General features: G+C 63.3%; 56 protein-coding genes (1 of these 56 running past the window's edge). 27 read left to right on the forward strand and 29 right to left on the reverse strand.

The genetic code is table 11. The features are described 5' to 3' along the window. Positions 1-356 precede the first annotated feature (356 nt). Positions 357-575, reverse strand: a complete 219-nt coding sequence (locus tag NKJ20_RS24935) for a hypothetical protein (protein ID WP_352747703.1) — start codon at positions 573-575, stop codon at positions 357-359. Positions 576-1,598: 1,023 nt separating this feature from the next. Beyond that, positions 1,599-2,468, reverse strand: a complete 870-nt coding sequence (locus tag NKJ20_RS24940) for a LysR family transcriptional regulator (protein ID WP_352747706.1) — start codon at positions 2,466-2,468, stop codon at positions 1,599-1,601. A gap of 87 nt (positions 2,469-2,555) precedes the next feature. On the opposite strand from NKJ20_RS24940, the gene NKJ20_RS24945 reads away from it, so the two are divergent. From NKJ20_RS24945 to NKJ20_RS24965, 5 genes are all read left to right on the forward strand, one after another. Beyond that, on the forward strand, positions 2,556-3,629 hold the full coding sequence (locus tag NKJ20_RS24945) for an alkene reductase (RefSeq protein WP_352747708.1): 1,074 nt from the start codon (positions 2,556-2,558) through the stop codon (positions 3,627-3,629). Positions 3,630-3,756: 127 nt separating this feature from the next. Beyond that, positions 3,757-4,737, forward strand: coding sequence for an NADP-dependent oxidoreductase (locus NKJ20_RS24950; RefSeq protein ID WP_352747711.1), 981 nt, complete (start codon positions 3,757-3,759; stop codon positions 4,735-4,737). Positions 4,738-4,986: 249 nt separating this feature from the next. Further along, complete coding sequence (locus tag NKJ20_RS24955; RefSeq protein ID WP_352451924.1) at positions 4,987-5,472, forward strand: (2Fe-2S)-binding protein; 486 nt, start codon at positions 4,987-4,989, stop codon at positions 5,470-5,472. Then, complete coding sequence (locus NKJ20_RS24960) at positions 5,469-6,458, forward strand: FAD binding domain-containing protein (RefSeq protein ID WP_352451925.1); 990 nt, start codon at positions 5,469-5,471, stop codon at positions 6,456-6,458. The genes NKJ20_RS24955 and NKJ20_RS24960 overlap by 4 nt, the downstream gene beginning before the upstream one ends. After that, the gene (locus NKJ20_RS24965) at positions 6,455-8,716 is read left to right on the forward strand and encodes a xanthine dehydrogenase family protein molybdopterin-binding subunit (protein ID WP_352451927.1); all 2,262 of its coding nucleotides are present in this window, start codon (positions 6,455-6,457) and stop codon (positions 8,714-8,716) included. The genes NKJ20_RS24960 and NKJ20_RS24965 overlap by 4 nt, the downstream gene beginning before the upstream one ends. Here the strand turns inward: NKJ20_RS24965 and NKJ20_RS24970 are convergent. After that, entirely contained in the window at positions 8,655-9,560 is a 906-nt protein-coding gene (locus NKJ20_RS24970) for an amidohydrolase (protein WP_352747796.1), read from the reverse strand. The two genes, NKJ20_RS24965 and NKJ20_RS24970, sit on opposite strands and share 62 nt — an antisense overlap. Then, the gene (locus NKJ20_RS24975; RefSeq protein WP_352747715.1) at positions 9,541-9,855 is read right to left on the reverse strand and encodes a zinc-binding metallopeptidase family protein; all 315 of its coding nucleotides are present in this window, start codon (positions 9,853-9,855) and stop codon (positions 9,541-9,543) included. Before NKJ20_RS24975 ends, NKJ20_RS24970 begins: the two co-directional genes overlap by 20 nt. Before the next feature lie 84 nt (positions 9,856-9,939). Here NKJ20_RS24975 and NKJ20_RS24980 point away from each other — a divergent pair, with 84 nt between their 5' ends. Both NKJ20_RS24980 and NKJ20_RS24985 read left to right on the forward strand, forming a co-directional pair. Then, positions 9,940-10,770, forward strand: coding sequence for an AraC family transcriptional regulator (locus NKJ20_RS24980; protein ID WP_352635533.1), 831 nt, complete (start codon positions 9,940-9,942; stop codon positions 10,768-10,770). Positions 10,771-10,840: 70 nt separating this feature from the next. After that, positions 10,841-11,272, forward strand: a complete 432-nt coding sequence (locus NKJ20_RS24985; protein WP_352635535.1) for a cupin domain-containing protein — start codon at positions 10,841-10,843, stop codon at positions 11,270-11,272. Positions 11,273-11,327: 55 nt separating this feature from the next. Here the strand turns inward: NKJ20_RS24985 and NKJ20_RS24990 are convergent, their stop codons facing one another. The 4 genes from NKJ20_RS24990 to NKJ20_RS25005 form a co-directional block, all read right to left on the reverse strand. Continuing rightward, a complete protein-coding gene (locus tag NKJ20_RS24990) occupies positions 11,328-11,774 on the reverse strand; it encodes a nuclear transport factor 2 family protein (RefSeq protein WP_352454540.1) in 447 nt (148 codons plus the stop codon). A gap of 130 nt (positions 11,775-11,904) precedes the next feature. Beyond that, entirely contained in the window at positions 11,905-12,459 is a 555-nt protein-coding gene (locus NKJ20_RS24995; RefSeq protein ID WP_352747717.1) for a nuclear transport factor 2 family protein, read from the reverse strand. Further along, positions 12,456-13,439, reverse strand: coding sequence for an alpha/beta hydrolase (locus tag NKJ20_RS25000; protein ID WP_352747720.1), 984 nt, complete (start codon positions 13,437-13,439; stop codon positions 12,456-12,458). The genes NKJ20_RS24995 and NKJ20_RS25000 overlap by 4 nt, the downstream gene beginning before the upstream one ends. A gap of 53 nt (positions 13,440-13,492) precedes the next feature. Beyond that, complete coding sequence (locus NKJ20_RS25005; RefSeq protein ID WP_352747722.1) at positions 13,493-13,996, reverse strand: nuclear transport factor 2 family protein; 504 nt, start codon at positions 13,994-13,996, stop codon at positions 13,493-13,495. 128 nt (positions 13,997-14,124) lie between these two features. Between NKJ20_RS25005 and NKJ20_RS25010 the strand changes: the two genes are divergently transcribed. After that, positions 14,125-15,033: a LysR family transcriptional regulator gene (locus NKJ20_RS25010; RefSeq protein WP_352747725.1), complete on the forward strand. Its 909-nt coding sequence runs from the start codon at positions 14,125-14,127 to the stop codon at positions 15,031-15,033. Between the two features lie 27 nt (positions 15,034-15,060). Here the strand turns inward: NKJ20_RS25010 and NKJ20_RS25015 are convergent, their stop codons facing one another. Next, positions 15,061-15,516, reverse strand: coding sequence for a carboxymuconolactone decarboxylase family protein (locus NKJ20_RS25015; RefSeq protein WP_352747728.1), 456 nt, complete (start codon positions 15,514-15,516; stop codon positions 15,061-15,063). 119 nt (positions 15,517-15,635) lie between these two features. After that, on the reverse strand, positions 15,636-16,079 hold the full coding sequence (locus NKJ20_RS25020; RefSeq protein WP_352747730.1) for an SRPBCC family protein: 444 nt from the start codon (positions 16,077-16,079) through the stop codon (positions 15,636-15,638). Between the two features lie 225 nt (positions 16,080-16,304). On the opposite strand from NKJ20_RS25020, the gene NKJ20_RS25025 reads away from it, so the two are divergent. Continuing rightward, positions 16,305-17,069, forward strand: coding sequence for a copper homeostasis protein CutC (locus tag NKJ20_RS25025; RefSeq protein WP_352747732.1), 765 nt, complete (start codon positions 16,305-16,307; stop codon positions 17,067-17,069). A gap of 19 nt (positions 17,070-17,088) precedes the next feature. Next, a complete protein-coding gene (locus tag NKJ20_RS25030; protein WP_352747735.1) occupies positions 17,089-17,586 on the forward strand; it encodes a GNAT family N-acetyltransferase in 498 nt (165 codons plus the stop codon). Between the two features lie 19 nt (positions 17,587-17,605). On the opposite strand, the gene NKJ20_RS25035 is transcribed toward NKJ20_RS25030, so the two are convergent. Further along, positions 17,606-18,628: an acyltransferase family protein gene (locus NKJ20_RS25035; protein ID WP_352747738.1), complete on the reverse strand. Its 1,023-nt coding sequence runs from the start codon at positions 18,626-18,628 to the stop codon at positions 17,606-17,608. Positions 18,629-19,000: 372 nt separating this feature from the next. On the opposite strand from NKJ20_RS25035, the gene NKJ20_RS25040 reads away from it, so the two are divergent. From NKJ20_RS25040 to NKJ20_RS25050, 3 genes are read left to right on the forward strand one after another with little or no spacing between them, the layout of a single operon-like run. Further along, a complete protein-coding gene (locus tag NKJ20_RS25040; protein WP_352747741.1) occupies positions 19,001-19,711 on the forward strand; it encodes a fumarylacetoacetate hydrolase family protein in 711 nt (236 codons plus the stop codon). Then, on the forward strand, positions 19,708-20,358 hold the full coding sequence (gene maiA, locus NKJ20_RS25045; protein ID WP_352747744.1) for a maleylacetoacetate isomerase: 651 nt from the start codon (positions 19,708-19,710) through the stop codon (positions 20,356-20,358). Before NKJ20_RS25040 ends, maiA begins: the two co-directional genes overlap by 4 nt. Before the next feature lie 34 nt (positions 20,359-20,392). Then, positions 20,393-21,433, forward strand: coding sequence for a zinc-dependent alcohol dehydrogenase family protein (locus NKJ20_RS25050; RefSeq protein ID WP_352747747.1), 1,041 nt, complete (start codon positions 20,393-20,395; stop codon positions 21,431-21,433). A 19-nt stretch (positions 21,434-21,452) separates the two neighbouring features. Here NKJ20_RS25050 and NKJ20_RS25055 read toward each other — a convergent pair whose 3' ends face one another. After that, positions 21,453-22,346, reverse strand: a complete 894-nt coding sequence (locus tag NKJ20_RS25055; RefSeq protein ID WP_352747799.1) for a LysR family transcriptional regulator — start codon at positions 22,344-22,346, stop codon at positions 21,453-21,455. A gap of 139 nt (positions 22,347-22,485) precedes the next feature. Here NKJ20_RS25055 and NKJ20_RS25060 point away from each other — a divergent pair, with 139 nt between their 5' ends. Beyond that, the gene (locus NKJ20_RS25060; protein WP_502895011.1) at positions 22,486-23,934 is read left to right on the forward strand and encodes an MFS transporter; all 1,449 of its coding nucleotides are present in this window, start codon (positions 22,486-22,488) and stop codon (positions 23,932-23,934) included. Between the two features lie 42 nt (positions 23,935-23,976). Here NKJ20_RS25060 and NKJ20_RS25065 read toward each other — a convergent pair whose 3' ends face one another. Beyond that, on the reverse strand, positions 23,977-24,885 hold the full coding sequence (locus NKJ20_RS25065; protein ID WP_352747749.1) for a DMT family transporter: 909 nt from the start codon (positions 24,883-24,885) through the stop codon (positions 23,977-23,979). 104 nt (positions 24,886-24,989) lie between these two features. Here NKJ20_RS25065 and NKJ20_RS25070 point away from each other — a divergent pair, with 104 nt between their 5' ends. Beyond that, positions 24,990-26,393 carry an aminotransferase-like domain-containing protein gene (locus NKJ20_RS25070; RefSeq protein WP_352747751.1) on the forward strand — a complete coding sequence of 468 codons (1,404 nt, stop codon included), beginning with the start codon at positions 24,990-24,992 and terminating at the stop codon, positions 26,391-26,393. Between the two features lie 30 nt (positions 26,394-26,423). Here NKJ20_RS25070 and NKJ20_RS25075 read toward each other — a convergent pair whose 3' ends face one another. The 3 genes from NKJ20_RS25075 to NKJ20_RS25085 form a co-directional block, all read right to left on the reverse strand. After that, complete coding sequence (locus tag NKJ20_RS25075) at positions 26,424-26,921, reverse strand: MaoC family dehydratase (RefSeq protein ID WP_292664992.1); 498 nt, start codon at positions 26,919-26,921, stop codon at positions 26,424-26,426. 138 nt (positions 26,922-27,059) lie between these two features. Then, positions 27,060-27,488, reverse strand: coding sequence for a phasin family protein (locus tag NKJ20_RS25080; protein ID WP_352747753.1), 429 nt, complete (start codon positions 27,486-27,488; stop codon positions 27,060-27,062). Positions 27,489-27,571: 83 nt separating this feature from the next. Next, complete coding sequence (locus tag NKJ20_RS25085; protein ID WP_352747756.1) at positions 27,572-28,876, reverse strand: DUF445 domain-containing protein; 1,305 nt, start codon at positions 28,874-28,876, stop codon at positions 27,572-27,574. Positions 28,877-29,067: 191 nt separating this feature from the next. Between NKJ20_RS25085 and rirA the strand changes: the two genes are divergently transcribed. Then, the gene (gene rirA, locus NKJ20_RS25090) at positions 29,068-29,529 is read left to right on the forward strand and encodes an iron-responsive transcriptional regulator RirA (protein WP_023676431.1); all 462 of its coding nucleotides are present in this window, start codon (positions 29,068-29,070) and stop codon (positions 29,527-29,529) included. Positions 29,530-29,748: 219 nt separating this feature from the next. On the opposite strand, the gene NKJ20_RS25095 is transcribed toward rirA, so the two are convergent. The 5 genes from NKJ20_RS25095 to hemP are packed head-to-tail and all read right to left on the reverse strand — an operon-like array spanning position 29,749 to position 33,845. Next, the gene (locus tag NKJ20_RS25095) at positions 29,749-30,537 is read right to left on the reverse strand and encodes a heme ABC transporter ATP-binding protein (protein WP_352747758.1); all 789 of its coding nucleotides are present in this window, start codon (positions 30,535-30,537) and stop codon (positions 29,749-29,751) included. A gap of 10 nt (positions 30,538-30,547) precedes the next feature. Continuing rightward, positions 30,548-31,645, reverse strand: a complete 1,098-nt coding sequence (locus NKJ20_RS25100; protein WP_352747760.1) for a FecCD family ABC transporter permease — start codon at positions 31,643-31,645, stop codon at positions 30,548-30,550. 5 nt (positions 31,646-31,650) lie between these two features. Beyond that, positions 31,651-32,559: a heme/hemin ABC transporter substrate-binding protein gene (locus NKJ20_RS25105; RefSeq protein ID WP_352747762.1), complete on the reverse strand. Its 909-nt coding sequence runs from the start codon at positions 32,557-32,559 to the stop codon at positions 31,651-31,653. Between the two features lie 11 nt (positions 32,560-32,570). Next, positions 32,571-33,629, reverse strand: a complete 1,059-nt coding sequence (locus NKJ20_RS25110; RefSeq protein WP_352747765.1) for a hemin-degrading factor — start codon at positions 33,627-33,629, stop codon at positions 32,571-32,573. Between the two features lie 9 nt (positions 33,630-33,638). Further along, a complete protein-coding gene (hemP, locus tag NKJ20_RS25115) occupies positions 33,639-33,845 on the reverse strand; it encodes a hemin uptake protein HemP (protein WP_352587787.1) in 207 nt (68 codons plus the stop codon). Between the two features lie 202 nt (positions 33,846-34,047). Between hemP and NKJ20_RS25120 the strand changes: the two genes are divergently transcribed. The 3 genes from NKJ20_RS25120 to tolA are packed head-to-tail and all read left to right on the forward strand — an operon-like array spanning position 34,048 to position 38,024. Further along, positions 34,048-36,261: a TonB-dependent hemoglobin/transferrin/lactoferrin family receptor gene (locus tag NKJ20_RS25120; protein WP_502895009.1), complete on the forward strand. Its 2,214-nt coding sequence runs from the start codon at positions 34,048-34,050 to the stop codon at positions 36,259-36,261. A 5-nt stretch (positions 36,262-36,266) separates the two neighbouring features. Next, positions 36,267-36,698, forward strand: a complete 432-nt coding sequence (locus NKJ20_RS25125) for a hypothetical protein (RefSeq protein ID WP_352747770.1) — start codon at positions 36,267-36,269, stop codon at positions 36,696-36,698. 48 nt (positions 36,699-36,746) lie between these two features. Beyond that, positions 36,747-38,024, forward strand: a complete 1,278-nt coding sequence (tolA, locus tag NKJ20_RS25130) for a cell envelope integrity protein TolA (RefSeq protein ID WP_352747772.1) — start codon at positions 36,747-36,749, stop codon at positions 38,022-38,024. Positions 38,025-38,090: 66 nt separating this feature from the next. On the opposite strand, the gene putA is transcribed toward tolA, so the two are convergent. After that, positions 38,091-41,702 carry a bifunctional proline dehydrogenase/L-glutamate gamma-semialdehyde dehydrogenase PutA gene (gene putA, locus NKJ20_RS25135; RefSeq protein ID WP_352747774.1) on the reverse strand — a complete coding sequence of 1,204 codons (3,612 nt, stop codon included), beginning with the start codon at positions 41,700-41,702 and terminating at the stop codon, positions 38,091-38,093. 163 nt (positions 41,703-41,865) lie between these two features. On the opposite strand from putA, the gene NKJ20_RS25140 reads away from it, so the two are divergent. Next, complete coding sequence (locus tag NKJ20_RS25140; protein WP_023676441.1) at positions 41,866-42,318, forward strand: Lrp/AsnC family transcriptional regulator; 453 nt, start codon at positions 41,866-41,868, stop codon at positions 42,316-42,318. A gap of 200 nt (positions 42,319-42,518) precedes the next feature. Here the strand turns inward: NKJ20_RS25140 and NKJ20_RS25145 are convergent, their stop codons facing one another. Together NKJ20_RS25145 and NKJ20_RS25150 are read right to left on the reverse strand one after the other, a co-directional pair. Beyond that, the gene (locus NKJ20_RS25145; RefSeq protein ID WP_352747777.1) at positions 42,519-43,718 is read right to left on the reverse strand and encodes a cytochrome-c peroxidase; all 1,200 of its coding nucleotides are present in this window, start codon (positions 43,716-43,718) and stop codon (positions 42,519-42,521) included. A gap of 7 nt (positions 43,719-43,725) precedes the next feature. Beyond that, on the reverse strand, positions 43,726-44,172 hold the full coding sequence (locus tag NKJ20_RS25150) for a FixH family protein (RefSeq protein WP_352451991.1): 447 nt from the start codon (positions 44,170-44,172) through the stop codon (positions 43,726-43,728). A gap of 157 nt (positions 44,173-44,329) precedes the next feature. Between NKJ20_RS25150 and NKJ20_RS25155 the strand changes: the two genes are divergently transcribed. Continuing rightward, complete coding sequence (locus tag NKJ20_RS25155) at positions 44,330-45,259, forward strand: sugar kinase (RefSeq protein WP_352747779.1); 930 nt, start codon at positions 44,330-44,332, stop codon at positions 45,257-45,259. Here NKJ20_RS25155 and NKJ20_RS25160 read toward each other — a convergent pair. From NKJ20_RS25160 to NKJ20_RS25170, 3 genes are all read right to left on the reverse strand, one after another. Further along, on the reverse strand, positions 45,252-46,253 hold the full coding sequence (locus NKJ20_RS25160; protein WP_352724868.1) for an NADP-dependent oxidoreductase: 1,002 nt from the start codon (positions 46,251-46,253) through the stop codon (positions 45,252-45,254). The two genes, NKJ20_RS25155 and NKJ20_RS25160, sit on opposite strands and share 8 nt — an antisense overlap. A gap of 5 nt (positions 46,254-46,258) precedes the next feature. After that, positions 46,259-47,206 (reverse strand): alpha/beta fold hydrolase, encoded by a 948-nt coding sequence (locus NKJ20_RS25165; RefSeq protein WP_352747782.1) that lies wholly within the window; start codon positions 47,204-47,206, stop codon positions 46,259-46,261. Between the two features lie 86 nt (positions 47,207-47,292). Continuing rightward, the gene (locus tag NKJ20_RS25170) at positions 47,293-48,108 is read right to left on the reverse strand and encodes an oxidoreductase (RefSeq protein WP_352451958.1); all 816 of its coding nucleotides are present in this window, start codon (positions 48,106-48,108) and stop codon (positions 47,293-47,295) included. 107 nt (positions 48,109-48,215) lie between these two features. Between NKJ20_RS25170 and NKJ20_RS25175 the strand changes: the two genes are divergently transcribed. After that, positions 48,216-48,800, forward strand: a complete 585-nt coding sequence (locus tag NKJ20_RS25175; RefSeq protein ID WP_352451959.1) for a TetR/AcrR family transcriptional regulator — start codon at positions 48,216-48,218, stop codon at positions 48,798-48,800. 12 nt (positions 48,801-48,812) lie between these two features. Here NKJ20_RS25175 and NKJ20_RS25180 read toward each other — a convergent pair whose 3' ends face one another. Next, positions 48,813-49,862, reverse strand: a complete 1,050-nt coding sequence (locus NKJ20_RS25180) for a LacI family DNA-binding transcriptional regulator (protein ID WP_352747784.1) — start codon at positions 49,860-49,862, stop codon at positions 48,813-48,815. Between the two features lie 146 nt (positions 49,863-50,008). Here NKJ20_RS25180 and NKJ20_RS25185 point away from each other — a divergent pair, with 146 nt between their 5' ends. From NKJ20_RS25185 to NKJ20_RS25205, 5 genes are all read left to right on the forward strand, one after another. Then, positions 50,009-51,049 (forward strand): ABC transporter substrate-binding protein, encoded by a 1,041-nt coding sequence (locus tag NKJ20_RS25185; protein ID WP_352747786.1) that lies wholly within the window; start codon positions 50,009-50,011, stop codon positions 51,047-51,049. A gap of 125 nt (positions 51,050-51,174) precedes the next feature. Then, the gene (locus NKJ20_RS25190; RefSeq protein WP_352744840.1) at positions 51,175-52,212 is read left to right on the forward strand and encodes an ABC transporter ATP-binding protein; all 1,038 of its coding nucleotides are present in this window, start codon (positions 51,175-51,177) and stop codon (positions 52,210-52,212) included. Then, on the forward strand, positions 52,209-53,096 hold the full coding sequence (locus NKJ20_RS25195) for an ABC transporter permease (protein WP_352747788.1): 888 nt from the start codon (positions 52,209-52,211) through the stop codon (positions 53,094-53,096). The genes NKJ20_RS25190 and NKJ20_RS25195 overlap by 4 nt, the downstream gene beginning before the upstream one ends. Next, a complete protein-coding gene (locus tag NKJ20_RS25200) occupies positions 53,089-53,880 on the forward strand; it encodes an ABC transporter permease (RefSeq protein ID WP_352747790.1) in 792 nt (263 codons plus the stop codon). Before NKJ20_RS25195 ends, NKJ20_RS25200 begins: the two co-directional genes overlap by 8 nt. A 14-nt stretch (positions 53,881-53,894) precedes the next feature. Continuing rightward, entirely contained in the window at positions 53,895-54,815 is a 921-nt protein-coding gene (locus NKJ20_RS25205) for a phosphorylase family protein (RefSeq protein WP_352744755.1), read from the forward strand. A 499-nt stretch (positions 54,816-55,314) separates the two neighbouring features. Here the strand turns inward: NKJ20_RS25205 and NKJ20_RS25210 are convergent, their stop codons facing one another. Then, positions 55,315-55,481: the 3' portion of a GNAT family N-acetyltransferase gene (locus NKJ20_RS25210; protein ID WP_352726408.1), read on the reverse strand. The gene runs 316 nt beyond the window's last position; only the last 167 of its 483 coding nucleotides appear in the window; the start codon falls outside the window, past its right edge; its stop codon occupies positions 55,315-55,317.

A 55,481-nucleotide genomic window follows, 5' to 3' on the forward strand; every position in this document is an offset into this window, starting at 1 on the left:
CGTCGAAAATCACGGCCATGCAAACGCGCACCGCGAGGTCCCAGCAAGGGCCACGCTTGGTCCACTTCATCAGCTCCTCGCCGGCTGTCTCGGCGTTGTTGACGTTGTGGATGATCCCGGGACGCTCGGTCTTGACCGGGACCGGAGGGTTGAACCAGTGGGGAGCCATACGTCACTCTTTGTCGGCCCGATCAAGTTCCTCCAGCAAATACTTTTGCTCAGCCCAGTTCCCGTTCTACAGGCAGAGTGAGCAGGTTGCGAAGGTAATTGCGGATTACCTCCTCTAACTATTGAAAATGGCGCAGGACGGCGCGCTTTCGTTGCGATGTGCCACAGTGACTGAAGTTGGCTGACAGCTACTCGCGACAGTCGAAAGCCACGCAGAGGCCTATGGCAGTTGCTGCCTCGACGATCGCCTCGGTTAGTTCTTCGTCGGAGGCCACCAAATAAGGCGCAGCCTCCCGAGCTTCGCGTAGTGCCGCTTTCATCGAGACCGTGTCGCGACGGTCCGCCCTGTTGAGGAGTACAGTGATTGCTTGCTCTAGAAGCGGACCTACCCTTTGCGCGACGCTCATCCAGCCCTCCCCAGGGACACGCCGAAGGAGACTCTACTCACTTCCTGACCGACATCAACGCCATGTAACAACCGTACAAAATTGGTGCGGTGCTGGGCCGCAACAGCCAGGAATGTTTGGTGGAAAAATTCGTCCGGGTGATCGGATAATTGGCTCGCGCGAAGACCCCCCGTGCCCCCTTTCGTCCACCCTCAACGGACCGTGGCCGAGCTAGTTGGGCAACGAAGCTGTGTCTGACACAAGCGCCGAATTAACTGTGGGTGTCGCGGGAACGGCAGCAGTCGATTTGGGTTGTTCGCACCCGTCAGCGGTCTTGTTCTCTTTGCACTCTGGACTGTCGGGGGCTCGCCCGTTCCCGATAATCTTGCCGGCAACAACCGTGTCTTTGTTTCCGGCGGTGGTGCTGTCGTCAGCTAGAGCGGGACTAACCCAAAGCATCAAGGCAAGTATGGCGCACGATAGCGACTGCGACTGCATGGCCCCTCTCCTCTTCTAAGGAGCCGCTAATGTACAATCAATGCAACCGGAAGTCTTGGCGCATTTCAAGATCTCGAACTCGACCCATACAGGCACGGGCAGCGCTTTGGATGAGGTGCGATAGATCGGAGGTGGACCACCATTGCAGCGCTGTTCCACCCGTTATCTCGCCAACTACGGTCATTCAGACATACGCCGTTGCTTGCGTGAGGAGGCTCATGGGTAGACGCTGCGGAGAAATGCTACGACGTAGTCTGACTTCAGCACGTGAAAAAGCTTCCTGTTACCCTGCAAGATAATCCCGGCGAAGTACGCTCGAAGGTCCGTCCCTGCCATCTGGATCACGAAGGCGGAACCGCCGCTCATGCCGTCCGGATGCTTTGTGGAAGCGGTCGTATCAAGCTACTGAAAATAAAAGATTTTCTGGCACTTTCATCCCCGGTTCGATTTATCAAATTTGTCCGACCTGGGGAGCCACCGTCTTTTCTACGCCAAGTCGCGATTTTGCACGCCGGCTTGCGATTTTTCTCGGCGTAACGATCTGGGTCATGTTTCCACCAGCCTGGCGGACAGGAATTCGATGAAGCGCTGGGTCTTGGCTGGAATGAGGCGAGTTTCGGTGACGGCGTGAATGCTGACCGACGATCCCTGCCATTCGGGCAGGACACGCCGGAGCCTGCCCGAGGCCAAATCTTCGGCGACGATCTTCTCGGCAAGCAGGGCGATGCCCTGGTGGTTGACCGCCAGGGCGCGGATCATCCCGACGCTGTTGACTGTGAAGCGGCCTCCAACCTCGACTTCGACCTTGTTCATCCCCTGATGCAAGGTCCAGATCTTCGGCATGCAGATGCATTCATGCTCCGCCAGATCCGCCGGTGTCGCCGGCTCGTCGGACGCTTCGATGTAGCCAGGAGACGCATAGAGGTGGCGCGCGTGGCGCCCGATCAGGCGAGCGATCAGGCTGGAGTCTTCCAGCTCGCCGATGCGGATCGCTACATCGAACGGCTCGGCCACCAAATCGACGCGGCGCGGGGTCAGGTCGAACTCGAAGGTGATGCCGGGATAGTGCCGCGCGAAATCGACGATGATCGGCGTCAGGTAAAGCGTGGCGAAGTCGACCGGGAGCGAGACCCGCAGGACACCGCTTGGCTGCTCCAGCATCGCGCCGAGCTGCTCGTGTGCGAGCCGTGCCTCGTCGACGATGCGCTTGCTTCGTTCGTAATAGAGCTGGCCGGCCTCGGTGAGCTCGATCTTGCGCGTCGTTCGATGCAGAAGCCTCAGGCCGATCGCCTTCTCCAGCGCGCTGATACGTCGCGACAGAGTCGAGTTGGGCATGCCCAGAGCCTCAGCCGCCTTCCGGAAGCTCCTCGCTCTCGCCACCTCCACGAACAGCGCCATGTCGTTCAAGTGGCTCACGCTATTGCTCCATATTTGGAATATTGATTTCACTTTTGCCGGATTCATCCCGACATTAGAATAGTGGACAAGGGCTCCAGCAAAAGAATGGAGATCCCAATGAGTCCCTTATTCACCTCTGTCCGCGTCGGTCGCTACACTCTGCCGAACCGCCTCGTCATGGCCCCGATGACCCGTAGCCGCGCCGGCTTCGACGGTACGCCGGGCGAGCTGGCCACCGAATATTATTCCCAGCGCGCCGGCGTCGGCCTGATCGTCACCGAAGGCACCCAGCCCTCGGATGACGGCCAGGGCTATCTCACCACCCCGGGCATCTACACGCCTGCCCATGTCGCCGGCTGGCGGAAGATCACTTCCGCCGTGCACGACAAGGGCGGCCGCATCTTCATCCAGCTGATGCACGCCGGGCGCATGTCGCATCCCGACAATACGCTGCATCACCGCCAGGGGGTCGCGCCCTCCGCGATCGCGCCGGGGGCGGGTATGTTTACCATGACGGGGATGCAGGACATTCCCACGCCGCGCGCGCTGACGACCGAAGAGGTGCGCCAGACGGTCGCCGATTTCCGCCATGCCGCGCGCTCGGCGGTCGAGGCCGGCGCCGACGGCATCGAGATTCACGGCGCGAACGCCTACCTGGTCCAGCAGTTCTTCGCGCCCAGCGCCAACACGCGCACGGACGAATATGGCGGGTCGATCGAGAACCGAGCGCGCTTCGCCATCGAAGTCGCCACGGCGATCGCCGAGGAGATTGGCGCGGACCGCACCGCGATCCGCCTGTCACCCGGGACGACGATATGGGGGATCGACGAAGGCGCCGAAGGGCCGGACCTCTACCGCTATCTGGTCGCCGAACTCGACAAGCTCGGGCTCGCTTACGTGCACATCATGCACCAGGGCGACGAGGCGCTGCTGGCCGATATCCGCAAGCTCTGGCACCAATCGCTGATCCTCAATCGGCCAAGTCGTCCGCGTGACCAGATCGGCGCCGACGTAGCTTCGGGGCGGGCCGATCAGGAGTCCTACGGCCAGATGGTCCTGGCCAATCCGGACTTTGTGGAACGGTTGAAGACCAATGCGGCGCTGAATGCGGCAGTCCAAGCCACTTTCTATGGTGGCACCGCCCTGGGCTACACCGACTATCCTGCTTTGAGCACGTAAAGCGCAAGCAAGTAAATCCCCAAGCGCCGGCAGTCTAATAACATTTCTCACCCGCGGTGGACTGCATAATTCGAAGTTCTTCTTGAGAGACTTCAAACTATATCGTCCAACAGGAAGGAGAAGCCTGATGAACCAACTCAATGACTTCCAAAGCGCCCCCGGCCGGGCTGAACCGCTTGGCTCCGGCCGGGCCCTACGTCTTCAAGCATATGGCGGCACAGAGAGCTTGAAAGTCGATTGGCTATCCGCCCCCGAGCCTGGTCCCGACCAAGTGCTCGTCCAGGTCAAGGCTGCCGGAGTAAACGGAATCGACTGGAAAATCCGTGAAGGCTACGTCCGCGACAAGTTCAAGTTATCTTTGCCCGCGACGCTTGGCATCGAAATGGCGGGGGTCGTGCTGCGGACCGGCTCCAACGTCGAAGGCGTGAGGGTCGGAGACCGGGTCATGGCCGCGCTGGGTGGCCTGGGCGCTTATGCTGACCACTTGCTGATAAATGCCGAAAAACTCGTCAAGACGCCTGCGGTCCTGTCAGACATTGACGCGGCGGCAGTACCGGTGGCGGCGATGACGGCATGGCAAGTCCTTCAGGTCGCCGATTTCAACCTTCGGGGGCGGCGGGTGTTGATCCACGGCGCGGCTGGTGGGGTGGGCAGCTTCGCTGTCCAGTTCGCCAAGACGGCTGGAGCGACCGTCTATGCTACAGCCTCAACCAAGAGCGTGGCCCATGTCCAAGCCTTGGGCGCTGACGAAGTGATCGATTACCAGAAACAGAACTTCGAGCTTCTTGCGAGCGACATTGACCTTATCGTCGATCTTGTCGGGGGCCAGGTCTTGGACAAATCTTGGTCGGTCCTATCGCCTGGCGGCGTCCTGGCCAGCATCGCTGCAACTGATGTGGTTTCGCGCGCCCCGGCAGGCCGTCATGGCATCTGGTTGTCAGTCAAACCTGACACCGCGCGCCTAGCCACAATCGCTCAAGAGATCGCTGACGGCTCGCTGCGGTCCACGATTGCAGAAGTGGTCGGCTTCGACGATCTGGCATCCGCGATCGAGCGCAATCGCACCGGCCACGCTCCCGGAAAGATAGTCTTAGACCTCACCAGGTGACTTCAGCTCATGGTAATCGTCCCTAAAGGGGACCGTCTGCATTCGGCTCATGTTGGGACGGCCGTGAACCACAGTTATGCAGGGCCTTTCCGCTCCGCCGCAAATCTCAAATGCGCGTTTTTTAGCCTTCCCTGACCGGCAGCGCCTTTTCACCGGAATCGACCGCCCTATTTCGCCTCGACAGGTGGGTGGCTGCTTGCTGGACGAGTCCCTGCGACGAGTACGGCATGTGCTTCGAGGTAACCCCCAATGGACTTCCACGATCGGCACCTATTGCGGTTGCGGGTGAACGGAGAGGATCACAGCCTTTCCGATCTCGATCCCCGCGTCACGCTGCTCGACCTGCTGCGCGAGCGGCTTCATCTGACCGGAACGAAAAAGGGATGCAATTTCGGCGAGTGCGGCGCCTGCACCGTGCATCTCGACGAACGGCGTGTGAATGCCTGCATGATACTTGCCGTGTCCTGCGAGGGACGCGAGGTCACGACGATCGAAGGCTTGGCAAACGGCGATGCGCTTCATCCCGTGCAGCAGGCGTTCATCGATCATGATGGGTTCCAGTGCGGATTCTGCACGCCCGGACAGGTGATGTCGGCGGCGGCACTGATCGAGGAGGGACATACCGGCTCCGATGCCGAGATCCGCGAATGGATGAGCGGTAATCTGTGCCGCTGCTCGGCCTATCCGCAAATCGTCGAGGCGGTGCGCTCAGCGGCCGGGAGGGCGATCCAATGACCCCATTCGTCTATGCGCGCGCCGACAGCCTGGGCGACACGATCGCAGCCGGTGCCGCGCCCGACAGCGCCTTTCTCGCCGGCGGCACCGAATTGCTCAACTGGCTGCGCCTTGGAATTGCCGGGCCGGCGCGGATCATCGATATCTCCCGCCTCGACGGGCTGGATCAGATCGAGGCACTGCCCGGCGGCGGCTTGACGATCGGCGCGCTGACGCATCTCAACGATGTCGCGCAGCATGCGCTGGTGATGCGCGATTATCCGGTGTTGAGCCAGGCGATCCTCAACGCCGCATCGCCGCAGCTGAGAAACCTAGCAACGATAGGCGGCAATCTTCTGCAGAAGACGCGCTGTGCCTATTTCCGTGCCGAAGAGCAGTTGCCATGCAACAAGCGTCAGCTCGGCTCCGGCTGCTCGGCATTGCATGGCATCAACGACAATCACGCGATATTCGGCTGGACCGAGGATTGCGTCGCCACCCAGCCATCCGACCCGGCGGTGGCGCTGGCAGCACTTGATGCGGTCATCGTCACCGCGCACCGCAGCGGCGGCCGGCGCATTCCGGCAGCGGAATTCCACCTGCTTCCCGACACGCGGCCCGAGGCAGACAATGTGTTGCAGCAAGGCGAACTGATCACGGCAATCGAGCTGCCGGCGCCGGCGCCGCGATCGGCTTACCTCAAGGTGCGCGAGCGCGAATCCTACGAGTACGCCATCGTCTCTGCCGCCGCTGTGCTGGAGATGGACGGCCAAACCATCCGTCGGGCGGCCCTGGCGCTGGGGTCCGTCGCGCTGCGGCCGTGGCGGCTGAGCGCCGCCGACCAGCAGCTCGCCGGTGCCGAAATCGGCGATCGCGAGGCGTTGAGCACCGCTATCGAGCAATCCTTCGCCGAAGCGCGTCCCTTGTCGCAGAACGCCTACAAGATCGAACTGGCCAAGACCGCCGCTTTGCGGGCGATCGAAAGAGCAGCGAGGATGCCGTCATGATGATCAGCCAGCCTGTTGCCCGCCCTGACGGCGGCGTCAAGGTCACCGGCCGCGCCCGCTATGCGGCCGACTATTTCGCCCCCGACCTGCTCTATGCGGTACTCGTGACCGCGCCCGTTCCGGCCGGCCGCGTGACGTCGATCATGGTCGACGACGCGCTCGCCGAGAACGGCGTCGTGCGTGTGCTCACGCATGAGGACATGCCCAAATTCGGCCGGTTCGTATCGCCAAGGGCCGAGCCCGATACGCAGATGCAGCAAGCCGAAGGCCCGCCCGCGGCGCAGAGCTTCATGCCCATGCAGGGCGACGAAATACGTCACGAGGGCCAGCCGCTTGCCATTGTGCTGGGCGAGACGCTGGAGGCGGCGGAGGCCGGCGCTCGCCGCGTCGCGTTGCGCTACGCGTTCGCCGAGCCGGAGTTGCCGGCACCCCCCGAGTGGACCGCCATCGACAAGGCTGCTGTCGTGCCGAGGGAGAGCGGCTTCCTGTTCCTGGAGCCGACGTTTACGAAGGGCGAGGTCGACCGCGGGCTTGCTGATGCCGCCGCCACGGTCGAAGCCGTCTATTTGCAGCCGTCGCGCCATCACAACGCCATGGAGCCCTCGGCGACGCTCGCCGAATGGAATGACGGAGAGCTGACGCTGCACGACGCCACGCAGCACGTCTACGGTGTCCGCCAGGTGGTTGCCGCCCGCATGAATGTCCCGGCCGAGAAGGTCCGCGTGATTTCCCGCCATACCGGCGGCGGCTTCGGCGGCAAGGGCTGGATCTGGCCGCATCAGGTGCTGGCCGCCGCCGCCGCGCGCATCATGGAGCGCCCGGTCAGGCTGGCGCTAAGCCGAGCCAATGCCTATTCGTGCCTCGGTTATCAGCCGCGCATGGCACAGAAGATCGTGCTGGCGGCGGACAGGTCGGGCAAGCTGACCGCCGTGCAACAGGACGTGGTCAACCTGACCACCGTGACCGACGATTTCGTCGAGTTCGCCACCGAAGCCTCGAAGGGTCTCTACGCCACGCCGGCCATGCGTCTCAGCCAGCGCGTGGAGCGCGCAAACGTCGCCATGCCGACGCCGCTGCGCGCGCCGGTCGAGGGTCCGGGCACCTGGGCGCTCGAAAGCGCGATGGACGAGCTCGCCCACCGCCTCGGCATCGATCCGCTCGATCTGCGTCTGGTCAACCATGCGGACACGGATCCGGCCACCGGCCAGCCCTGGTCGTCGAAGAAGCTGCGCGAGGCTTATGAGGAAGGCGCCCGCCTGTTCGGCTGGCGCGAGCGCCCGCGCAAGCCGCAACGCGACGGCGATTGGCTGATCGGCTACGGCATGGCGACCTGCAGCATGGGCTGTTTCCGCAACCCGACGCCTGCAGCCGAGGTCAGGTTGCACCGAGATGGCACGGTGCTCATCCGCACCGGCACCCAGGACATAGGGACCGGAACACTCACCATCTTTCCGCAGATCGCGGCCGACGTGCTGGGCCTGCCGATGGAGAGGATTGAGATGGAAATGGGCGATACACAGCTGCCGGAGGCGGGACCGACCTATGGCTCGTCATCGACCATGGGGGTGGGCGCGGCGGTGCTTGCCGCTGCCGAAGATGCGCGTTCGCAGCTTGCCCGTCTTGCCAATCTGCTGCCGGACGAGGTCGAGATGCAGGACGGCAAGATTCGCCGCAGAGGCGCTGCCGGCGGTCAGACGATCGCCGACGTGATGAGCCATACCGACATCGGCGAGATCACCGGCTCCGGCTCGTTCGATCCGGCGCAGCATGGCAAAGGCCTCGCGATGCGCACTTTCGGCGCGATTTTCATGGAGGTCGGCGTCGATCCGGGGCTCGGCCTGCTCAGGCTTCGTCGCGCCGTGGGCAGCTACAGCGCCGGCCGCATCGTCAATCCCCGCACCGCACGCAGCCAGATGACGGGCGGCATCATCTGGGGCTGGGGCATGGCGGCAATGGAGCAGAGCAGGCACGAACCGGTGCTTGGCCGGTTCCTGTCGAAGAACCTTTCCGGAGTCGCCATTCCGGTCAACGCCGACATTCCCGGCGACATCATAATCCACTTCGTCGATGAGGTGGACGAGCATGCCAGCCCGATCGGCGGCAAAGGCATCGGCGAACTCGGCGCCACCGGCGTTGCCGCTGCTGTTGCCAACGCCGTCTTCGACGCCACAGGCAAGCGGATCCGGGAGTTGCCGATCACGCCGGAAAAACTGCTGTGGAAGGATCGGCCCGCGGAAGCGTCTGCTCGACGAGGTTGACGTAATAGCGCATCACCGTCGGCACGATCTCGTCGTTGAAAACGTAGCGGTCGCCGTGCAGGCCTTCGCCCGGGCCGACCTCGCCGGCGCCGATCCACGCATAGCAGCCGCCGGCGGCGCGGATCATGAAAGCGAAATCCTCGCAGCCGAGACTGGGGCTGAACTCGGTCAAGACATTCTCCCGGCCGACGACGGAGGCGGCGGCCTCGACGGCGCGGGCCGTCGCATCGGCCGTATTGATCAGCGGCGGATAGCCCTTCCTGTAGTCGAGCCTGGCCTTGAGCGAATGCGCGGCGGCAATACCTTGTGCGATCTCGCCGATCAGCCTCTCGCAATGGTCGGAAAGGCCGTGCTCGAAGAAGCGGCAGGTGCCTTGCAGCCAGACCTTGCCCGGCACGATATTGCCGACATTGCCGCCATGAATCTGCGTGATGCTGACGACAAGCGCGCTCTGAGGGTCGACCGAGCGGCTGACGATGCGCTGGACGGCTTGCACGAAGGCGCCCGCGGCCAGGATCGGGTCATCCCCGAGCTGCGGCATGGCGGCATGAGCGCCAAGACCCTCAAAGGTCAGTTCGAAATTATCGACGGCCGCCATTTGCGGCCCGACGCGGGCGGCGATCGTCCCCAGCCTGATGCCCGGCCAGTTGTGAACCGCATAGACCGCTTCGACCGGAAAGCGCTTGAACAGGCCGTCCTCGATCATGCGCATGCTGCCGCCCTCGTTTTCCTCGGCCGGCTGAAAGATGAAAGTGACGGCTCCGTCGAAGGCGCGCGATTGACTGAGCAGTTTGGCGGCGCCGAGCAGCATGGCGGCGTGGCCGTCATGGCCGCAGGCGTGCATCACGCCCTCTTGCCTCGAAGCATAGGACAGGCCCGGTTTTCTCCAGCACCGGAAGCGCGTCGAGCTCGGCGCGAAGGCCGATAGCGCACGTTCCAGCGCCGCTGCGCAGGACACCGACGACGCCGGTGCCGCCGATCCCTTCATGCACCTCGTCGACGCCGAAGGAGCGCAGCTTCTCTGCAACGAAACGCGCCGTTTCGTATTCATTGAATGCGAGTTCCGGATTGGCATGGATATGGTGCCGCCAGCCTATAACCTCTGGTGTCAGCGCGGCGACGGGGTCATTATGCAACATGATGCCTCCTTTCCGCCGACAAAAAGCGGCTTGGTTTGCCTGCCATAGAAGGCCCGGCGAGAGGCGTCTTGAACCGGATTGACCATGGCAAGGACAAACGAAGCGGCAGAGACCGGGAAATACTGGCGCCATCCGTGCTTCCCCGACCTGGGCCTGTTCGAGGCGCGCTTCACCCGGCACCGCTATGACTTGCACACGCACCCGACCTATGTGATCGCCCTGATCACCTCTGGCTGCGAGCGCATTCGCATCGGCCGCAAAAGCGTTCTCGCTCCGGCAGGCACCATTGCCGTCGTCAATCCCGAGGAGTGGCATGACGGCGAACGCGGGGCGGATGAAGGCTGGGCCTACCGGACGTTTTATCCTTCGGTGCCGATGATGACCGCGCTTACCCGCGAACTCGGCCGCGACGGCGCTCCAGTATTTTCGCGCGCGACTATCGAAGACAGCAGTCTCGCCGCAGCATTGATGGCAGCACACCAGGGCTCGACATCCCCGGACACAATGACGGCCGAGACGTCCCTGCTCGTGGCGCTGCGACGGCTGATCGTTCGGCACGGCGACTCGAGCGGACAGGCCGAAGAGATCGAAAGCTCCGGATCGCAGCGGCGGTTCTCGCTCTACCGCGATCTTGTCGAAAGCGAGCTTGGCTCGCAGCTCGACCTCAAGCGGCTAGCCGGCGCGGCTGGCGTGACCCGATTCCAGGTCATCCGCGACTTCAACAAGGCGATCGGCCTGACGCCGGCGGCCTATATCCGCGACCGGCGATTGCGCCGGGCGAGTGCGCTGATCGAACAGGGATTTGGCCTCGCCGACGCCGCCATCGCGGCGGGTTTCGCCGACCAGAGCCATCTTTCCCGTACATTCCGGGCTATGCATGGCATGACGCCGGGCATGTTCAGAAGAGCGGGATAAGGCGCTCCTGAACAGACAAGCTTGCGCGCCAATGCTTGCTGCGCAATGCTGACGCAGCTCGGGGGGAATCATGCGAAAAATCTTGGCATCGATGCTGCTGCTCGCGGCTCCACTGTTTGCAAACAGCGCCCAGGCGCTGGATGCCAGCGGCACGCCGGTCATCGTGACCCCGCTTGCCTCTCACACCGAGACCGCGTCCGGCCAGCCGATCACGCTGCCGCAGAAGAACGTCCAGGTCCTGGTCTCGGCCTATCAGATCGCGCCGGGCGCGACCTTGCCGGTCCACAAGCATCCGTTTCCGCGCTATGCCTATGTCGAGGCCGGCACGCTTCAGGTCACCAACGTCGAGACCGGCAAGAGCAACACCTATCAAACAGGTGATTTCATCATCGAGATGATCGGGCAATGGCATCAGGCGACCAATGTCGGCGCCGATCCGGTCAAGCTGCTGGTCATCGACCAGGTCGAAGAAGGTACCAAGAACACGGTGTTGCGCCAGTAGCTGCCACGTCTGAAAACGGCGTCCGGGGCGGATCCAGCACAGCGCGTAACAGACGTCAGAACGCGAACCCCTCAGGCAAATTGTGATTCCAATAGCCTTCCTCGACAAGTTCACTTATGCGCCAGCCCTCGGACGTGCGTACGACGCGGTCTCGATACCAAAGCCCCTGGAAGAAGACCTGCCTTTTGCCTTCGCCGAGGTCGACCACCATCGGGCATGAACAATGCACGCGCGCGCTGGCCTCATCCCCTCGGAGATCCAGAAGGATTGTCGAAATGGCGTGCTGCGAGATCAATATCTTGGAAAGGGCGCCTTTCATGTAAGCAACATGCTCATCCACACCGCTCCTGATTCCACCTGTTACAGTGTCGTCAAGCACGGCATCGGGTGTGAATATTTTGCGATAGGCTTCCCAGTCGCGATCGTCCACCGCATAGCAATAGCGAACAAGCAGCTGTTCGATCTCAAGCCTATCGGAAACCTCCTGCAATGAAAGGGTCATGTCCTGTCTCCGCGGTTGGCGGCACTAATGCCGCATGCGCCAAGCCTGCCCCGACATTTCGATCAATATTCACGTTGCCGATGCTCCGAGCAACCTCGCCGCGCGACTGGGCATGCGCAAACCCGAACACTCATTTGGCCTCCGCCTTTACCCGGCCGGCGGCGGCGGCCAGCACGGCGCGATCCCCCTCTTCGTACAAGCGGCGGATGGAGATTGCCTTGACGCGCCAACCTTCCGGCGTCCGCACCAGCCGGTGGAGATAGCTGCCGCCGACCGTCCAGAACCGCCCGCCGATCCAGTGGGTTGCGCGGACATGGCTGCGCGCAACCGCACCGTTATCCCCGCCTTCGACAATGATGTTGGTGATGAGGTGCTGGGTGGCGTCGAAGCCCGGCAGCAGCGCTTGCCATTGGGCGATCAGCGCGTCGCAGCCGCTGGTCGTGACCTCGCCGCCGAAGAGGCTGGTGTAGTCGGTCGTGACACGGGCCGCGAGATAGGATCTGACCCGGTCCCATTCACGCAGATCGGCATAGAGGCCGATCCCGGCAATCGCCTCGGCGATTGCGATCCTATCTTTGACCGTCAGCGCATCTCGCGGCGCGCTCGAGGCGGGCGCCGAGACGGCGGAAACCATCGCGGCGGAAACCGCCGAGGCCAGGACATGCCGGCGGGTGACGAGGCTCATTGTCCCGCCTCCCCCGCACTGCCCAGCGTCGCGCGGAAGTGCGCGGCGACGGCATCGCTTGCGGCCTTCACCGGCGCGGCACGATCGTAGAAATCGAATTGGGTGACATTGTCGAGCCACAGCTCCCGCCTGGAACTGGTCAGCCGCGTGTAGAATTTGTGCGCCCCCTGCGGAATGGCAGCCGCCTCGCTGTGCACCATCAGAAAGGGCTGGTGCAGGCGCGGAGCAGCCTGGATGGCGTCGAACGTCAGCCAGCCGCGCCAGAACGCCGGATCGGCCTCGTTGCGCCAGGCCGGGATCATGCCGCGATCGGGCTCGGTGTAATAGGGCACCTTGAACATGACCGCGCGCTCGTCGGTCAGGCTGGCGGCCGGCAAGAACGCTTGCTTGCCGGTGCGGCGATACTCAGCCTCGGCCGCATCGCCCACGGCCTCAAGCCTGACGACGCCATTCCGGCCGCCATAGGCCTGCTCGACCACTTCGGCATCCTGCAACCAGGGCGCAACGAGGGCGACCGATTTGATCGCGGCGTTTTCGGCGGCGGCGGTGACCATATAGCCGGAGCTGGCGCAAATGCCGAGCCCGCCGATGCGGTCCTGATCGGCTTCGGGCCGGCGCGTGAGATAGGCGACCGCCGCTTCGATGTCGGCGATCTTGGCGTTAGGATCCTCGTACTGGCGGCGTATGCCGCCGCTTTCGCCCCACCCACGAAAATCGAAGGTCAAGGCGACGAAGCCACGATCGGCCATCTCGCGGGCGTAGCGGGCCGGCATCTGTTCCTTCACCGTCATCCAGGCGCCGGTCACGACCAGCGCCGGCCGAGGTTTTGCCGCGTCCAGATCCTCTGGCAAATAGAGCTCGCCGACAAGCTGCTCACCATACGAGGAGAATGTGACGCGCTCGACGCGCGGTGCGGCGACGGCATTGGAGGCGGCGAGCGCGGCGGTGGTTGCTACGGCAAGTGTCAGGGTTTTAAGCATCGCTAGTCTCCTTGGAATGAGAAGCGCGGCGCGTTGCGAGAAAGACCGCCGTCTCAGCGCTGGCCAGCCAGTCGGCCGGGCAGCGGCTTCAGCGGGTAATGCGCCCAGTAGAAAGCGTCCGACTGGTACATGTCGGTCAAAAAATTCTGTGCCTCGGCAATCTTGCCGTCCTTGATGCGGAATATCAGCGCGTAGAGCTGGTCGATCTCGGGACCTGAGCCGACATTCGACCAGCCGCGATGGACGTCGACAACGAGGTCGCCTTGCGCCTGGAAGAAGATCGGCTCGGCCTTGAACTTGCCATCGGCCAGGCCGCGGAAGAAGGCGACCACCTCGTCCGGCCCGCGCTTGTCGCCGGCGAGCGGATGATGACCGGGAATGCGCCACACGATGTTGGGCGCGAGGAAGGGCCGCACGGCCTCGGGATTACCGGTCGCGTAAGCTGCGTAATAGTCTTTGATGAGCTGGATATTGCGGTCTTCCAGTGGCCCGCTGTGCGCCGGGGCGGCAGACACCGCCAGAAGAGTGCCGGCGGCGAGTAAAGCAAGCCTGAACATCGGTCCTGTTTCCTTGCCTGTTCGAGCCGTTCCCAACACCGAGGCCCGTTCGTCGGACCCAACATGACGCCTTTTGTTCGCCGGAAAAACCAGTAGAGTTCGACAGGGCTATTTGGAAAATCCTTACAATGCGCCTCGACCAATTCAGCGGCATCGTCGCCTTCGTCAAGGTTGCGGAGGCCAAAAGCTTCACCCGCGCCGCCGCCGAGCTCGGCGTCGCTCCGGCCTCGTTGAGCGAGGCGGTAAAGGGGCTCGAAGAGCGCCTGGGGGTGCGGCTGCTCAACCGGACGACCCGCAGCGTTGGCTTGACCGAAGCTGGCGCCCAATACCTCGACCATGTGCGTCCGGCAGCCGAAGACATCTGGGCGGCTGGTGCGGCACTGCGCGAAGCTCGCGACCGTCCCGCCGGCACGCTGCGCCTCAGCCTGCCCTGGATCGCCGCGCCGCTGCTGATAGAGCCACTGATGCGGCCGTTCATGGATGCTTATCCCGAAGTGCGGCTTAGTCTGATTTTCGACGACAGCTTCGTCGACATCGCCGCCGAGGGCTTCGATGCCGGCCTGCGCATCGGCGAACTTCTCGAGAGAGATATGATGGGCGCGTGCCTGGGCGGTCCCCTGCAGATGGTCGTGGTGGGCAGCCCCGATTATCTGGCGCGCAACGGCACACCGAAACGGCCGGCCGACCTCGCCGCCCATCGCTGCATCGCATTCGCTCTCACCCGCACGCGCGCGATTTCGCCCTGGGAGTTCACCGTGGATGGACGCGAAGTCGCATTCACGCCGGACGCATGTCTGGTCGTGAACACACTTCCGCTGTGCATTACCGCCGCCGCGCAAGGGCTGGGCCTCGCCTTCGCCGTCGAGGGCCTCGCCGCGCCGCTTCTCGCCTCAGGCGCGCTGGTCAAGGTGCTGGAGCCTTTCTGTCCAGCTTACGAGCCGCTTCACCTCTATTATCCCAGCCGTCGCCTCGTGCCGCCGAAGCTGCGTGCCTTCATCGACTTCGTGCGCGCGAATTCGCACAAGCTGCGGATCTGATGTGGCTTTTCGAGAACCCGGCCCCGTTCAGCCCCAGGCGCCGACCATCTGCCTGGTGGTTGCGTTGAGCCGGTTGAATGCGTTGATCAGGGCAATCTGGACGACCAGGGCGGCAAGCGCCTTTTCGTCATAGTGCCGGGCGGCTTCATCCCAGACCGCATCCGTTACCGCGTCTGGCCGGTCGGCCAACCGGGTTGCCGCCTCGGTCAGTGCCAGCGCGGCGCGTTCGGCGTCGGTGAAGTAGGGTGTCTCCCGCCATGCGGACACGGCAAAGATGCGCTCGTCCTTTTCGCCGGCCTTCTTCAATTCGCGCGCATGCATATCGACGCAGAAGCTGCATCCGTTGATCTGGCTGGCGCGCAAATGGACGAGCTTGCGCGTCACATAGGACAAGTCGGCAGTCTCCGTCGACTTGTCCAGCGCGAGCAGCGCCTGCAAGGCGCCGGGAATGAGCATCACCGGGTTTTTCAATCGTGCTTGCATAGTGGTCTCCTTCGGGCGTGTTTTTTCAAGCCCGGACGACGAACATCCGGGGTCTCGATATGTCTTGGTTCTGTCAGTTCGCCGGCCGCCGCGTCGCGGCAAGGCGAGCGCCGGGATCTTCAGCTTTGCGAGGCAGTCACCCGCTCAAGCCGCTCGAGAATGCGCGGCCAACCGCTTCCCATGCCGATGTAGCCGCGCTCGTCCTCGGACCGGAACCCGGAATGCTCCATGCGCACCCGCGTCGCTGTACCTTCGGGCGTCAACGACCATGTCACCACGGTCTTCAGACCGCTGTCGGATTCGGTGCCGTCGCCCCAGCTGTAGGCTAGCAGGCGTGGCGGCTCGATCTTCAGCACCTCGCAGTTCGTCACGCCGGACCAGCCAGGCACCGGCGTCGCGCGAAAGGTAAAGCGATGGCCTTGCTCAGGCGCAAAGTCGTTCTCCATCAGCCATTCGGCAACTAGATGCGGCACGGTCATTGCGCGCCATATCTTTTCAGCCGCATGCGGGATCAGACGCTCGACGACAATGGATTTGGTTTCGATTGTGGTTGCTTCAGTCATGACTTCGGACCCGTTGTTTGCGGTTTGGCTGGGCTATCAACAACGCGCTCTCCATGAGAACCAATAACCCACCAGCTATGAGTTACGTATAACGCTTAAGTTATGAATGTGTCAAGCGGCGGAATGGCAGGCGCGCCCGCAAGCACATTGAGCCAACACTTCCGGCTTTCATCGCACCATGCCCGATGCTACCGCTGGCCAGCTGAAATCATCGACGGATCGCCCATGACCGAGACCGAACGCCCTCGCCTCCCGCTGATCGAGATCTGCGTCGAAGGCATAGACGGCCTGCTGGCCGCGCAAGCCGCCGGCGCCGACCGTGTCGAGCTCTGTGCCAGCCTGATCGAAGGCGGCATCACACCGAGCTTCGGCACGGTGCGCACGGCGCTCGAGCTGGCGACGATCCCGTTCCACGTCATCGTGCGGCCGCGCGGCGGCGATTTTCTCTATGGCGAAGCCGAATATCGTTCGATGCTCGCCGATGTCGGCGCGCTTGCCGAGCTCGGCGTCGCCGGTGTCGTCGTCGGTTGCCTCGCTGCCGAGGGCACTATCGACGAACAGCGCATGAGCGAATTGGTTAAGGCGGCGGGACGCTTGAACGTCACCTGCCACCGCGCCTTCGACATGACCCGCGACCCGACAGAGGCGCTGGAGACGCTGATCCGCTGCAAGGTCGGCCGCGTGCTGACCAGCGGCCAGCGCGACACGGCGCTCGAGGGCGCTGACCTGCTCGCCGATCTTGTCAGGCAGGCCGGCGACCGCATCATCATCCTCGGCTGCGGCGGGCTTGATCCCGAGAACATTGGCAAGGTGCGGAGGAAAACCGGGTTGAGCGAAATGCACTTCGCCGCGCTCAAGGACGTGCCGAGCGCCATGCGTTACCGCAACCCAAGGGTCGGCATGGGCGGCACCGACCTCGACCGCGAATACCGCAACACCTTGACCGATGAGGCGATGGTGGCGGCGACCATCGCAGCCGCCCGGCTGTGATCCTGGAAGATCGAACAACATGATCGAAGTGCGTTTGCCGATCGAACGGGTCTCGCCGCGTGATGAGTCCGCAATCCTCGCGCTCAACAACGAGCATGCCGCCGAATTGTCGTGGCTCGAACCCGAGCGCCTGTCCTTCCTGCTCGGCGAAGCGTTTTACACGCGCCGCATCGGCAGGCTCGAAGCCTTCATCATGACCTTCGACCAGGACGCCAGCTACGACAGCCCGAACTTCGTGTGGTTTCGCCAGCGTTACCCGCGGTTCGTCTATGTCGATCGCGTCGTGGTCGCCGCCGCAGCGCGCGGGCGCGGCCACGCCCGCCGGCTGTATGAGGATCTGTTCGAGCAGGCGTCACGCGCCGGCCAGGCGATCGTCACCTGCGAAGTCAATGCCGAGCCACCCAATCCGGCTTCGGACGCCTTCCATGCCGCACTCGGCTTTGCGGAAGTGGGCGACGCGGTAATCCAAGGCGGCAGGAAAGTCGTGCGGTATTATGCAAGACGGATCGCCGGCTGAACGGCGGGCGCCGTTCGCCCTACCAATTGCGGTTCAGCCAGGAGCGGGCCGGCTTTTCGATGATGTAGTAGCTGCACAGCGCGCAAGCGAACGCCGCCGCAAGCATCAACCACGGCGAACTGCCTTTTATGTCGACGAATTGATAAAAGGGCTGCTGCCAAAGATAGAGCGAATACGACCACAGCCCCAGCATCGTCATCGGCAGGGACGATAGAAACCCGGTCAGATACCGGCTGCTGAAGTCGAGCAAATTGACGGCGAGCGCCAGCAGCGGCACCGCGACCAGATAGTGGATGGGGGTTGGCACGGCAGCCATGAAAACGAGCACAGCCACGACTGTGGCCGCGAGGGCAACATGCGGCCCCTTGAGCAGCGCCGGCAGCCTGTCGTCGGCCTTGAGCAGGCATAACACCGCCGACAGCAGGATCGAGGCGATGTGCACGTCGGTGCGCCAATAGGTGCCCTCGTAGCCTATTGCGAGCACCCAGTAGGAGATGGCGCCGTTTGCCATGGCCAGCACCGACAATGCGCCGAGCAACATGATGACCCGGGACCGCCCCGAGACGACAACGCTGATCAGCGCCAGGATGATATAGGCGTGCTCTTCGACGCAGAGCGACCAGATATGGTCGAGCGCGCCGGCGCGGGTGACGAGAATTCCGGCATAGTTGTAGGTGAACGTCAGCGCCGTCAGCGCCGCCTTCCATTTGAAGGCGATGAATGTGCCGGACAAGGCAACCATCACGGCGACGACAAAAATCAGCAGTGCCGGGTAGATGCGGGAGAACCGGCGCTTGAAGAATTTCTTCAGCGGATAATATTCGACAAACAGGATCTCGGCCATCAGCCGGCCGCTGAGCACGAAGAAGAATTCGACGCCCAGGACGCCGAGATTAATGCCGGGAACGGGGAAGAAATGGCCGATCAGCACCAGCGCGATCGACAGGCCGCGCCAGCCGTCGAGATAGGCAAGCCTGGTTCTTGCCGAGCTATCGGCGACAGGCCTGGACACGACAAGACGCGTCGCGGAGATGTCCGTCATGCCGGTCCCTTCATTGAACCTGCGAAAGGCGGGCTGGAGGCCGCATTCCTCCAGCTATATTGCAGCGCACCAGAACCTTGTGCAAGTGCGAGATAACGACACGCCCGAAGTACAGGACGGACCGAAAGGGGCTGTCACGTCCGTTCCCCGAAACCAACGGTCGACAGTCTCAGGCGTTGGCGGCAGGCGCTTCGCGCCGTGGCCGGCTTATTCCCAAATGGTACATTGCCATCTGGCCGGCAGAGCAAAATGTACCGGCGATTTCCGCGGCACCGTGCGGCAGGCCTAGCCTTTGCGCGATGCAATGCCTTGCCCGACCGGCCAAATCGGTCGAATGTGCCGGCGACATATCCACTGAAACAGAGACAGTGCATGACCGGCTTCGTCCTTCCTTTGCCCGCAACCCCGTCGGTGGCCGTGGCCGGCTCGCCGGAGCGTTTTGCGGTGCGCCGGATCTTCTGCGTTGGCCGCAACTACGCAGCCCATGCCCGCGAGCTCGGCAATGACGAGCGCGACCCTCCCTTCTTCTTCACCAAACCAGGCGACGCAGTGGTCGACTCGGTGGTCGGTTCGGGCACCACGATCCCCTACCCGCCGCTGACCCAAAACCTGCATCACGAAATCGAGCTGGTCGTCGCGATCGGCAGAGCCGGCTTTCGCATCCCGCGCGAGCGGGCGCTGGACCATGTCTGGGGCTACGGCGTCGGCGTCGACCTGACTCGCCGCGACCTTCAGGACGAGGCGAAAAAGGCGGCAAGGCCGTGGGACTGGTCGAAAGCCTTCGACCGTTCAGCGCCCTGCGGCCCGCTGGTTCCGGCGCAAAAATCCGGTCATCCCGACAAGGGCCGCATCTGGCTCGCGGTCGACGGCGAGATCAGGCAGGACGGCGACCTCGCCGAATTGATCTGGCCGGTTCCCGACATCGTCTCGATTTGCAGCGAGGCGGTAGAACTCCGGCCAGGCGACCTGATCTTCACCGGAACACCGGCTGGCGTCGGCGCCGTCGGGCCGGGCGAAAAGATCACCGGTGGCGTCGACGGCATCGGCGAAATCGAACTGACCATCGGCCAACCAATCCGATGAGCGACATCGTCCTCCATAACTATTACCGCTCCTCGACCTCTTACCGGGTGCGGATCGCGCTGGAGATGAAGGGCCTGTCCTACGACTACGTGCCGCATCATTTGCGCCACGGCGAGCATCTCGAACCCGCCTACCTCGCGGTCAATCCGCAAGGGCTGGTGCCGGCACTGGTCCTGGACGACGGCACGCTGCTGACGCAATCGCTGGCGATCATCGAATATTTCGACGAGACCACGCCTGAGCCGCCGCTGCTGCCCAAGGATGCGCCGGGCCGCGCCCGCGTCAGGATGCTGGCGCAGATGATCGCCTGCGACATCCATCCGGTGAACAATCTGCGCGTGCTGACCTCGCTGCGCACACTGTTCGGCGCCGGCGACCAGGATGTCGTCAACTGGTTCCGGCACTGGGTCAACGAAGGCTTCCAGCCGCTTGAAAAGATTCTGGCTTCCTCGCCCGAGACCAAGACATTCTGCCATGGCGACACGCCGGGGCTGGCCGATATCTGCCTCGTCGCACAGGTCACCAGCAATGCCCGTTTCGGCGTCGACATGACGCCCTATCCGATCATCGCGCGCATCAATGCCGCCTGCATGGCGCTGCCGGCGTTCCAGAAGGCCGCGCCTGAGAACCAGATCGATGCCGAATAGACCGCAAATTGCATGAAGTCATGAGGAACTGCCGATGAAAGCCGTCGTCTTCGAAAAGTTCGGCGAAACGCCAACGATCCAGACCGTTCCCGATCCGGAGCCGGCACCGGAAGGCGTCGTCATCAAGGTGGAGGCGACCGGCCTCTGCCGCAGCGACTGGCATGGCTGGATGGGCCACGACGACGGCATCCGCCTGCCGCATGTGCCGGGCCACGAACTGGCCGGCGTCGTGGTCTCCGCAGGCAACCAGGTGACCCGCTGGAAGGGCGGCGAGCGCGTCACCGTGCCGTTTGCCGTCGGCTGCGGCCGCTGCTTCGAATGCACGTCGGGCAACCACCAGGTGTGCGAACATCAGTTCCAGCCCGGCTTCAGCGCCTGGGGTTCGTTCGCCGAATATGTCGCCATCGACCATGCCGACACCAATCTCGTGCGCTTGCCCGACGAGATGGAATTCGCCACCGCCGCCAGCCTCGGCTGCCGGTTCGTCACCTCGTTCCGCGCCATCGTCGACCAGGGCCGGGTGACGCCCGGCGAATGGGTGGCGGTGCACGGCTGCGGCGGCGTCGGCCTGTCGGCGATCATGATCGCCAGCGCCATGGGCGCCAATGTCGTCGCCATCGACCTCACCGACGAGAAGCTGGACTTTGCCAAAAAGATCGGCGCGGTGGCGACGATCAACGCGGCAAAGACGCCGAACGTGGTCAAGGCGGTCAAGCAGATCACCAATGGCGGCGCGCACATGTCGATGGACGCGCTCGGCCACCCCAGTACCTCGTTCAACTCGATCGCCAACCTGCGCCGCCGCGGCCGCCACGTGCAGGTCGGCCTGATGCTCGGCGACCATGCCAGGCCGCAGATACCGATGGACAAGGTGATCGCATTCGAGCTCGAAATCCGCGGCAGCCACGGCATGCAGGCCTTCCGCTACCAGGCGATGATGGAGATGATCCGCACCGGCAAGCTGAAACCCGAACTGCTGATCGGCAAGAAGATCAGCCTCGAAGAGGCGCCGGCCGCATTGATGGCGATGGGCGGCTTCGAAGGCATAGGCATCGGCGTGGTGACCAGATTCTAGATCACGCCCTGAGTCTGGATCAGCGAAACGACGCGCAGACCCCCTGCACGCAGGCTCGCAGCCAGCGCTGCGCCGGATCGGCATCGAGCCGCGGATGCCACAGCATCGAAATGGTGACCTCCTCGATATCGACCGGCAACGGGAAGCTGTACATGCCCGTGCGCGCGCCCAGCGTGTGCCGTTCGGGGACGCTGGCGATCAGATCGGAGGCGCGCGCCATGGCGAGCGTGGCCGAGAAGCTGGAAACCATGCACACGATCGTCCGCTGGAGACCGAGCTGTTTCAAGGCCTCGTCGATCGGGCCCTTTTCGCGGCCACGCCGCGAAACGCTGATGTGGCGGCCGGCAGCATAGCGTTCCGGCGTCATTGGGCCCTCGCCCAGCCTGTGACCCGTTCGCACCGCACCGATGAAGCGGTCGCGAAACAGCGCCTGAATGCGCATTTCAGGGCTCGTTTCACTGGCAACCCCGATTTCGAGATCAACCGCCGCGTCACGCAACGAGATGTCGTTCTTGTCGGATTTCGGCGCAAAACGCAGCCGTACGCCAGGTGCGTCCGCTTCGACACGGGTCAGAAGACGCGGTGCGAACTCCTCGACGAAACTTTCGTTGGCGCGCAGCGTGAAGACCTTGTCGAGAGCAGAGAGGTCGAGGAGCTTGGCCGGGCGCAGCAGCGCTTCCGCATCCTGAACGACTCGGCCTACCTGTTGCTGCAATTCGAGCGCGCGCGGCGTCGCAACCAGGCCACGGCCGGCCCGGACCAACAATGGGTCGCCTGTCGCCTGGCGCAACCGCGCCAACGTCCGGCTCATCGCCGAGGGACTGAGGCGCAGCCGCCCGGCCGCGCGCGCCACACTGCCCTCGCTCAGCAGCACATCGAGGGCGACAAGCAGATTGAGATCTGGCGACGACATGGAAGGACCGTAGCACAGCTCGGCCGCGATGTGGCGTTTCATGCACGAATAAGATGCAAATACTGCGCCTTCCGCCACATCATGCGAGGGAATAGCGTCCGACAGCTCCGATTGGGGGCTGCCGGCAAAGGAGTTCACCTTGGCATCGACCGCTGAAAAGACCTGGGACGAAGTTGCCCCGGTGAGCGCACGCTCGACCCGATGGGCATTGGCAAGCCTGTCGCTTTCAACGCTGCTGTCGTCGCTCGCCACCAGCATCGCCAGCGTCGGGCTGCCATCGCTGATGCAGGCATTCGGCGCATCGTTCCAGCTCGTGCAATGGGTCGTCCTGGCCTATCTGCTCGCCATCACCACCTTGATCGTCAGCGTCGGGCGGCTCGCCGACATAGTCGGCCGCCGCCCGCTATTGCTCGGCGGCATCGCCCTGTTCACCTTCGCATCGGTGCTTTGCGGGCTCGCGCCGACGCTCTGGCTGCTGATTGCCGCACGGGCGGCACAGGGGCTCGGCGCGGCCGTCATGATGGCTCTGACGCTGGCCTTTGTCGCCGACGCAGTTCCCCGGGATAAAACCGGCAGCGCCATGGGCCTGCTCGGCGCCATGTCGGCGATCGGCACCACGCTTGGCCCCTCCCTTGGCGGACTGTTGATTGCCGGCCTCGGCTGGCGCGCGATCTTCCTCATCAATCTGCCGTTGGGGGTGCTGGCCTTTGCGCTTGCCTGGCGCTTCCTGCCGGCCGGAAAAAAGACGCCAGGTCGGCGCGGTTTCGACGGGATCGGCACGGCTTTGCTCGCGCTGACGCTAGCCGCCTATGCGCTCGCCATGACCCTTGGGCGTGGCAGTTTTGGTTCTCTCAATGTCGGCTTGCTGATTGCCGCAACCGTGGCTGGCCTGCTGTTTGTCGTTGCGCAGACAAGGGTCCAGAACCCTTTGATTCAACCTGCGAGGTTCCGCGACCAGGCGTTGAACGCAAGCCTCGCCATGAACCTGATCGTCGCCACGGTGATGATGGCGACGCTGGTGGTCGCACCATTCTATCTGTCGCGCGCGCTCGGGCTGAACGCAGCCATGGTCGGGCTGGTTCTGTCGACCGGCCCTCTGGTTACCGCATTGGCGGCGCTGCCGGCCGGACGCCTGGTCGATCGTTTCGGGGCGAACCGGATCATGATCGTCGGCCTGTTCGATCTCGCTATTGGCACCTTTGCTCTGTCGCGGGCGGAATTCGGTATTGCCGGCTATGCCGTACCAATCATCATCGTCTGCACCGGCTACAGCCTGTTTCAGACCTCCAACAATTCGGCCGTGATGACCGGCGTCGCATCCGACCAGCGTGGCGTCGTCTCCGGCCTGCTCAATCTGTCGCGCAATCTCGGCCTGATCACCGGTGCGTCGGTGATGGGCGCGGTGTTCGCCTTCGCATCGGCTGGGGAAGGCACTGGCTTGGCAGTGTTGGCACCTGCGGCAGCGGCACGAGGGATGCAGGTCACTTTCCAGGTGGCGACGGGCCTGGTGCTGATGGCGCTGATCCTTGCGGTATTTTCAGCCCGCGCCACTGCCGGGCGAACAGATATCATTGCCAAGCATCCTTGAGGATTCCACCCGGTTCGCATGCAACTCCGGCAGCCGGCGCACCTATCTCGCATATCTCTTGGCACCGACGACGCAAAGCACGACGGCGGCGGTGACGGCGATCATGGCGGGACTGACCTGCTCATGCAGCAGCGCTGCCGCCAGCCCGAGGCCGAAGAAGGGCTGCAGCAGTTGCAACTGCCCGACGGCGGCGATGCCGCCTTGCGCCAGGCCGCGATACCAGAACACGAAACCGATCAGCATGCTGAACAGCGAAACATAGGCCAAGCCGATCCAGGCGCCCCTGCCGGCACTTTCGAGCGACGGCGGCAAAGTGATGAACGTCAGCGCCAGCATGAGGGGCAGCGACAGCACCAGCGCCCACGAAATCACCTGCCAACCGCCGAGTTTGCGCGACAGCGCCGCTCCTTCGGCATAGCCCAATCCGCACACGATGATGGCGGCCAGCATCAAGATGTCGCCGAGCGGCGAGACCGACAGGCCTTGGGTGACTGCGAAACCGGCGACAAGGGCGCTGCCGAGGCACGAGAACAGCCAGAACGCCGGCTTCGGGCGATCGCCGCCTCGAACCACGCCGAAGATCGCGGTCGCCAACGGCAACAGGCCGACGAAGATGATGGAGTGAGCCGACGTGATGTGCTTGAGCGCCAGCGCCGTCAGCAGGGGAAAGCCGACCACGACGCCAAGCGCCACGATCGCCAGCGGGAACAGATCTCGCCGCTCCGGACGCTTCTGACGAAAAACGAGTAGAAGCGCCAGGCCGAGGATGCCCGCTGAAGCCGCACGGGCGACCGTTACGAATACCGGATCGAAATCCATCACCGCCACGCGCGTCGCCGGAAGCGAACCGCTGAAGATCAGCACGCCTATGAACCCGTTGACCCAGCCACTCGCCGCCCAACCACTCGCCGCCCAACTACTCGCCGCCCAACTACTCATCGCCTTGTTCATCGATGCCCCGCTGATTTCGCCCTCTATCGGGCCGGGCGTCTGGCTCCGCCAGAGACAATCAGGTACAGTTTGACAAAACCGTCATGGTAGGCTGAGCAGTACGGATGGACGAACTGACGACAACAGATGAGGGCAGCCGGACGCTTGTCGAAAGCGTCATGGCGACGATCAGGCACAGGATCGCCGCGCGCAGCCTCACACCGGGAACGCGGCTGCCTTCGATCCGGGCGTTCGCGAAGGCCATGCAGGTTTCCAAATCCACCGTGGTCGAAGCCTATGAGCGTCTTGCGGCGGAAGGCATGATCCGCTCGCGGCCGGGCTCGGGTTTCTATGCCGCCGGACCGTTGGCTCCGTTGTCGCTGGCCGAGATCGGCCCCAGGCTTGACCGTGCCGTCGACCCGCTCTGGGTCTCGCGCCAATCGCTGGAAGCGGGCGACGGCGTCCTGAAACCAGGTTGCGGCTGGCTGCCGGCAACATGGATGCCCGAGGCTGGATTGCGCCGCGCACTGCGGACGACGGCCCGCGCCGACGACGCCGCTCTGACCGACTACGGCACGCCGCTCGGCTTGCCAGCGCTACGCCATCTGCTGGCGCGGCGCATGGCCGAGCACGGCATCGAAGCCTCTCCGGACCAGATCATGCTGACGGAATCGGGCACCCAGGCGATCGACCTGCTGTGCCGGTTCCTGCTCGAACCGGGTGACACGGTGTTGGTCGACGATCCCTGCTACTTCAACTTCCATGCCCTGTTGCGCGCCCATCGGGCCAAGGTGATCAGCGTCCCCTACACGCGCTCGGGTCCGGACATCGAGTTGTTCGCGCAAGCGCTGAACGAGCATCGGCCGCGCCTCTACATTACCAATTCGGCGCTTCACAATCCGACCGGCGCGATATTGTCGCCGGTCGTTGCCCATCGGGTGCTGAAGCTCGCCGACCCGTCGGGGCTGACGATCATCGAGGACGATATCTTCGCAGATTTCGAACACACACCGGCGCCCAGGTTGGCTGCCTTCGACGGCCTCAGCCGGGTCATTCATATCGGAAGCTTTTCCAAGACGCTGTCGGCATCGGTGCGCTGCGGCTTCATCGCCGCTCCTCGCGACTGGATGGAAGGATTGACCGATCTCAAGATCGCCACGTCGTTTGGCAGCGGTCGGCTTGCATCCGAACTGGTACTGACGCTGCTGAAGGACGGCCTCTATCGCAAGCACGTCGATCTGCTGCGCGCGCGGCTCTCGCGCGCCATGGAAGAAACCGGCACCCGCCTCAGGGCGATCGGCATCGTGCCATGGATAGATCAGCCCGCCGGCATGTTTTTATGGTGCAGGCTGCCGGAGGGGATAGATGCCGCGGATGTCGCCCGCCATGCCCTGTCGGCTAATGTCGTGCTTGCGCCCGGCAATGCGTTCAGCCTGTCCCGGTCGGCCAGCCGTTACATGCGCTTCAATGTCGCCCAATCGGGAGACGACCGGGTTTTCAGGGCGCTTGAAGAGGCGATGTCGCGTTGATTGCGCTGCCGCAAAACTGAGGCTGAACTCTCAGGTGCCGGCCCGCTTGCGGCGTGCGTAAAGCATGACGAGCGTCTCGGCGGTGAGCGCCGGCCTCTGCTCGCCTTCGATCTCGACCGTATTGGCGGCCTTCATTAGATATTGCCCCGGACCTTTGTCTTCCATCGACAACAGCGTGGTGCGCAGCCTGATTCGCGAGCCGACCCTGACCGGCGCCACGAAACGCACTTTGTCGAAACCGTAGTTGAAGGCGGCCTGCGTGTTTTCGGGGACGATGCCCATCTCGAGCGCCAGCGCGCCGATGATCGACAGGGTCAGATAGCCATGCGCGATCGTGGTGCGGAACGGGCTTTGCCGCTTCGCCCGCTCGGGATCGACATGGATCCATTGATGATCGCCCGTGCATTCGGCAAACTGGTCGATGCGGTGCTGATCGACCAGCGTCCAGTCCGAAACGCCCAACTCCTGCCCGGCCATCGCCCTGAGTTGCTCGAAGGTCGGCGGCGTCCTCGGCCGTATCTGCGTCATTCCTGCTTTCCCGATCGCTTGCCTGTTCCGGACCACGACGGGCCGCCTCTGTCAATTCGCCAATGCGATTCCAGCCCATAATCTTCGGCCCTCGAACCGCCGGTCTTCGCCGCCGCCAAGTGTGCTGCCGGGGAACAGCTACCTCTTGTCGTGGCCGGCGCGGATTTCCTCCATCGCCTCCTTGATGCGGCTGCGCAGGATTTCGATCGATTCGGTGCCGGACGCCCTCGCCAGTTCGGCCATCTCGCCGGCATTCTTCAGCGCGGTCTCGAAGAATTTCCTGGCGAACGCCGCCTGCTTCTGCATCATTTCCTGCGGATTGCCGGGCGCTCTGTAGCTTTGTGCCATGTCGGTGATTTCGCGCAGCGTGTCCTGCAGCATCTCGCGTTGCCTTGACAACAGCGCCGAGGCTCCAGCGGCGCTCGCCCGTGCCGACTTCTCCAGCGCTTCCAGGTTCTTGGCGTGGTGGGCGAGGATCGCCTCGACATCGACATTCGACAGCTTCAGGTCGCGGCCGAATTTGCCGAACATGTCGATGAAGGACTCGGACTCCGGTCGTTTTGCCATGCTGGTTCTCTCCCCCTGTTGCCGTGAACCCCGCCACTGCACGGAAGATAGTGCAGCGAAGCTCAGCGGTCCATTCGGACGAGTCAGCCGACAAGAAACAGCCGTTCGGCAGTGTAGAGCACGAGCCCGGCAAGGCCACCGATGATCATGCCGTTGAAGCGGATATATTGCAGGTCCTTGCCGATGTTCATTTCTATAAGCCTTGTCAGTTGCGCGAGGTCCCAGCGCTTGACCTGGTCGGCGATGAACTTCGACACGCCGCTCTTCTGGCTTTCGACGAAGGACGCCAGCGCCACGATGAAGCCCTGGTTCATGTCGGCCCTGATCTGCGCGTCGTCGGCAAGATGGCGGCCGACCTCGACGAACATGGTGGCGAGATGGTCGCGGATCATCGAATTCGGCGCCTTGGCGTCCTGTTCGATGAACAGCCGCAGGCTGTCCCACATATCGCCGGCCAGCGCGCTGAGCTCTGGCCGGGCAAGGAAATCGCGCTTCAGCTTTTCGGCGCGCCTGGCATATTGTTTGGATGTCCTCAGCCGCTCGACGAAGGTTTCGACGAAAAGGTCGAATTCGGCTCGCATCGGATGGTGCGGATCGGCGCGTACCTCATCGAGCAGCGAGCCGGCCGACGCAATGATCTTCTTCAACAGATAGGCGTCGGCGCGAAACAGGTTGAACAGCGACGGCAGTTCCTCGCGGATCTTCTCGCGCATCGTCGCCAGCGCCTGCTCGTCGCTCAGGAAGCGGCCGACCACCTTGGTGAACTCGTCGAATAATTTCTGGTGGCGGCGATCGTCGGTCAGCGCCGACAGCAGCTCGGCGGCGAGCGGCGCCAGCGGCACCTTTTCGATCTGCTCCAGCATGCGGCTGGTGACGAAGCTGCGCAGTCCGGATTGCTCGACCGCCGCCAGCGCCTGCGGCACCAGCCGGCCGACGAAGCGCGATAAATCGGCGGCGCGGTTCGGGTCGGCCAGCCAGTCCGCGACCAGCGCCGAAAAGTCGACCTCGGCGAGCTTTTCGCGCACCGGTTCCGGCGCCAGGAAATTCACCTCGATGAAGCGGCCGAGATTGTCGGCGATGCGATTCTGGTTGTCCGGGATGATGGCCGTATGCGGGATCGGCAGGCCAAGTGGCCGCCGAAACAGCGCCACCACCGCATACCAGTCGGCCAGCCCGCCGATCGTCGCCGCCTCGGCGAAAGCGGCGACGAAGCCCAACCACGCATGCCGGCTCTCGAGCGATTTCGCCACCGCAAAGACCAGCACGCAAAACGCAAGTGCTGCGGCGGCGACGAACTTGGTGCGCCTGAGCGCCGAAAGCTTGGCGTCGGCATCGGCGTCGAACCGGACGGACGCGACGGATGCAAATGCCGGGGCTGGTCGTGACATGATGGGCCGCTCCTGATCGTGTATGCGAACTTATCTAGTGTCGCCTGCCCCAGAAAGCGCGCCGCTGGTTCCGGTGCGCGCAATCGTGCACGCAAACTTGACGCCGGAATTCATCTATTATGCAGCGCCAGTCTGGAATTGTTCCAAACTATAGGCCATATTGACGCCAACCACTGTTATGTGAGGACACAATGCGGCTTACCCGTCAGACCAACTACGCCATGCGCATTCTGATGTATTGCGCCGCCAACACCGAGCGGTTGAGCCGCATCCCCGAGATCGCCGCCGCCTATTCGGTATCGGAACTTTTCCTGTTCAAGATCCTGCAGCCGCTGGTCGAAAACGGCCTGATCGAAACGGTGCGCGGCAGGAATGGCGGCGTCAGGCTCGGCCGCGCGGCCGAATCAATCAGCCTGTTCGATGTCGTGCGGGTAACGGAGGAAAGCTTTGCCATGGCCGAGTGCTTCGAGAACGACGCCGCCGAATGTCCGCTGGTCGACAGCTGCGCGCTGAATTCGGCATTGCGCGAAGCGCTCAACGCCTTCTTCGCCGTGCTGTCGCGCTACACGATCGCCGATCTGGTGGCGGCGCGCCCGAATGTGCGGCACCTGCTCGGCATCGACATGCTGGTGCAAAGGGCGCCGGCCGCCTGATTTTTGGTCGCATCTCAGTTGGTGAGGTCTGTTGAGATTCAGGTCAGGCCGAGCCGAAAATGGTGGGTTCCGAGAACCGGAACGGAGCGTACGTTTGGGTACGTGAGTACCGGCCTGCGCCGGCCATAGCCTTAACTGCCGCACCTCTCATGAATGCTTCGGCCGGCGAAGGCCGGAAGCGCAGGAAACCGCCATTTGCAGGCCGGCATCACCTGAATATCAACAGACCGACTGCGGCAATACGAACGGCATGTTTGCCGCCGGCAACACACCGACCTTCAGCCGGCAATCGAAGACCTTTTCGATCAGCTCGTCGCTGAGCACCTGTTGCGGCGAACCTGTAGCGGCGAGCCTGCCGCGATGCATGACGAAAATCCGGTCGGCATACATCGCCGTCAAATTGAGGTCGTGCAGGATGGCGACCACGCCGCCTCCCCGTCTGGCGAAATCGCGCGCGATGTCCATGATGATCAGCTGGTGCTTGATATCGAGGCTGGACACCGGCTCATCGAGGAACAAATAGCGCGGCTTGCCATCGAGCACCGGCGCCCAGACCTGGCAGAGTACGCGGGCAAGCTGCACGCGCTGCTGCTCGCCGCCGGACAGCTCCTGGTAGAAGCGGCCGGCAAAACCGTCGAGGTCGACGCGAGCCAGCGCCCGTTCGGGCAGGCGCTGGTCCTCGCCGGGCAACGCGCCGGAGCGCCCGCCGACCAGGCCTAGCCTGACGATCTCACGCACGGTGAACGGAAACGACAGCGTCGTCGCCTGCGGCAGCACCGCACGGACCGTCGCCGCATCGACCGGCTTCATCGCCGATAGATTGCGGCCGTTGACGGTGACCTCTCCCGAATAGCCAAGATCGCCGGACAGTGCTCGGAGGAAGGTCGTCTTGCCCGAACCGTTGGGGCCGACGATGGCCGCGATTTCGCCCGGCCGCGCCTCGAAATCGACATTGGCGACAATGCGCTTGCAGCCGATCGCCACCGAGACATCCCGCGCTTCGATCATAAGCAAACTTTCACAGGTCAATGACGCCGCGCTTGCGCAGCAGGATCCACAGGAAGAACGGCGCACCGGCGACCGCGGTGACGATCCCAATCGGCAATTCGGCCGGGGCAACGATGGTGCGGGCAACGGCGTCTCCCAACAGCAGCAGCGCCGCACCAAGCAGGGCCGATGCCGGCAGCAGGTAACGGTTGTCGGGGCCGATCAGCAGACGCAGCAGATGCGGCACGACGATGCCGACGAAGCCGATTCCGCCGCTGACCGCGACGGAGGCGCCGACCGCTGCTGAGACGCCGACAATCGCGGTGTATTTCAGCCGCTGAACCGGAATGCCGAGATGGCCGGCCGTGGCCTCGCCGAGCGCCAGCGCGTTGAGGCCGCGCGCCAGGAACGGCATTGCCGCCAACGCCAGCACGATGACCGGCCCGACCGAGCCGATCTTCTGCCAGGTTGCGCCGCCCAGCGAACCGAGCTGCCAGAAGGTCAGGTCGCGCAATTGCCGATCGTCGGCCATGAAGATCAGGATGCCGGTCAGCGCCATGGCAAGCGCCGCCAGCGCGATGCCGGCGAGCAGCATGGTGGCGACCGAGGTCCGGCCTTGCCGTGTCGCGACCCGATAGAGCAGCAATGTCGTAGCCAGCCCGCCGCAGAACGCAGCCAGCGGCAAAGCCATCGTGCCGAGCGCCGTAGTCAGCGGCGCCAGCATGGTCGAGCCAAGCACGATGACGGCGACCGCACCGAGGCTCGATCCCGCCGAAACGCCGATCAGGCCGGGGTCGGCCAGCGGATTGCGGAACAACCCCTGCATGACGGCACCGGAGACTGCAAGCGATGCGCCGATCAGCACGCCCAGAACAACGCGCGGCAGACGGATGTCATGGATGATCAGGCGGTCGCGGGCGCTCAACGCCGCGTCGCCGGGCAACGCGCCGAACAGCCAGTTGTGCATGACGCCAATGGCCGAGGCATCGGACGCGCCGGAGGTCAGCGACAACAGCACGGCGATAACCAGCCCGACGCAGAGCAGCACGATGACGAGGCGGGCACGCCGCGAACGGTCACCTGCCGTCGCCATAATGCCCGCCGTACCGGCGATCGAATGTTCGGCCATCGCGCTCAATCCGCGACCTGGCTGCCATAGAGCGAGACGGCGAGATCGTGGATGGCCTCGGCCGTGCGCGGACCGAAGCCGAGCAGGTAGCCGCCGTCCATGCGGATCAGCCTGCGGGCTGCACCCGCCGGCGTCGAAGCCACGGCAGGGTTCGAAAACAATTCGTCATCCGCGGTGGCCGGTCCGGCATTGTTCATCATCAGGATCACGTCGGGCCTGGCGGTGATGACTGCCTCGTCCGACAATTGCTTGTAGCCGGCAAAGCCGTCGATGGCGTTGATGCCGCCCGAAAGCTTGATGATGCCCTCCGCGGCGGTGTCGCTGCCGGCGGCAAGCAGCTTGCCGCCCTGCATCGACAGCACGAACAGGATGCGCTTGCGATCCTTGATCGAGGCGGTCTGCTTTTCGGCTGCCTTCAGCCTGGCGTCTATCTGGGCCGCCAGCGCATCGGCCTTGGCCTCGGTGCCAAGCGCCTTGCCGACGATGTGGATCTTTTCGAGAATGCCTTGATTATCATAGCGCTCGGTCACCTCGATGAATGGGATGCTTGATTTCTTCAAGACGTCGACGGCTTCCTTCGGTCCGCTGCCGTGCAGGGCCAATATGCCCGACGGATTGACCGACAGCACACCCTCCGGCGACAGCTGGCGCATGTAGCCGACATCAGGCAGTTCCGCCGCCGCTTGCGGATAGCGGCTGGTCGAATCGCGCGCGACAAGACGATCCTGTTCACCGAGCGCATAGACGATCTCGGTGATCGAGCCGCCGATGGCAACGATCCTCGAGCGGTCGGCGAAAGTCGCGATGCCCTCGGCGGCTTGAGCCGGCATCAGCGCGGCGAACGCCAGGAAAACAGCCGCCGCAGGACCAGGCGCCGACCTGGAGACCGATGCCAGCCTGGAGAAAAGAACCATCGTCGTTTTCCTCAGGCTGCGGTCGGGCTTGGGATACGCGGCAGGTTTTCGGCCAGAAAGCGCCAGTCTTCGCGCTCGCTTTCGCCTTCATGCCGCTTACCGAAGAACTGGATGATCATCTTGCCGTCGGCGCCATAGATTTCGAGCGACGTGACATGGCCGTCCTTGGTCGGCTTGCGCACGGCCCAGACCTCATCGATGTGGTCGGTCCGCAGGTGCAGATGGAAGTTCTGGTCGAGCACGTTGAGCCATGGTCCCATCGGCTTGATCGAGGCGACCGGGCCGGAATGGATCTGGATGCAGCCGCGATTGCCGACAAAGCACATGATCGGCATGGCGCCGGCAGCGGCGTGGTTGAACATGGCGTTCACCGCATCCTTGTCGACCAGCCAGGCGTAGTCCTGGCCGACCATGCGCACCGCCTGTCGGCGGCTGATCTTCAGTGTCTTCAGCATGCCGAAGAACTGATGCACGTCGGTCAGCTGGCTCCAGCGGTCGCGCAGATCGTCGATGCTCGCCGGGTTGTCCGCAGTCTCGGTCTCGTCGGCCGTGCCCGCTGAAATCGCCACCGTCGGCTCCTGGTTCGGCGATTCCAGCCCGGCCACCAGTTTCTGATAGGCGTAAAGGTTGGAGGCTGGCCTGAGATGCACCTTGTGTACCGCCTCGCCTCCGGTATCGAAGAACTGCAGGCTGCGGCGGATGTCGGCGCCATCGCGCTTTTCCACGGCAAAGCCGTGCGCCCAGACTTTTGGGAAAATGCGCAGGTCGATATTCTCACCGAGCACCATGGCATTGTGATTGCCGGTGACGACCTTGTCGTAGACGCCGATCTTCTCGTGCACCGCGCTTTCGTTGCGGGTCAGCGCCATCACCTCACCGACAGCTTCGAGGCCAGTCAAAAGGTCGTTGACACGCGGCTCGACGCGCACGACGCCGTCGCCGCAATGCGCGGCGACCAGTTCGGCCTCCGAAATACCGAGCTGGGCGGCGAGGTCGCGCTCGCGCATTTTCGGATTGTCTGCCCGTGCCCGCCGGATCTCGTGTGGGGCGGGTTTTACGCGCTGGTCCATTTCTACCACCTACTTGTTGAGGATGAGCTTGCCCTGCCGGGTGATCTTCAGCCGGTACAGCGCACCATGATGCTCGATGCCGATCTCGTGCTCGCCCTGGAACAGCGTGTTGCTGGACAGCGTTCTCACGGCCGATTGGATCCGGTCGAAACGGACGGAATTTTCGTCGGAACGGCGGACGCGATAGCGAAAGTCGCTGGGATTGTGCGTGTTCATTGGTTCGATCCCTTTTCCTGTGCCGGGCATCTGGCTCGGCGCCTGCGTGAAATGCCGATTCAATTCTTGACTCGAATAATCATGTTATCTAGCAGTGCAATACCGGAGTAAATGAGTCAACATTTAAGACGCCGGACACGATGAAAAATGCCAGCGAGCCCCAGGCCAGCCAGCATCGAACATGGATTCTTGGAGTTGCAGCATGGGGTTGGCGAATTGGGGACGGCTGGCGGGCAGCGGCCTGACACATTGTTCTATGACAAGCAAAATGGCCGCGTTGCTGGCCGGCGCGGCGGCGATCCCGCTGCTCGCCACACCGGCCGGCGCCCAGCAGGCCGCCCAACCGGCAGCCGACCAGCAGCAGACTGACCCGTCTCAACAGCCCGAAAAGGTAAAGCCGGCCCCGGCGGGTACCACACTGCTCGACAAGATCCTGATCCTCAGCCGTACTGGCGAGACGGCGATCGAGTCGCTTGCTTCAGCCAGCCATGTCGACGAGGAACAGCTCGAGCGCCGCATGGCGACGACGCCCAACGAAATGCTGTTCGGTGTGCCGGGTGTCGCCGTCCAGGCCGACGCAAGGCGTGTCAGTTCCAGCATCAACATCCGCGGCCTGCAGGATTTCGGCCGCGTCTCCGTCATCGTCGACGGCGCCCGCCAGAATTTCCAGCGCTCGGATCACGGTACGCAATCGACCTTCTACATCGATCCCGAATTGATCAAATCCGTCGATGTGATCCGCGGCCCGGTCGCCAACACCTATGGCTCCGGGGCGATCGGCGGCGTCGTATTTTTCGACACCAAGGATGCACAGGATTTCCTCAAGCCGGACGAGACCTGGGCGGTATCCGCAACTGGGCGCTACGAAACCAACGGCGAAGGCTGGACCACCAGCGCCACCGGCGCCTATCGGATCAACGAGAACTGGGACGTGCTCGGCAATATCGTCTACCGCGACTATGACGACTACAAGCATGGCGGCGGCGACGCTGTAGCGGGCACCGGCTTCGATGTCTTGAGCGGCCTCCTCAAGACGACCATCCGCCCCAGCGAAAACAGCGAGCTGAAGCTCGGTTGGATCGGCTCGAACGACGGATGGACCGAGACCAGCGGCAGCGCGCCGGTGAACGACGCCGACCTGAAGGCGAATACCTTCACGGCCCGCTACAACATCACCGACGAAGACAAGAGCTGGCTCGATCTCCACATCAATGCGTCCTACAACAAGACCAAGCTCGATCTGACGACCCTTGTCGCGCAAAACCGGTTTGATCCGGTCACCGGTCTGCCCGTGGTTTTGCCGGCGGGTTCGAAATCGACGTTCGACATCGGCACCTCCGGCATCGACATTTGGAACACGTCGAGATTCGAGACCGTCGGCATCGCGCATGAGCTGACCTATGGCGGCGACTGGGTTCGCGACGATGTCGAGACAGGCGGCACGGCGGGCGGCGACAGCTTCTATACGCCCTCGGGCAACAGGAACGTCTCCGGCGCTTACGTTCAGGACAAGCTCACCTGGGACTGGCTCGAGATCATCGCCGGGCTGCGCTACGACAGCTACAAGCTTGACAGCGATGTCGGCGAAACCTCTGGCGACCGGCTGTCGCCACGCATCACAGTGGGCATTTCGCCCTTCGAGAGCGCCAGCATTTCCGGGCTGCAATTCTACGGCACCTACGCTGAAGGCTATCGTTCTCCGTCGCTATCGGAGACACTGATCAGCGGCAACCATCCAGCCGGCGTCAGCTTCCCGTTCCTCCCCAATCCCAATCTCAAGCCCGAAACCGGCAAGACCGTGGAGTTTGGCGTCAATTACAGCACCAACGGCGTCATTGAGGCCGACGACGCGCTGCGGCTGAAGGCGGCCTATTTCAACAACAACGTCGACGATTACATAGACGGCGTGACGCTCTCGCCGTTCGACCCGACCAGCGGCTGCCCGTTCGGTCCGGGCATACCGATCTGCTTCCAGTATCAGAATTTCGCCAAGGCCAAGATTCACGGCTTCGAGATGGAGGGCGTCTATGATGCCACCTGGGGCTTTGCCGGGCTTTCGGCGTCGTTCACCGACGGCCACACGATTTCCTATGAAGGCGAACGGGCGGACCTTGTCACCGTCCCCTCCTCACAGATCACCGGGCAACTCGGCTTTCGCTTCCTCGAGGACAGGCTGACCATCGGTGGCGAGGTGCAGTACAATGGCAAGCCGCAGGGCAACCCGGTGGCCAAGGACTATACGCTGGTCAATGCCTTCGCCAGCTACCAGGCGACCGACAATTTCAAGGTCGATTTCCGCGCCGACAATCTGTTCGACGTCAAATACGCCAACCCGCTGAACGCATCGACGACGAGCGTCGTCTACGAGCCCGGCGTCACCCTGAAGCTGGCGGCGACCATGAGGTTTGGAGGCTGACGACAATGAAAGGCATGACGGCATCCCTTCGTCTGTTCGCCGCGGTGCTGGCAATATTGCTTGCGGCGGCTCCGGCATGGACACAGCAGCAAGCACCGGCGCTGATCCTCGAGCTCAATGGCGCGCAGCCTTCCGACAAGGGCTGCCGCCTGACTTTCGTGGTCACCAACAATCTCGGCGCCGACCTTTCCAAGGCGGCGTTCGAGATCGCGCTGTTCAACGAGGCCGGCGTCGTCGACCGGCTGACCGTGCTCGACTTCAAGGAGCTGCCGGCAGGCAAGACCAAGGTGACGCGTTTCGATCTTGCCGGCACGGATTGCGGCAAGGTCAGCCGCGTGTTGATCAACAGCGCCACGGAATGCGCCGGCGCCGAGCCGAATGCCTGCATGCACGGGCTGAAAACGCAGGCCAGGACCGGCATCGCCTTCGGGGTCTGAATTTTGGGACCGGAACCCGCATTCGCACGAAACCCCGTCGCGTGGCCATTGGCCGGTTTCCTGCCGCCGGAACCGGACGATCCGGATTTCGCCATCCCGCGCGGGGCGCTGCGTGTTTCGCCGCGCGACAGGCCGGAAGACAGTTACATCGCCGACGCCGACGGCGACTTGCCGACGGTGCCTGCGGAGCCATTGCGGCAGGCACGACAGACGCGGCGGCGCCGCAACTGGACGGTGGCGATCGCCTGCTCTTGCGCATTCCACGTGGCGGTGGCGCTGGCCTTCCTCACGCTGCCGGACGACCGGCCAAGCATCGAAGGTGCCGATCAGCAAGGCGAAATGCTGCTCGGCGCCGACCCGCAGCAGGCGGCCGGCGATGTCGGAGACGATCCGGAAGTGGCCAACGTGACGATGGTGACCATGCTCGACGCCAAGCCGGTCGAAACGGTCGAGGCGCAGGCGGCCGCGGCAGAGGAGACGCTCCAGCCGGTCACCGATGCGGCGGAGACATCGGACAAAGAAGTGGTTGAGCCGGTCAACGAGGCCGCCACGGAAACTGCTGCGCCTGCCGATCGCACCGAACCAGCACCCGCGCAGCCGGCGCGCCAGGACCCATCGCCCGACGTTCTTGTGACCGACAGGCTGGTGCCTGCCGACGGCAATGCCGTGCCGCCGCCAGTCAGCGCGGCCGAAACGGCCGAGCCTGCCGAGACAAGCGCACCGGCACCAGCCGATCCGGCGCCGGCGGAAACAGTTCAGACGACCGAGACAGTCGGCGCGGCGGAAGAACCGAAGCCGGACAGGCCGGAGCCCAAGCAGCCGAAGGAGGCAACCGCAAAGAACAAGCGGGCCAGGAAGGCCGAACCAAACGAGCCTGAAAAGCCGGCCCTGCGCAGGAAGGCGAGCAAGGCACTTGCGAAAGCCGATTCCAAGAAGAAAAAGACCGGCTCCGGCGGCCGTGACGAAACGGATGTCGCGCGCGGCATGGCCGACGGCAGGAAGGACGGCAAGATCCTGACCGCCAGCAGGGGCGGCAAATCAGGCATCGGCAATGCAGCCTTCACGAACTATCCCGGCAAGATCAGGTCAAAGCTGGTGCGGGCCTTCAATTCGACACGCACGCGCGCCACTGGCACAGCCACGGTTGCCTTTACTGTCGGTTCGAACGGCAGCGTCCGGTCGGCCAGGCTGACGGGCAGTTCGGGCGTTGCCGCGCTGGACAAGGCCGCACTCGACGCGGTCCGCCGGGCTTCTCCGTTTCCCCCTATTCCAGACGGAGCCGGTCGCTCGGCCTGGCAGTTCGAAGTGCCGCTCGGTATCAGATAGCGACCGTCCCCATGCCGGCACCAAAGTTGGCGCCGCCCTGCCCGCGATACGCGAGCCCTGGCGAACCTACGCAGCGGCCAGCAGGCTGGCATTGCCGCCCGCCGCCGTGGTGTCGACGCAGACGGCGCGCTCGTGGGCGTAGGCGGCCGGATAATAGACTTCGCTGATCAGCGGCACGATCGGGCCGGCGCGCTCGGCGATGACCTTGCGCACGATGCGCGCGGCCTCGGGCGTGCCGGAAAAGGCAACGACATCGACCCGCAGCGAGCGCGCTTCGACCGGGTCCGGTCTGCCGTCGATGGCCGCCAGCGGCAGTCCCTTGCCGGTCAGTGACGAAAGTGCTGCCGGCGCGCCGGGCGCGACGGCGAGCACCGCATTGCCGGCGGCCAGCGCCTGGATCGTCTGGGCAAGCAGCGTATCTGCGTCCGGGCCAAGGCAGAGCACGCGGCCGCGCGGCGACAGCGACAGCGTGTTGGCCTCACCGGTCGGCCCGGGCAGGTCGACCTGGCCGAAATCGATGCCGGCGGCAGTGCCGATAGCCGCGGCACCCTTGCCGCGCAGATGTTTCCTCAGGATGGCGACGCGATCCGGCCGCGTCGACCAGCCGCCAAAGGCCGGGTCCGGCAGATTGTCGGCGAGCTCGGTCGCCGTCACCTTGCGGCCTTCGGCAAGATGGGTGCCGGCTTCCGGCCCCTTGCGGAAGCGCCGGAGATAATGTGGCCCGCCGGCCTTCGGCCCGGTGCCGGAAAGGCCCTCGCCGCCGAACGGCTGCGCGCCGACGACGGCGCCGATCTGGTTGCGGTTAACGTAGATGTTGCCGGCATGGATGCCATCGACGAAATGCTGGGCGCGGCCTTCGATGCGGGTGTGCAGGCCAAAGGTCAGGCCATAGCCTTTGCGGTTGATCGCAGCGATCACCGCATCGATCTCGTCGGCATCGAAGGTGGCGACATGCAGCACCGGCCCGAACACCTCGCGCTCCAACTCCTCGATGCCCTTGACCCGAAAGACGTGCGGCGCAACGAAGCGGCCGTCCTTCGGCGCTTCAAGCTTGGCGATCAGCCGGCCCTGCAGGCCCATTTTGGTGCAATAGTCACGGATCGACGCTTGCGCCTCGTCATCGATGACCGGGCCGACATCGGTCGATATCCGCCACGGGTCGCCGAGGCTAAGCGCTTCCATCGCGCCTTTCAGCATCTCAAGCATCTTCTTCTCGACGTCCTTCTGCACGTAGAGAATGCGCAATGCCGAGCAGCGCTGGCCGGCGCTCTGGAAGGCGGAGGCGAGGATGTCGCGCACCGCCTGTTCGGGAAGTGCTGTGGAATCGACGATCATGGCGTTGAGGCCGCCGGTCTCGGCGATCAGCATGGCGTCGGGCGCGGCGGTCTCGGCCAGCTGCTTTTCGATCAGCTTGGCGACCTCGGTCGAGCCGGTGAAGCAGACGCCGGCAATGCGCGGATCGGCGGTCAGCGGGCCGCCGACCGAAGGGCCGTCGCCGGGCAGAAGCTGGATGATGTCTTCCGGCACGCCGGCCTCGCGCAGTAGCTGGACGGCGCGGAAGGCGATCAGCGGCGTCTGTTCGGCCGGCTTGGCGATCACCGAATTGCCGGTGACGAGTGCCGCCGCGATCTGCCCGGTGAAGATGGCGAGCGGAAAGTTCCACGGCGAGATGCAGGCGATGGTGCCGCGCGCCTCGGTGCCCGCCTCGGCATTGGCGGCCTCGGCCGCATAGTAGCGCAGGAAATCGACCGCCTCGCGCACCTCGGCAACGCCGTCGGCGAGCGACTTGCCGGCCTCGCGGCTGGCAAGCGCGAAAAACTCGACGGCATTGGCTTCGTAGAGATCAGCCGTGCGGTTGAGGATGGCGGCACGCTCGGCGACCGGGCGTCTTGCCCATGCCGGTTGTGCCTCGACGGCGATGCGCACGGCGGTCTCGACCTGCTTGGCGCCGGCCTCGCTGACCGTGCCGACCACTTCGGAAGGTTTTGCCGGATTGACCACCGGACGCTGCTTGCCGTAGCCGGCGGCGCGGCTGACCGGCTTGGCGTGCCAGCGCTCCGGCCCGGCGAACTCGGCCCTCGCCTTGTCGATCGCAGCCAGCGTCAGCGTGTCGGTGATATCGAAGCCCTTGGAATTGCGCCGGCCGGGGCCAAAGATCGCCGACGGCGGCACGATCGCCGGATTGGCGGCGGGGCCTTGTTTCTCCATCGTGTCGATCGGGTCGCGGGCGATGTCCTCGGGCTCGACCTCTTCATCGGTAAGCTGGTGGACAAAGGAGGAATTGGCGCCGTTCTCCAGCAGCCGGCGGACCAAATAGGCGAGCAGGTCGGAATGCGCGCCGACCGGCGCATAGATGCGGCAGCGCGTGCCTTCGGCCCGCCGCACCGTCTCATGCAGCGCCTCGCCCATGCCGTGCAGCCGCTGGAACTCGAACGTATCGCGGTCCGTCGTCATCGACAGGATGGCGGCGACGGTGTGGGCGTTGTGGGTGGCGAATTGCGGGTAGATCCGGTCGGTCATCGACAAAAGCTTCTTCGCGCAGGCCAGGTAGGAGACGTCGGTATTGGCTTTGCGGGTAAAAACCGGATAGCCGTCGAGCCCGAGCGTCTGCGCCCGCTTGATCTCGGTGTCCCAATAGGCGCCCTTGACCAGCCGCACCATGATGCTGCGGTCGTATTTCCTCGCCAGCTCATTGAGCCAGTCGATGGTGAAGGCCGCGCGCGGACCGTAGGCCTGCACGACGACGCCAAAGCCGTTCCAGCCGGCAAGCTCCGGTTCGGCCAGTACCCGTTCGATGACGTCGAGCGACAGGTCGAGGCGGTCGGCCTCCTCGGCGTCGATGTTGAGGCCCATGCGCGAATGGCGCGCCGCCAGCGCCAGCGACAGCAGCCGCTCGGCCATGACGGGCAGCATCTTTTCCTTCTGCGTCACTTCATAGCGCGGATGCAGCGCCGAAAGCTTGACCGAAATGCCGTGGTTCTGGCGGATGTCGGGGCCGTTGGCGCCGGCATCGAGCGAAGAGATGGCATCGGCATATGCCTTGAGGTAGCGCAGCGCGTCGGCCTCGGTGCGGGCCGCCTCGCCCAGCATGTCGAAAGAATAGAGATAGCCCTTCTGTGTCATCGGCCGGCCGCGCCTGACCGCCTCGGCAATGGTGCGGCCGAGCACGAACTGCTCGCCCATCTCGCGCATGCCGGCGGCGACCGCCTTGCGGATGACCGGCTCGCCCAGCCGGCGCACCATCGCGCGCAGCGTGCCTTCGATGCCGCCCTCGCCTTCGTCGAGCACGCGGCCGGTCAGCATCAGCGCCCAGGTCGATGCATTGATGAAGATCGAGCTCGAGCCGCCCGAATGCGCCGACCAGTCGTGCGGCGCGATCTTGTCGGCGATGAGGTCGTCCATCGTCTCGGTGTCGGGCACCCGCAGCAGCGCCTCGGCCAGGCACATCAGCGCCACGCCCTCCTTGGTCGAGAGGCCATAGGCGGACAGGAAGACCTCCATCAGCCGCGGATCGGACGAGCCGCGCACCGCGCGCACCAGATCGGCGGCACGGGCCGAAATCGCCTTGCGGTCTTGCGCGGACAGCCCGGCCGCCTCGGCCAGCCGCTTCACCGCCTGGTCTTCGTCGGGCAAATAATTGGCACGGATTTGCTGGCGGATGGTGTCGAGCGCTGGCATGGCGGTCCTGTAGAACGAGCATAAGGGGGCGGGCCGGCGGTCACCGGGCCGAATGGCGCAACCTAACATAAGTACGGATTTCGGTCGGTCCAAAGAAATCGACAAGACAGGTCGATTGATCTATGATTGCGGGTCGGCAATCACCAATGTGGCCAAAAATCTGATGACAGAAGACCAATTGGACCGGATCGACAGGAACATCCTGTCGGCTCTGGGCAGTAATGGCCGGCTTTCCATGTCGGAACTGGCGGCGAAAGTCGGCCTGTCGAAGACGCCGGTGCAGGCACGAGTCAAACGGCTGGAGAAGGACGGCTTCATCAGGGGCTACCAGGCGATCATCGACCGTGAGCGCATGGGCGAAGGCCATGTCGCCTTCGTCCAGGTGAAACTGTCCGACACCCGCTCGGCCGCGCTCGACGCCTTCAACCGCGCCGTGCAGGCGGTGCCGGAGATCGAGCAGTGCCACATGATGGCATCGAGCTTCGACTATCTGCTGAAGGTCCGCACCACCGACATCGCCGCCTACCGCCGCGTGCTCGGCGAGCGCATCTCCGCCCTGCCGCACGTTGCCCAGACCTCGACGTTTGTCGCGATGGAGACGGTGAAGGACCGGTAGGAAACGCCGGCGGGACAGCCCCCCCTCTGTCCTGCCGGACATCTCCCCCTCCAGGGGGGAGATCGGTTGTCACTGCCGCTTTCGCCAATCTCTAAACGTCGCAGGAGTGAACGGCGCGCCGAAGCTGCCAATCTCCCCACTAGAGGGGGAGATGTCCGGCAGGACAGAGGGGGGCGCGAAGGATCGCTACCCCGCCGCCTTCACTCCGCCAGCGTCTTCAGGAACGCCACCAGCGCCGCGCGCTCGCGGTCCGAAAGCTGCAGCGGGTGGACCTCTGACACACCCTCGACACTTGCCGGCGCCTTCGAATAATGCGCCACCACCTCGTCCAGCGAGGAAAACTGCCCGGCATGCATGTAGGGCGGACGGGTGGCGGCACCGCGCAGCGACGGCGTCTTGTAGGCGCGGACGAGTTCCGGCCCGGTCTTGACCATGAAGCGCAACTCGCGGCAGGCGCTGGCATCGCCGTCGCGAAAGGCGCCGAAACAGTTGAACGGATCGGCCTCGACCTGCGCCACCGCCTCGACGCGGCCGCGATCCGGCGGCAGGCCCGCGACCGGCGGCACGCCGGTGTTGTGGAAGCTGCCGTCGGTAAAACGCGGGCCGTTGTGGCAGGTCACGCAATTGGCCTTGCCGATGAACAATTTCAGGCCGAGGATTTCCTCCGATGAAAAGGCGGCGTCGCCTTTCGGCTCGGCGCCCGCAGCCAGGTCGAGGGCAAAGCGGTCGAAGCGTGTCTGCGGCGGCGCGATCGAGCGCTCGAAGGCGGCGATCGCCTTGCCGATATTGGCAAAGACGCGGTTGACGTCCTCGGCTTGACTGGCGGGCATGGCGTTCCAGGCCGCCTTCTCGGCATCGGTGCCGAGCGGGCCGGCATTGGCCGGCACGCCCGAAAGGTCCGGCAGCGGCCCGAAGATGCGCTCGTAGCGCTCGCCGAAGCGGGCCTTGATGTAATGCGCGAAGGCGGCGCGGTTGCCGGCCTGCTCCAGCGGATTTTCGAGCGGTGTCAGCGCTTGCCCCCACAGGCTGTCGCGCCGCCCGTCCCAGAAGAACCAGGGATCATGCGCGACGCCGGCCAACGGCATGGTGCGGCGGTTGGTGCGGCCGACGCCGACCGCTTGCGGCAGGTCGTCCTGGAATTGGCGGTCGATCTTGTGGCACGTCGAGCACGATACCGTGCCGTCGCCGCTCATCCCGGTGTCGAAAAACAGCGTCGAGCCGAGTGCCGCGGCGGCCGGCACGTCGGCAAAGCGATTGGTGGTATCGGGCTTCAGCTGCGGCAGCCTGGACAGCGCCAATGAGGCGATGGTCTGCTTCTCGGCGTCGGAAAACTCCGGTCTGCCGCAGCCGGCGAGCACCGCCACCATCACCAACGCGAGAAGACTGGAAAACCGGCTCATCTATGGCTCACAGCACCACGTTGAAAACGACAGTGTCCGAACCGGCCGCGGCGGAAATGGCAAAATGCAATTGCCACCACCCGCTCATCGTGAATTTCACGCCGTCGATGCGATAGCGCCCCGCGCCGAGGTAATCGGTCGCCTGCGGGCTGGTCGGCAGACCGTGCTTGTGCTGCGGCATGCCGCCGGAAATCGTTATCGCAGCACCTTCCACCGGCGCACCTTCGACGGTTTTCAGCGTCAGCAGCCAGGATTCCAGTTCGCCCTGCCGGATGACGCCTTTCTCGGGCTCGAAAGTCGCCGCGAACAGCTTGTTCGCCGTCGTCTTGGAACGGCCGACGTCCGAGCTTGGTTGCGGTGCATGCGGCGCCGTCAGATAGACGATTGCCAGCACGCCGGCGAGCAAGGCAGCCAAGCCGAGGCCTCCAAGAAGATAACGCCATAACGATGCCAAACCCATTCCTGTTCTGCGGATAACGTTTCGCTGGGCAGATCGCGTCCCACGCCCCTGTGGGAAATCGCGCCCAGTGCAAGAATCCGCCGTCGCCAAGCATGGCGCTGCCGGCAGCAAAAAGCTACAGCACCGCAATTGCAGGATGGAGGAGTGCTTCATGGCAGGAATCGGCATCGCCTCGATCGGCGAGTGCATGCTCGAGCTTTCGGGCCAGGCCGGGCCGAACTGGCGCATGGGCTTTGCCGGCGACACGTTCAACACTTTGTGGGCGCTGCATGCTTTGAGCGGCGAGCGGCCGGCGACCTATGTGTCGGCCTTCGGCGACGACCCGTTCTCACGCGACCAGATCAAGTTCCTGGCCGAGAACGGCATCGGCATCGGCGCCAGCCCGGTGATAGCGGGCGCCCGCCCCGGCCTCTATGCGATCACGCTGACCGGCGCCGAACGTTCTTTCACCTATTGGCGGGCCGATGCGGCCGCAAGGCAGTTGGCTTCGGACCCAGCCGCATTGCAGAAAAGCCTTGAAAACCAAGCGCTTGTCTATTTTTCCGGTATAACTTTGGCAATCCTCGACGAGGCTCCACGCAAGGTACTGCTGACGGCCGTGGCCAAGGCGCGCGCGGCCGGCTCGCTGATTGCCTTCGACCCCAATTACCGGCCGAGGCTGTGGCGCCAAAGCGAGGAAGCGCAGGCCGCGATCCTCGAGGCGCTCGCCGTCGCCGACATCGCGCTACCGACCTTTCCCGACGAGCAGATGCTGTTTGGTGATACAACACCGCAGAAAACAGCTGAACGGCTGCGAAAGCTGGTCGGCGAAGTCGTCGTCAAGAACGGCGAGGAACCGGCGCTGATCGCGCAAAACGGAACCTCGCAATCGGTGCCGGCGGTACACGTCGCCACCCCGGTCGACACCACCGGCGCCGGCGACTCCTTCAACGGCGCCTACCTCGCCGCTCGCCTTGCCAGCCATGCCCCGGCAGAGGCGGTGCTGCGCGCCCATCGCGTCGCCGCCGCCGTCGTGCAGGTGCGCGGCGCCCTGGCGCCGTTCGAGACGCTCAAGGCTGCGTTCGAGGCAACTGCTATCTGACCTTGATGACGACCTTGCCCTTGGCGCGTCCTGTTTCGACATAGGCCAGGGCGTCATTGGTCGCCTCGAATGGAAAGACCCGATCCACAACCGGGCGGATCGCGCCGGCTTCGATGAGAGCGGTGATTTTGCTCAGCTGATCGCCCTGCGCCCACATGAAAAGGAACGAAAACTGCACGCCGCGGCGCTTGGCTTTGGCCCGAATTCCGCGACTCAGGAAGCTGAGCACCAGCCTCAGCATTAAGTTCAGTCCCTTTTCCCTGGCAAATTCGGCATCCAGTGGACCGGAGATGGAGATGAGCTTGCCACCCGGTTTCAGCACCCTCAGGGATTTTTCCAGTGTCTTGGCGTCCTGGCTGTTCAAGACGACATCGTAGCCCGACAGAACTTTCTCCAAGTCGTCTTTCCTGTAGTCGACGACGACATCGGCGCCGAGACTTTTGACCAGATCGGCACTCGCCGCGCTCGCGGTTGTCGCAACGGTCGCGCCGAGGTGCTTGGCCAACTGAATAGCAAATGTCCCGACGCCGCCGGAACCAGCCTGAATGAAGACCTTCTGTCCCTTCTTCAGGTTTGCCCGTTCGATGAGCGTCTGCCAGGCGGTGAGACCGACCAGGGGAATCGACGCCGCCTCTTCCATACTGAGATTCTCGGGCTTCAAGGCTACGTCGGCCTCATTCACGGCAATGAATTCGGCGAATGTCCCAATCCGGCCATCGCGCGGCCGCGCATAGATCTCGTCGCCGACCTTGAACTTGCTGACTTTCGATCCCACGCGGATAACCTTCCCAGCCACGTCGTGGCCCAGGATGAAGGGCCGGCGGTAGGGCAAGATGAGCTTGAATTCTCCGGTTTTGACCTTGGAATCGAGCAGGTTCACCCCTGCGGCATGGACCTCGACCAAGACATCGCTGTCCTGGAGCTCCGGCTCCGGCATTTCGGCCAGCCGCAGAATAGCCTTCTTGTTATACTTATCGACAACGAATGCCTTCATGGCAGTTACTTTCTAAGAATGCCTGTTGCTGTTCGGGACGAAACAAGCCGAACGTTTTCAGCTGCATAGCCGCCTTGCGGCAAGGCCTCAGCCTCGAGGAAGGACAGGGCCTTCGGGACAAAATCGGCGTGGTTCTGAAATATCCCGCCATGCCCGGCATCCGGATAGATGACCAGATGCGCCCCCGGGATACGCCCGGCGAGATCATAGGTATTGCTGCTCGGCACCATCCTGTCCTGGTCGCCATTCGCAACCAAAGTGGGAATGCGGATGGTGCTCAGGTCTTGTGGCGCCTGGAGTCCGTAGGCCTTGATCGCCTTGAGTTGCGCGCCGAACGCGCTCAGCGATATCGCCTTGTCCCGGTTGTTCCGGCGCTCCTTCAGCCGTTCCAGAAATGCGTTTGCGGCGCGGCGCCCATTCGGCGTTCTTGTGAAGAAGAGATAGTACTTCGGATCCCGAAAAGTCAGCGCGCCCTTGATCATGTCCACGATCGTCAGCGGCGTTACCTTGTCGATGCCTTGCCCACCGGCCGGCCCCGTGCCAGCCAGGATGAGTTTGCGCACAAGCTTGGGCTCGGTCAGCACAATCTCTTGCGCCACGAAGCCGCCGAGTGAAAAGCCGAAGAGATCGACTTCTTCGAACCCCAGCGCCCGGACAAAGGCGATTGCATCCCGCGCCATGCCGGAAATGGTCGACGGAGTTTTGCCACCCGAAGCACCGATGCCGCGATTGTCGAAGGCAATTACCCGCCGGGTCGCAGCGAGGCCATCGACGATGCGCGGATCAAAATTGTCCAGCTGAGCAGCCAGATGGTTGAGCAGGATCACTGGCACGCCCGTCCTGGGCCCGAGTTCCCTGTACGCAAAAGCTATGCCGCCGACATCGACGGAGCGCGTTGGCGCGCCCCGGAACAACGCCGGTGAACGCGGCGACCGATTGGATCTATGTGTCATGCTTGGCGCCTCCGTTTCGTAGGGCCTGGCCAAATGTGTCGTAGTTGCTAGTCGCATGTGCGTGAAATCCTCTGCCTCGCCGTTGTTCAGACCGGCAAGCGGAACTGCTTGCGCAGGCTCTTGTCGAAAATCCCCGCGGGGGCAAAGCGGCGCAGCAGGCTGACCTGGCGCGCTGCGTTGCCAGCGGTATAGCGCCGTCGCGGGCGGGCATCGGTCGCTGCCTTGACAACCACATCCGCCACCACTTCCGGCCGATCGGCTTTGGGCATCACATCGCCCAGCAGCGCCTTGAGCCCGGCTCGAGCCCGATCGTATTCCTTCAACAGCGAATCCGGCTCGATGCCGTTCTGGTCGAAGACGGTGCGAACGAATGCCGGCTCGATGACGGAAACGCGGACGTTGAAGGCGCGCACCTCGTGGTCGAGCGATTCCGAATAGCCTTCGAGCGCGTGCTTGACCGCCGAGTAATGAGCTGAGTATGGCGCGGGTACCAGTCCCAGAATGGAGCCGATATTGATGATGCGCCCTTCGCCGCGCCGCCGCATCGACGGCAACACCGCATTGGTCATTCGCATGACGCCGAACAGATTGACGTCGAACAGGGCTTGTACCTGGGCGACCGAGGATTCCTCGGCGCCTCCTAGCAGACCGACACCGGCATTGTTGACCAGGAGGTCGATCCGGCCGGTCTGCGCGAGCACGGTGGCAACGAGCGCATTGACGGCCGCATCATCGGTCACGTCGCATGCCAGCATGGTCACTCCGCCCGGACCATTACTGGTCTTGCGGCGACTTGTCCCGAAGACAGTGAAACCCGCCCGCGCCAAGGCCTCGGCGCTGGCGCGGCCGATGCCGGAGGAGGCTCCGGTCACGATTGCGGTCTTTTCAGAATTCCCATTCATTTTTGATGTTCCAGGTTCGAGAGGTCTAGCTTATTTCCACGAGTTGAATTATGATCGTAATATCAGATTATGAGCATAATGCAATAGCAGGACAGGAAAGAAAGACCATGCGCTACGAAAAGGGCCGAAAAGACGCGTCACGCAGCCGGATCATGGAGGTCGCCGCCGAACGTTTTCGATCTGACGGCATCGCGGCGTCCGGGCTGGCAACCATCATGAGCGACGCCGGGCTGACGAACGGCGCCTTCTATCCGCACTTCCAGTCGAAGGCGGAGCTCGTCCGTGAAAGCGTGGCGGCGGCCTTGGACGCGCAGTCGCATGAAGTGCAGGAAGCATTGGCCGCCGGCGGTCCGGAAATGGCCATAGAGACGTATCTATCGGCCGAGCACCGGGACAATCCTGGAAAGGGTTGCGCTTCGGCCGCGTTGTTGCCGGAAATCGCGCGGCAGCCGCCTGAAACGCGAGCCCTCTATGCCGAGCGCGCTCAATCCCTGGTGCGCCAGATAGCTGAAGCTCTGCCGCAGACGAACGATCCCGAGGGCGCTGCGTTGGGCATGTTTGCAACGCTCATCGGCGCGCTTCAACTCGCGCGCGCCGTGGAAGGAACGGAATTATCGGATCGTATCCTAGCGGCGGGAGCAGCTGCCGCAAAGGCGCTGATCCGGCCGGTTCAAGACGAGGTGGCCTCCTGAGGGCAGCCCGGACTATTCGGCCGGCTCGAATCTGCCTTGCACCAAGACTGTCTCCACCGGCCCAAGCGGATTGATGATCCGGCTCTCCAGGACTTCGATAAGTTTGCGTCCAACACCCGCCATATCCACGGAATGAACTCCGATCTTTGCCGGCAGGAAGCGTGCCAGCCGCGTGCTGTCACGGGTGACAATGTGAACGTCGCGGCCTGGTGTGAGACCCCGCTTGCCGAGAGCGTGCAACGCTCCCAGAAGGCCCAGTTCGTTGGCGCACGCCAAGCCCGTTGGCGGATCTGATGACGCCAGCAAGCGATCGAACCAGCCTGCGCTCGATTCCATGGTGAACATGCCATGACCGATCAACGATTGGTCGATCGGAATACCAGCCTCGGCCATTGCCCTTCCATACCCGGAAAGACGCACGGCACTCGCCTGGTCCTCCGGAACGAGAAGTTGCAGCGCAATGCGTCGACAGCCCTTATCCATGAGCCGCCGGGTCGCCTCGTAGGCAATCTGTTCATTGTCGACATCGACATAAGGATACGCGATATCCAGGTCGGTTCTTCCAAACGCGACGAACGGCATGCGTTTATCCAGCAGCAGCTTGACGCGCGGATCAGCCGACACCAGGCGCGTGATGATCAGGCCGTCTGCGCTGCGCGCCTGAAGCTGCCGCTGCACACTCTCGACGGGATCGTCGTCGGGAGTGGTGGAATAGATGGACAGACTATAACCGGCTTGCCGCGCCGCCAGCGTCATGCCTTCGATTAAAGGAAGCTTCAACAGATCGGACAGATGGTCTCGTGTTTCCATCGGGAGTACTGCCGTCAGCGTCTGCGTTCGACCGGTTTTGAGCGCGCGACCATGATGATTTGGTAAATAGCCGACCCGCTTAGCCGCCTCCTTGACGCGGGCTATGGTCGAGGGCTGCACCTCCGGCCCATCCTTCAGAGCGCGGGATACCGTGGTCACCGAGAGGGAAAGTTCCGCGGCGATCTGCTTTAGATTGGCCATTGTTCGCCCGACTTCATTTGCGAAAGCGCCGGCTGATTTGCTGACCGCCATAACGTTACCGAATTCGACATCCCGGTCAATCGAAACTCCCGTAGGAAGCAGCTTGACTCCAGCGCATTGAGATGCAATCGTAACGTTACGATTACAAAATAATGGCTCTTTTGAGCGATGTTTGATAAAGTTGGGGAGGAGAACCTATGTCCTGGCTACGCATTTCCTTAACAGCATTCGCAATCTCGGCTGCCCTGCCCGTTCATGCGCAAACAGTCACCATCACGACCGCAGGTGGGGATTATGGTAATGCCATGAAGGAAGCCATGTGGGGGCCTGCTGCAAAAGAGCTTGGCTATGATGTCCGCGAGGAGACCCTAAGCGACGGCCTGGCCGCCTTGAAGATGCAGGTCACCTCGGGTGCGGTCACGACCGACGTCATTCACCTGGGCTCACCGGAAGGTGCCCAGGCGGCCGCACAATCGCTGCTGGAGCCACTCGACTACAAGATCATCGATCCGAAATCCGTGCCGGAGGGTGCGAAGTCCGACTACTGCTATCCGTTTGACTCCTATGGCACCGTCATGTCGTGGAACACCAAGACCTATGGCGAGAACCCGCCGAAGACGTGGGCGGAATTCTGGGATGTTGCCAAATTTTCTGGCCGTCGCGCGTTGCGCGCCAATGCGCAAGACTCGATCGAGATCGCGCTTCTCTCCGATGGCGTGGCACCGGCGGACGTCTATTCCGTGCTCAGCACGCCGGAAGGGCTAGAGCGCGCCATCAAGCGGCTTGAAGCGATCAAACCAGATGTCGCCGTGTGGTGGACCTCGGGCGCCCAGTCCGCGCAGTTGCTGAAAGACGGTGAGGCGGATTTGGTCATTACCTGGAACGGACGCGCCCAAACCGTGAAAGCCGATGGCGGCGCGGCTGACTACACGTTCAAGGGTTCGGTCATCGGCACGGACTGTCTTGGGGTGCCGAAGGGAGCGCCGAACAAGGAAGCCGCGATGAAGCTCATCGCAGCGATGACGCAGCCCGCGCGGGTTGCCAAGCTGACCGATTTCATTGCCTACGGCCCAGTCAATCCTGCGGCATATAAGGGTGGCCTTATTCCCGAGGACCGTCTGAAGACCCTTGCGACAGCGCCTGAAAATGCTGGCACTTCGGTGTTTTCCAATTCAGAATGGTGGGTCAAGAATGGCGAGGCTGCCCAAAGAGCCTTCGATGAAATGATGGCTCGCTGACTCTCAGCTCTGACGCATGTCGCGCAAAAATGTGCAGCGCGACAACGACATGCATGAAAACAAGAACCTAAAGCGCGTCGCGTGAAGCCGGTCGAACGCGATGCGCTTCAAGGCTGGAGCACATGATGAAGTCGCTCGCGATCACCATCGAAAGCGTGCACAAGGCTTATGGGTCCTACGTCGCACTGGATGATGTTTCGCTCGACATTCAGGCTGGCGAATTCCTCACGCTGCTTGGACCATCGGGATCGGGCAAGACCACGTTACTCATGGCTCTGGCCGGTTTTGTCAGGCCGGATTCCGGTAAACTTTTCTTGGGCGATCGAGACATCACCCGCCTGCCGCCCAACAAACGAGACATCGGCATAGTATTCCAGAATTACGCCTTGTTTCCCCACATGAATGTCCTGGCGAACGTCGCGTATCCGCTGGTGCTGCGCAAGGTACCGAGAGCGGAGGCGCGTCAGCGGGCGCTTGATACCTTGGCCCGCGTGAAGCTGGATGGTCTGGCGGAGCGCAATATTGCCGCACTATCCGGCGGCCAACGTCAACGGGTGGCATTGGCGCGGGCTATCGTCTTCGAACCGCGCGTGATGTTGATGGACGAGCCGCTGTCGGCGCTCGACAAGAACCTGCGCGAGACCATGCAGTATGAGATCCGGCGTCTGCATGATCATCTACGGATCACCACAATCTATGTAACCCACGACCAGCGCGAAGCGCTGATTATGTCTGACCGGATTGCGGTGATGAATTCTGGCCGCATCCAGCAGATAGATACGCCGCAGCGGATTTATGATCGTCCATCGACCCGCTTCGTCGCGGAGTTCATGGGCGAGGCCAACATTGTGGCCCCGGGCTCAGCGCGCAGAATCGACGGCGCCGAAGCATCACGCGAAACCCTGATGATCCGCGCCGAAAGCTTCCATCTTGATGCGAAGCTCGTCGGGGGAGACGGAGTGGCTCTCGAAGGAATACTGCGCGCCAAAGCGTTCCGCGGCGAGAACTGGCTTTTGACGCTGGCGCTTGACGGCGGGCAAGAGGTTCTTGTCTGCATTCCGGCAGCGCTGGCCGGCGGCTGCGCCGAGCTTGCCGCCGGTCAGCGGATGACCGCATATGCACCAGCAGCGAAGATTCACGCGATACCGGGAGCGATGGCGTGACCGTCGTCCGGGACCCGGCGCTCGCGGCGGATGCGCGGCGCGAGCGGCGGTTTTTTCTTTCACTTTCGCTCCCGGCGCTGTTCATCGTTGGACTGGCGGCGATACTGCCCATCCTTTGGATCATCCGGCAATCCTTCCTGACCACCGGGGGTGAGTACACCGTCGGCAACTACGAGAAGGTCCTTTCGAGCGGACTGACGTGGTCGGCGCTCGTCACGACCCTCGAACTGTCCTTGGGTACGCTGGCGGGCTGCATTCTCCTCGGCACTCCTCTGGCGCTGGCGCTAGCCAGCGTCAGACCAAGGCTGGCCAACGTGCTCATGGCGTTCGTCATGCTGCCGCTGTGGACCTCTATTCTGGTGCGTACCTATGGTTGGCTCGTGCTCTTGCGGCGCGACGGCCTGATCAACGCGGCTTTGACCGGTTCAGGCCTGACGGCGGAGCCATTGCCGCTGGTCTACAACTTCACGGGAACGCTCATCGGCATGGTGCACTACATGCTGCCACTTTTTCTGCTGCCTGTTTATGCTGCGATGCGCGATATCGACCCAAATCTCATTCGCGCGGCTGCGAGCATGGGAGCCACTCTCAGGCAGGTCATCCGCACAGTCATTATGCCGCTTTCGGCGGGCGGCATCTTCTCGGGTTCGATCATCGTCCTCATCTACGCCATAGGTTTTTTCATCACGCCGGCGGTGCTTGGCGGCGGCAAGGTAAATCCGCTCTCTACCCGGATCGAGCGTACACTATCGACCTTTCAGGACTGGGGGTCGGCAAGCGTCCTGGGCATTCTGCTCCTCGTTCTTATGGCGCTGATCGGTGTGATGTTGCTGGCGGCACGCCGCCTGGTGGCCCAGAACACCGTGGAAGCCTCCCATGCTTGAAGCCTATCCGCAAAACAGGCTCGCCCGCATTTTGCTCTGGAGCTTTGCCGCTCTTGTCATGGCATTTCTGATGCTGCCGACGCTCGTGGTGGTGCCGCTTTCCTTTTCGGCGTCGAATCTCCTCGAGTTTCCGCCGCACGCCTACTCGTTGCGCTGGTACGAGAACTTCTTCGGCTCGGCAACGTGGATGGCCGCGCTCAGAACGAGTTTGATCCTTGGGACTTTGACGGCGTCGATCACGGTGCCTTTCGCGCTGCTCGCCTGCATTTCAATGAATCGGCTGGGCGGAAAGACCGCTGCGGCCATCCAGAGCGTCCTGCTGACCCCCTCGATCACTCCAGGTATCCTGCTTGCGATCGGTCTCTTCTTTGTGTTGGCCGCACAACATCTGATCGGAACGCTATTCGGTGTGCTGGTCGGACATGTGGTGCTGGCCGTTCCGGTCGCCTGCATTGTGTTGCTACCCGCTCTCGCCCGCTTTGACTGGAACCAGGTTCAGGCGGCGCGCAGCCTCGGTGCAAACTGGGCCAGGTCCATTGGCGGAATCATCGTTCCGCAACTTCGGATCAGCTTGCTGTCGGCGACATTGATGGCGTTCCTGACTTCGCTCGACGAGTCCGTGATTTCGATCTTCATCGCAAGTGGTCGCAACAGCACGATGCCGAAGCTTATGTTCCTGTCGCTGCGCGATCAGATCGATCCGACCATTGCGGCGATCTCGACATTGTGGACCGTCATCGTCGTGGCTGTGGTCCTGATTGTGACCCTTCGCCAAAAATCCTGACCGAGACTGGAAACATGCCCACCAATTACCATGCAGCCGACGATCTGACGGATCATTCGACGGACATCCCTCAGGTAGGGTTGGCCATCATCACCGGGTCGGCAAACTGGGGGCTTGCCTTCCCGGAAGATGTCGAATTCGATGGTGTGCGCACCTTGCGGCGCGACATGAGTTTTGAAACACCTTTCGGTCGCACCGACAACTGGAAGCTGCTCGAGTTCGATGCGTCGATCACAGCCGAAGGGAGAGCAAAACGCGCGCTGTGCATGTATTCGCACGGCAATCCCCGCGACCGTATCGACCATTCCTGCCATCGCCGCGCGTTCTGGGTATTGATGCGGGCGGGTGTACGGCAAGTTCTCGCCTGCTCGACTGTAGGCGCCGTCAACAAGGCGATCCAGCCGGGCGACATGGTGGTGCCCGCCGATATCATCGAACTGACGCAGACCCCGTTTTCACTGCTTCCTGACCGTCAGAGCTTTGACTGTTCGGGCAAGCAAATCGTGTGTCCAAGATGTGCGGCGGTTCTGGTCGAAACGGCGCGCCGTCATTGGCCAGCCGAATGCCGCGTTTATGGCATCGAACAGCAGTTGGTGGCTGCCCATTGTTATGGGCCCCGGCTGACAACGCCTGCCGAAGCCTTGGCATATCGGGGCATGGGGGCCGATGTACTCAACCATTCCATAGCCCCTGAGGCGACCTTGTCGCGCGAGATCGGCGCGTGTTTCGTGCCTTGCGCGTTCGTGACGGCGGGCTTCAACGACTATATGGATCGCAATCGCCAGAAACTGCTGCAGGAGGACGTGTTGCCGAGCCTCTCCATGACTGCGTCGCGGGTCGCGCTGGAGACCGCCGCGCGACTTCCCGCTGATCCGGAATGCTCCTGTCACGGCTTGAAGTCGCCTCAGCCGAAAGAACGCTCCAGCCGGTTCTGAGACGACCTTGGTGCGCCGGATAGCTGAAGCTCTGCCACCGACCAAGAATCCCGAGGGCGCTGCATTGGGCGTGTTTGCGACGTTCGAAACGCTGAGGGCGGCGTTTGAGGATTAGGGTCAAAACTCAATCAGACTGGCTGCCGCCAATGGCCCAGATGGGCGGAACTTGCCGTTTGAATTAGTCGGCGGGAATGAGCACAGAGCGCCATTTGCTGACAATCATGGCCCTTCACCATTGCGGTCGTTCTCGCTACGACCTGATGCGGACCCGAAGCGGATGGTCGTTTGATCCGGTTAAACTCAACGCGCCACCCGACCACGTGCGCCATCTCGAGACGTTCGCGAAAACCTCCACGTCGGTCGCGACTCGACCATGGAGCGGAAGTACAGGCGAAGTACTGTTTCGTTCGAGATGGCCTGGTTCAATCTCCAGCATCCTCCTCCTGCCAAACTGGCCGGAGCGAATGCCGGCCGCGAGCGAGTGGCCTTTGAGCGTAGCTCAGAGCGTCTTGCTCATCATCAGGATCGGAACCGGAGCGCCGCCACGGTCATCGACGAATTTCTCGGCGGGCTGGTAGCCGCAGGCTCGATAGAGCGGCACTCCTGCCATCGTGGCTGCCAGATCGGCACGGCGGAAGCCCTCAGCCTTAGCGGCACGTTCACACA

It is taken from the genome of Mesorhizobium sp. M0185, from assembly GCF_040322175.1.
Classification (GTDB): domain Bacteria; phylum Pseudomonadota; class Alphaproteobacteria; order Rhizobiales; family Rhizobiaceae; genus Mesorhizobium.

Excerpts from the sequence above, each read along its gene's own strand:
- NKJ20_RS25035 (WP_352747738.1), bottom strand. The coding sequence starts at position 18,628 with ATGACGGACATCTCCGCGACGCGTCTTGTCGTGTCCAGGCCTGTCGCC.
- NKJ20_RS25165 (WP_352747782.1), bottom strand. The coding sequence starts at position 47,206 with ATGACACATAGATCCAATCGGTCGCCGCGTTCACCGGCGTTGTTCCGG.
- NKJ20_RS25050 (WP_352747747.1), top strand. The coding sequence starts at position 20,393 with ATGAAAGCCGTCGTCTTCGAAAAGTTCGGCGAAACGCCAACGATCCAG.
- NKJ20_RS24970 (WP_352747796.1), bottom strand. The coding sequence starts at position 9,560 with ATGCACGCCTGCGGCCATGACGGCCACGCCGCCATGCTGCTCGGCGCC.
- NKJ20_RS25010 (WP_352747725.1), top strand. The coding sequence starts at position 14,125 with ATGCGCCTCGACCAATTCAGCGGCATCGTCGCCTTCGTCAAGGTTGCG.
- NKJ20_RS25025 (WP_352747732.1), top strand. The coding sequence starts at position 16,305 with ATGACCGAGACCGAACGCCCTCGCCTCCCGCTGATCGAGATCTGCGTC.
- NKJ20_RS25015 (WP_352747728.1), bottom strand. The coding sequence starts at position 15,516 with ATGCAAGCACGATTGAAAAACCCGGTGATGCTCATTCCCGGCGCCTTG.
- NKJ20_RS24960 (WP_352451925.1), top strand. The coding sequence starts at position 5,469 with ATGACCCCATTCGTCTATGCGCGCGCCGACAGCCTGGGCGACACGATC.
- NKJ20_RS25185 (WP_352747786.1), top strand. The coding sequence starts at position 50,009 with ATGTCCTGGCTACGCATTTCCTTAACAGCATTCGCAATCTCGGCTGCC.
- NKJ20_RS24950 (WP_352747711.1), top strand. The coding sequence starts at position 3,757 with ATGAACCAACTCAATGACTTCCAAAGCGCCCCCGGCCGGGCTGAACCG.
- NKJ20_RS25190 (WP_352744840.1), top strand. The coding sequence starts at position 51,175 with ATGAAGTCGCTCGCGATCACCATCGAAAGCGTGCACAAGGCTTATGGG.
- rirA (WP_023676431.1), top strand. The coding sequence starts at position 29,068 with ATGCGGCTTACCCGTCAGACCAACTACGCCATGCGCATTCTGATGTAT.
- hemP (WP_352587787.1), bottom strand. The coding sequence starts at position 33,845 with ATGAACACGCACAATCCCAGCGACTTTCGCTATCGCGTCCGCCGTTCC.
- NKJ20_RS25005 (WP_352747722.1), bottom strand. The coding sequence starts at position 13,996 with ATGTTCAGGCTTGCTTTACTCGCCGCCGGCACTCTTCTGGCGGTGTCT.
- NKJ20_RS24990 (WP_352454540.1), bottom strand. The coding sequence starts at position 11,774 with ATGACCCTTTCATTGCAGGAGGTTTCCGATAGGCTTGAGATCGAACAG.
- putA (WP_352747774.1), bottom strand. The coding sequence starts at position 41,702 with ATGCCAGCGCTCGACACCATCCGCCAGCAAATCCGTGCCAATTATTTG.
- NKJ20_RS24965 (WP_352451927.1), top strand. The coding sequence starts at position 6,455 with ATGATGATCAGCCAGCCTGTTGCCCGCCCTGACGGCGGCGTCAAGGTC.
- NKJ20_RS24995 (WP_352747717.1), bottom strand. The coding sequence starts at position 12,459 with ATGAGCCTCGTCACCCGCCGGCATGTCCTGGCCTCGGCGGTTTCCGCC.
- NKJ20_RS25200 (WP_352747790.1), top strand. The coding sequence starts at position 53,089 with ATGCTTGAAGCCTATCCGCAAAACAGGCTCGCCCGCATTTTGCTCTGG.
- NKJ20_RS25095 (WP_352747758.1), bottom strand. The coding sequence starts at position 30,537 with ATGATCGAAGCGCGGGATGTCTCGGTGGCGATCGGCTGCAAGCGCATT.
- NKJ20_RS25040 (WP_352747741.1), top strand. The coding sequence starts at position 19,001 with ATGACCGGCTTCGTCCTTCCTTTGCCCGCAACCCCGTCGGTGGCCGTG.
- NKJ20_RS25075 (WP_292664992.1), bottom strand. The coding sequence starts at position 26,921 with ATGACGCAGATACGGCCGAGGACGCCGCCGACCTTCGAGCAACTCAGG.
- NKJ20_RS25145 (WP_352747777.1), bottom strand. The coding sequence starts at position 43,718 with ATGAGCCGGTTTTCCAGTCTTCTCGCGTTGGTGATGGTGGCGGTGCTC.
- NKJ20_RS25160 (WP_352724868.1), bottom strand. The coding sequence starts at position 46,253 with ATGAAGGCATTCGTTGTCGATAAGTATAACAAGAAGGCTATTCTGCGG.
- NKJ20_RS24975 (WP_352747715.1), bottom strand. The coding sequence starts at position 9,855 with ATGTTGCATAATGACCCCGTCGCCGCGCTGACACCAGAGGTTATAGGC.
- NKJ20_RS25020 (WP_352747730.1), bottom strand. The coding sequence starts at position 16,079 with ATGACTGAAGCAACCACAATCGAAACCAAATCCATTGTCGTCGAGCGT.
- NKJ20_RS24985 (WP_352635535.1), top strand. The coding sequence starts at position 10,841 with ATGCGAAAAATCTTGGCATCGATGCTGCTGCTCGCGGCTCCACTGTTT.
- NKJ20_RS25105 (WP_352747762.1), bottom strand. The coding sequence starts at position 32,559 with ATGGTTCTTTTCTCCAGGCTGGCATCGGTCTCCAGGTCGGCGCCTGGT.
- NKJ20_RS25055 (WP_352747799.1), bottom strand. The coding sequence starts at position 22,346 with ATGTCGTCGCCAGATCTCAATCTGCTTGTCGCCCTCGATGTGCTGCTG.
- NKJ20_RS25155 (WP_352747779.1), top strand. The coding sequence starts at position 44,330 with ATGGCAGGAATCGGCATCGCCTCGATCGGCGAGTGCATGCTCGAGCTT.
- maiA (WP_352747744.1), top strand. The coding sequence starts at position 19,708 with ATGAGCGACATCGTCCTCCATAACTATTACCGCTCCTCGACCTCTTAC.
- NKJ20_RS25120 (WP_502895009.1), top strand. The coding sequence starts at position 34,048 with ATGGGGTTGGCGAATTGGGGACGGCTGGCGGGCAGCGGCCTGACACAT.
- NKJ20_RS25070 (WP_352747751.1), top strand. The coding sequence starts at position 24,990 with ATGGACGAACTGACGACAACAGATGAGGGCAGCCGGACGCTTGTCGAA.
- NKJ20_RS25085 (WP_352747756.1), bottom strand. The coding sequence starts at position 28,876 with ATGTCACGACCAGCCCCGGCATTTGCATCCGTCGCGTCCGTCCGGTTC.
- NKJ20_RS25170 (WP_352451958.1), bottom strand. The coding sequence starts at position 48,108 with ATGAATGGGAATTCTGAAAAGACCGCAATCGTGACCGGAGCCTCCTCC.
- NKJ20_RS25080 (WP_352747753.1), bottom strand. The coding sequence starts at position 27,488 with ATGGCAAAACGACCGGAGTCCGAGTCCTTCATCGACATGTTCGGCAAA.
- NKJ20_RS25065 (WP_352747749.1), bottom strand. The coding sequence starts at position 24,885 with ATGAACAAGGCGATGAGTAGTTGGGCGGCGAGTAGTTGGGCGGCGAGT.
- NKJ20_RS25000 (WP_352747720.1), bottom strand. The coding sequence starts at position 13,439 with ATGCTTAAAACCCTGACACTTGCCGTAGCAACCACCGCCGCGCTCGCC.
- NKJ20_RS24945 (WP_352747708.1), top strand. The coding sequence starts at position 2,556 with ATGGAGATCCCAATGAGTCCCTTATTCACCTCTGTCCGCGTCGGTCGC.
- NKJ20_RS25110 (WP_352747765.1), bottom strand. The coding sequence starts at position 33,629 with ATGGACCAGCGCGTAAAACCCGCCCCACACGAGATCCGGCGGGCACGG.
- NKJ20_RS25175 (WP_352451959.1), top strand. The coding sequence starts at position 48,216 with ATGCGCTACGAAAAGGGCCGAAAAGACGCGTCACGCAGCCGGATCATG.
- NKJ20_RS25180 (WP_352747784.1), bottom strand. The coding sequence starts at position 49,862 with ATGGCGGTCAGCAAATCAGCCGGCGCTTTCGCAAATGAAGTCGGGCGA.
- NKJ20_RS24980 (WP_352635533.1), top strand. The coding sequence starts at position 9,940 with ATGGCAAGGACAAACGAAGCGGCAGAGACCGGGAAATACTGGCGCCAT.
- NKJ20_RS25205 (WP_352744755.1), top strand. The coding sequence starts at position 53,895 with ATGCCCACCAATTACCATGCAGCCGACGATCTGACGGATCATTCGACG.
- NKJ20_RS25030 (WP_352747735.1), top strand. The coding sequence starts at position 17,089 with ATGATCGAAGTGCGTTTGCCGATCGAACGGGTCTCGCCGCGTGATGAG.
- NKJ20_RS25125 (WP_352747770.1), top strand. The coding sequence starts at position 36,267 with ATGAAAGGCATGACGGCATCCCTTCGTCTGTTCGCCGCGGTGCTGGCA.
- NKJ20_RS25140 (WP_023676441.1), top strand. The coding sequence starts at position 41,866 with ATGACAGAAGACCAATTGGACCGGATCGACAGGAACATCCTGTCGGCT.
- NKJ20_RS24935 (WP_352747703.1), bottom strand. The coding sequence starts at position 575 with ATGAGCGTCGCGCAAAGGGTAGGTCCGCTTCTAGAGCAAGCAATCACT.
- NKJ20_RS24955 (WP_352451924.1), top strand. The coding sequence starts at position 4,987 with ATGGACTTCCACGATCGGCACCTATTGCGGTTGCGGGTGAACGGAGAG.
- NKJ20_RS25100 (WP_352747760.1), bottom strand. The coding sequence starts at position 31,645 with ATGGCCGAACATTCGATCGCCGGTACGGCGGGCATTATGGCGACGGCA.